Here is a 57,671-nt window from a genome sequence, read left to right on the forward strand (position 1 = left end):
AGAAGTGGGATCTTGATACCAGAAGATCTTCTGATCAACCCCTAAAAAGAACAGCAGGGCGTTGATGACTCCTTCATTTCCAAAAATGTTTTGCCACATAATGGCTACCGCTACGCTACCTCCGATAATCGAGGGAAGATAATAGATCGTTCGATAAAACCCTACCGTCTTTGATTCCCGATTGAGCAGCATGGCGATAAAAAGAGCAAATCCGAGACGAAGCGGCACTCCGGCAAGGACGTAATAGAATGTCACTTTTACGGATTTCCAGTACTTCTCATCACCTGTAAACATTTCTGAATAGTTATCAAGCCCAATCCATTTGGGAGAGGAGAACAAATCATATTCGGTGAAAGACAAATATAAGGAAGCCATCATGGGGATCAGCGTAAAGCCGAGAAAGCCGATGATAAAAGGGGCGATAAACGTGTAGCCCGCAACATTGTCTAAGGTGGTTCTCAGTTTCATCCTTCCACTCCTTTCTTTCACATGATAGAGTTGCAAGCGGGATGCCTTCCATCCATTGGAGCAATCGGCTTCGGGCATCCAACTAACAAACTCTATTGATCTTCCTTATTTCTTATTTTTTGCGAGAATCTCATTCGCTTGCTGTCTGAACTTGGCAGCTCCTTCTTCAGGCGTAATTTTCTTGAAGAGGATCTCGTCCGAAATGTCTTTCAGCGCCTTCATGACTTCAGCAGACCCTACAGGATCCATCGGGCTAATTGCGCTGCTGTTCTCCGACACGCTGCTTACGTAGTCAAACACCTTTGCCTGATCAGGAGATAATACGGATTTGATACCTTCCACGACTTTAGAGGAAACAGGAACCCCGCGATCCCCTTTGATCAATTTATTCGCCTCGATATCATTGATAAAGAAGTTGATAAATTTGGCCGCTTCTTCCTTATGCTTGGAGCTCTTGGCAACGGAGAAGAACATGCTTGGCTTCAGGAATAGTCCTTCTTTTTGAGCTGGTCCAGGCGGCAAGTGCAAAGCTAAAGGTCTTTTTCCTGCCTCGGTGAACTGTACAAGCTGATTAGACCAATTCCAAGTCATCGGTGCCGTACCTTTTACGATATGCTCATCCTCTATCCCTTTGATTTGAGCCTGCACATCTGGCGTAGGAAACGCTCCGGCTTCTACTAATCTCAACTGACGCTTGAAGTGGTCCACGAACAATTGATCATCGCTGTACCCGAGAGAAGTTCCATCCGCACTATACATATGCTGGTCATGCTGTCTTAAATAGTAAGGAAGAAAAACATCCGTCGGGAACATAGGATTGCTGCCGTATGTCCCTGCTTTTCCTTTCGCTTCCAAAGCCAATTTCTCGAAGTCATCCCATGTCCAATCATCCTTCGGCGGGGTAAGTCCGGCTTTCTTCAGCGCTTCATCGTCGGTGATAACCGATATCGCATTCACGCCTACGTTAAAACCGTATAATTTGTTGTCAATCATCCCGCTGGATAAGGCATTTTCATTAATCGAGCTGACATCAATGGTCCCGTCCTGCGTAAATGGAGCCAAATCCTCCAATTGTCCCTTTTGGCCGTATTGCGCAAAATAAGCGGTATCCATCGAAATAATATCCGGCAAATTGTTTGCCGCAGCTTGCGGGGCTAGCTTTTTCCAGTAATCGGGAAAGTTCGCATATTCCGCTTCAATATTGACATTCGGATGTTGTTTTTCATACATTTCAATCACTTTCAGCGTGTATTCGTGTCTAGGCTGCCCACCCCACCAAGCAAAGCGAAGAGTAACCTGTTCCTGACTCTTATCCCCGTTTTCTGCCGTTCCTCCTCCGGATGTCTCTGTACTCTGGCCGCTGCCGCATCCGGCAACCGTTAAAGCCATCACTAAGGATAACGCTGAATATAAATACTTTTTCATTTTGTTATCTCCCCTTATGTTTCGGTTTCGTTTAGTGGAAGTGCTTACATCTATTATTCTATCTAAGTATGAGAAAAGTTTGAATTTAAAAACCCGATCAAGCTGTTTAAAAATCAGAGGATGTTAAAAGGGGCTAGCCCCTTTCGAGACCGCCCCATTTCACTTATTTCTTATTTTGAGCCAGAATTTCGTTTGCCCGCTTCCTGAATTTAGCGGCGCCTTCTTCCGGTGTTATCCTTTTGAATAAGATCTCATCCGATGTCTCTAGAAGCGCTTTAACCACCTCTGCGACCCCTATGGGGTCGGGAGGATCCATCGTGCTGCTGTTTTGTGATACTCGAGTCACATAATCATAAATTTTGGCCTGCTCGGGGGTCAGCTCCGGTTTAAGCGCTTCTACGACTTCGGCGGAAACCGGCACTCCTCGATCCCCTTTAATGAGTTTATTGGCTTCTATATTATTCACAAAATAGTTAATAAATTTAGCCGCTTCTTCCTTTTGCTTGGAGCTTTTCGAAATGGAAAAGAACATACTGGGCTTCAGGAACATGCCTTCTTTAAGCCCAGGACCTGGGGGCATATACAGCTCAAGGGGCCGCCCAGCTGCTTTAGCCAGACTGAGATATTGGTTCGACCAAATCCACTGGATCGGCGTTTCCCCTTTTACGATCAGTTCATCCTCAAATCCTTTAATTTGAGCCGTTACACCTGGATTTGGAAACGCTCCCACCTCAAGCAACCTCAATTGGCGGCCAAAATAGTCCACAAACAAGGAATCATCGCTATACCCAAGAGAAGTGCCGTCAGAACTATACAAATGCTGTCCCTTGGTCCTTAAAAAATAGGGAAAGAATACTTCCGGCGGCTTCATTCCATTGGTACCGTAAATACCCATTTTTTGTTTGACCTGCACAGCCAACTGCTCAAAATCCGCCCAAGTCCAATCCGGATTTGGCGGTTGGATGCCCGCTTTTTTCAGCATTTCGGCATCGATCACAACGGCGGGTGCATTGACCCCCAGATTGAATCCAAACAGCTTGTCGCCAATCATCCCGCCTGAACGCGCATTTTCACTGATGGAACCCACATTGATCAGGCCGTCCTCTACATAAGGCGTCAAATCTTCCAGTAAGCCTTTTTCACCGTAGGGAGTCAAATACAGCAGGTCTGTCTGGAACACATCCGGCAGGCGGCTTCCCGCTGCTAAAGGAGCCATCTGCTTCCAGTAGTCATCCCAGTTGGCATATTCCGCTTCAATTTTCACATGAGGATTTTCTTTCTCATACATGTCAATGACTTTCATGGTATAGTCATGCCTGGATTGTCCGCCCCACCAGGCGACCCGAAGGTTGACCGGTTCCTGATTTTGTTTGCCCGCTTCGGTCGTCCATGGCTGCTCAGGGTTCCCGCATGCGCTGACCGTTAGGGCAAAGGCAAGGGATAACACAGAAAATATGAATTTTTTCACTTCATGATCCCCCTTGTAGTGAATCCGTTGCTAGCTTTTTCGCATCATGGCACTTTCCGGTATTCCGAAGGTGTACACCCCATATATTTCTTAAAGACTTGGCTGAAGTATTGAGGATTGTCCCCAAAGCCCAGCATTTCCGCGAGCTCAAAAATTTTCAGATCCTCTTCGCGCTCAATTCGCTCGATTGCTTTCTCAATTCGCATTTTCGTAACATAATTGGAAAATTTGTCTCCGGTCTCCTTTTTAAACAATTTTCCTAAGTAATCCGCATTCATATAGAGCATTTGACTCGCCACCCAGTTTAATGAAAGATTCGGGTCACCTAAATGCTCATGAATGATTTCAATCACTTTATTGATCACGGTAGAATGCCTATGTTTGTTTTGATCATAATTTTCCATCGTAATCTCTTTAACAACGTTACCCAAAAAACCTTGCATGCTTTGAATGGTATCTAATTCAATAAGAATCGACATCTTTTCCAGGTAGCTATTCATCTTTTCCGGGTCACATAACCGAATGACAGCAACAAACAACTGGATCACATAGGACCGGGTAATATGGGTTGCGAGGCGCATTTGGGCCAATTGAGAAAAAAACGCTTCCATTTCGCCCTGCGCATCCTCCCAGCGACCGGATTTGACCAGCAGGCACAATTTTTGCTCGTCATACGCAAACTCTGCGCTTTCCATAGCATGTGTATGCACGATGTCCTTCTTGGTAATCAGGCTGCCTTCTCCCAGGTAAAATCTATGGTTAAGACATTCCAGGGTCTCCTTATACAATCTCTTAGCATGCCTAATCTCATCGGCTTCACTTAACGCCGTGGTAGCATCCATTTGATAGTATTGGAAAAAGATATCTCGTATCGACTGGATGTGCTCGTGCCATTCTTCTGGTTCCCTATTATCTTCCACGACGATCAGGATATATTCGCCGATCGTCGTGCTCAATATAGAGTTTTCCAAGACTTCCTGTGCAATGTTTTTCATGGCAAACATATGCTCAAAATCGAATTCTCCTTCTAATTGAAACAGGATCAATCTCACCTTGGGATGATTTAAATGAAGATGAAACAATTTTTCATAGTATTCTAAATCCCTATTCCCATAGGTTTTATTCGTCACAAACTCTTTAAGCAATTGCTCCTTCGCATAGGGAAGAACTTTTTCCAGCTGCCCTTTCATGTTGTCCAGAAAGCGTTCTTTTTGTTCACTCTGCCCGATTTCTTCCGTTAATTCCTGAAGTGCTTCGATGATGCGAAGCTCATTGCATGGCTTCAATAAATAATGTTTAACGCCAAACTGCATCGCGGTTCTGGCATAGTCGAATTCACTGAATCCCGATAGCAGGATAAACCGGACACTCGGAAACGTTTCATGCACCTTTGCCACCAACTGCAAGCCGTCCAATCCTGGCATTTTAATATCGCTAATCACAATATCCGGCTGCTCGCGTTCAATCAATTGATAAGCTTCGATCCCGTTGCGAGCTGTCCCCGTCAGCACCGTTCCTATAGATGCCCAATCAATGATCTTTGAGATACCTTCCAGAATAATTCGCTCATCATCAACCAGCAATACCTTGTACATGATTCCCCTCCTTTTTGTACGGCAAGATCACCCTTACTCTGGTCCCCTTTCCCGGTTCGCTCTCGATCCGGATGCCATAAGATTCACCAAAGGTAAGCTTGATGCGGTCTTCAATGTTTTTCAAGCCAATGCCTTGCCCTCTTGTCCGAACCTCTCCCTTTTGCAACTTTTCCAAATAGGAAGCTTCCATTCCAGGTCCGTTATCCTCTACCATGATGACAAAGCCGTCCGGAGTTTGTTCGGCACGAATCGTAATTTTGCAAGGATCAATCATCGGTTCCAAGGCATAGTGAATGGCATTTTCCAGTAAAGGCTGCAAAGTCAGCTTAGGGATGCAGCAGTTTCTTATTTCTTGAGGCAGATCATAATGAAAATCTAGTCTTTCCTCAAAACGATAGGTTTGTATGGTTATATAGTGAAGGACGATTTGGAGTTCTTCCTCTACCGTAATAATCGGCTCTTTCAGACTTATGGAGTTTCTAAGCAAAAATCCTAGAGATTCGACCATTTTGGATATCTGCGGCTGTTGATTAACCTTAGCCAGCCAGTTGATAGACTCCAGCGTATTGTACAAAAAGTGCGGATTAATTTGGGCTTGCAGCGCCTTAAATTCTGTCTCTTTGATTGTGAGTTGTTTGGCATAGTTTTCGGTGATGAGTTCATTGATCCGATGAATCATCAGGTTAAAATTACGCTGAAGCAATCCCACCTCATCCATTTTAAACGCATCCGAGTCATGAATTTGGGCCTCCGCCTTATCGAAATCGCCCTTTTGAACATGCCGTATCGAATCAACCAAGTTTTCTATCGGACTGGTTATCCCTCTTGCAAACCTGACACCCAAAATGACGACTAACGTAAACATCAGGATAAACCCAAACAATACAAAAAATTTGATCGCTACGATTCTCTCGAAGATCTGATTAAACGGAATAGCATTTAAATAAGTCCAGTTGGTATAGGGGGATTGTATATACGCCATAAAATATTTTTGACCGCCTACGGTTTCAATGTGGTACCCTTTCCGTGCAGCGGACGAAAGCTGGACCTGCTCCAGAGGAAAATTAGGGCTATTGGGATAGATGAGATCCGCTCCGCTCATAATGATCATTTCTCCATCCTGAACATTAAATCCATCTGAAAAATTCCTCACCATTTTTCCTAGATCCATTCGGATCACTAGTGTCCCAAGATTGTCAAAACTTAAATTTCTGTACATTCTTACTTCACGTGCCGCAATTAAGGAGTCATCCAGCTCATCCGGGCGTATCCACAGATTGGCTCCCTTGGCCTGTTTGGTTTCCCGTGTGATCGTTTGCTTGATTTGCGGCGCGATCGCAATCCTTCTGTTTCCTGCTGTGTATTCTTCCCCATTGACATCGAAGAGATGGATCGAACGAATGTACTTTTGAGATCCGGCATAATCCAATAACCTATCAATAATTGCCGTTCGAATTCGAAATCTCTCATACTCCAAAGGTTTTTTCCTCATCAAATCGAGACTATTCTGAATTTCAACGTCAGCGGTTATATCAAATGAAACTTCCTCTATTTTTTTCATTTCATCTTCAATGTTATTGGAAGACATGAATAACACTTGGGAGGACTTTTGATAAATCTGTTCATCATAGACATTGAAAGCATACTGCAGCCCGGTCACGGTAAAGGAAAAGGAGATGACCATGATCAAAGAAACCAAAAGAAACAATTTATGTTTAATCCTGAGGTTATCGTAAATATTTCTAATGAATGATGACAGCTGCTTCATAGGAGCCCCACTCTTTCGATTCCTCTCGTTTCCGCCTCTTTTTCATGCTGCCGATTTAAACTTCTGAAAGCTCTGATGGCAAACCACATCACCAGTAAACTGAAAACGCTCCCACTAAAAAATAAAGACAACAGCGGGAAAAGCCAAAGCAGGGTGCCTAAGATCATCGAAGCGACGATCATTCCCAATGAATGGAGAGGCCGTGAAAACGCGATGACAACCCCGAATTTAAAGGTTTGGGATAACCGAATATCGTAATGGACATAAACCGGAAAAATAAAGAATAGCAGCAGCAGATAAATAAAAAATAAACTCAGAAACACAACTTGCAATACCGATTGATACGCAGGCATATATTGCAAAATTCTGAAATCGAAATAAAACATCACAGCCATAAACCCTAACGCAAGACCCAATACATTAGATTTGACAAAATCTGATTTATACGTATTCCAAAATGTCTTAAACACTGGAATATCCTGCTGTCCCATGACCCATTTTCTTGTCACGGAAAACATGGCGACTGTAGCAGGCATGATCCCCACCACCACGAACCCGATCATGGAAAACAAAAGCCATAATAGATTGAGGTAAGCTAACCGCGTAATCCATTCGCATATGCGGTACAGCGCGCCCGTCAGAAGCCCCATTCTGCTTCCCTCCTTTAATCCTGAATACGTATGACGAATTTTTATATTGCTCATCAAGCATTTATTACAAGAGTAACACATTCTAAACAACATTTTAATATTGCTTTATTTCCAACTATTTATAGAGTCACTTAAAACTCTAATTGAAAGAGCCGACCTCCAGAAGAGATTCGGCTATGATCTTGTCGGACGTTTTTCCTACTATTTTAATATACTTCATCAAAAATCGGAATGTAAAAAAACAGATGGGAATGTTTAAAAATCAGTGGAAAAATATATGGCTATTTCCGTCTTCACCGTAACCTCATCCCCCGGGCCTAAGACTTGTACCCCTGTCAGCGATTCTGGAAGACGTAAGTTGGGCGCATTCGTCACCCAGGTGTAAGGTTCCGGGCAAACAAAGCCCTGTCTTCCATCCGCATTATAGACCACCCAATGCTTGAAATGTTCATCTGCCCGATAGACAATCTTTAAACCCGCAGTTTCAACAGAAGCTTCATTCCTTCCACCAGAGAGGGCTGATGAAAGGAATGCGTCGTCCAAGGCCCAATCTTTTAGACGGATCCCCTCATGGAGTTCCTTCTTGTACTCCATTTCCTCCAGCTCTCCGGTCGGAAGCAGCCTTTCATCCAATAGCCAACGCTTGTCTGCTGTTAAAGAGAAACTAGACTGATCTTCCGGGAAGAAAAATGTCGTATGATAGCCCAGTCCCCAAGGAAACGGTTCCGTTCCTTTATTCCTAATGGTGGCATTCTTATGGAGGGTCGCTCCCTCCAGCATATAGGTCATTCGGATGACGAAATGGTGGGGGAATTGTTCGAAGATATCCGGATAATGGGAAGAGTCCATTTCTGTTTCCACGACGACCCGATCTTCTTGTGCCTCGGCTTTGACCAGTTCCCATCTCTTATCGTGGACAAAACCGTGAAGGTGGTTATTCTTCCCCTTTTCATTGATCTCAAGATGATAGGTTCTCCCGTTGAACTCGAAGGTTCCGTCGCCGATCCGGTTAGGCGGGAATAAGACAGGGGTACCGAACAGATACGGGTTCGATCCATATTCCTCTAGTGAATCAGGTACTCTCAAAACCTGATAATTGGATTCTTTATGGATGCAAGAAATCAGATTGCTCCCCCACCCCGGTACAATGATGATTTCCATCTGCTCATTGGAAGCCTGAACCGCCGGTTCTCCCAAATAGGTTATTTGCTCTACAAATGTGGACATGTGAATCCCACCTCATCCTCTTCTCCTATTTTTCTTATCCCAAAATCTCTTCAATCGTCTTCAAAATTTCACTCGGCAGTTCAATCCCTACGCCCTTTACATTTTCTTCAACCTGCTCCGGTTTGCTTGCTCCTATCAATGCGCTTGCGATATTTGGATTTCTTAGGATCCAGGCAAGAGCCAATTGGGAGATCGTGATCTCTAGCTCTCCCGCTACCCGTTCCAGTTGTTCGATCTTTGCCAATACTTCTTCCTGAAGCATGGAACCCATATACATATTGGAATTAGGATCGGTCGCCCTTGACCCTTCCGGCAAGCTAGCCCCGCTTTTGTATTTACCCGTTAAAACTCCTTGTGCCAGCGGGGAGAAGACGACTTGGCTGATGCCATTTCTTTCGCTTAAAGGAATGATCTCCTTTTCAACATACCGGTTAAACATATTGTAAATCGACTGATTTACGATAATCCGATCCAGGAGATAACGATCTGCAACCTGCAAGGCTTCTTGAATTTGAGCTGCTGTCCATTCGCTTACCCCGACATAAAGAACCTTGCCCTGTCGGACCAAATCTCCAATCGTCCTCAGCGTTTCCTCCAAAGGAGTTTCCGGATCATAGCGATGGCAATAATAAATATCAATATAGTCCATGTCCAACCGCTTTAAGCTTGCATGAATCTGCTCAAATACATGCTTTCGGGATAGCCCGCGGTCATTCGGCCCCTCACCCATGGGAAAGAAAACCTTCGTCGCCAATACATAAGATTCTCGTGGATACTTCTTTAATGCTTCCCCTACGATTTTTTCGGCTTCTCCTGTCGCATAAACATTGGCCGTATCAAAAAAGTTAATCCCTAGCTCATATGCTTTATCGATCGTTAAAGCTGCTTTTTCCTTTTCGATAGCATTTCCGTAGGTCAGCCAGCTGCCTAAGCTGATTTCGCTGACTTTAAGCCCTGTTCGCCCTAGCTTCCTATATTTCATCCTCTATCCCTGCTTTCTATTAGATCTATCAGATACCCTTGATAACGACATCAAGGCTCTCATCCAGACTGAATCATGTCATTCAGCTATAATCCGGCATGAATAGCTTTTTGAGAACCAAGGTGGCCGCACCAATCGCCGTTCCATAATCACCCAATTTCACAGTACAGATGGAAGCGGAATTCAATGCCCTTTTTTCGACCGTTTCCTTCATGGGACCAAGGATAAACTCTCCTGCTTTCGAAACCCCTCCACCAAGAATGACCCGGGATGGATTCAAAATATTGATCAAATTGGCTACTCCTATTCCTAAATAGCGACCTGTATTTTCCAAAGCTTCAATGGCCAGCGGATCACCTTGGAGAGCAGCCTGATGAACGGTTTCCCCGGTGATCCCCCCTAAATCTCCACAAACCACTTCTGTAATCAGGCTTTCCCTGCCAAGGCGGATTTCCTTCTGTACCCTTGCCGCGATCGCCGGGCCTGCAGCAATAGCCTGCAGGCATCCGTAATTTCCGCAGCTGCATTTCGGCCCTTCTGGATCAATCGTGGTGTGGCCGACTTCGCCCGCCGTAAAGCTTGAACCCGTAAACAGCTTATTATCTAAAATAATACCGGCACCTATACCCATTCCGACATTGATGCATATAAAATTATCAATCCCTTGGCCATTTCCAAACCAGCTTTCGCCCAAGGCCATGGCTCTAACATCATTCTCGATTTCTACCGGAAGATCAAACGCTGTCTCCAGCTCCTCCCGGATCGGAATTTGGCGCAAATCAAGGTTAGGGGCATAGCGGGCGACCCCTTTCTGCGGATCGACAAGTCCATGCATGCCTACCCCGATTCCCAGTATGGTGTCTTTTTGTAAGCCGGACTTATCCAGCATGGTCTCAATCGATTGAACCAAAAGCTTCAAAAAGTTTTCGGATGTAATCGGGTTTGGCATTTTTACAAGCAGGGTATCTATGATTTCTGCGTTCAGATTGGCAGATACCACCTTCAGATGGCTGGCTCCCACATCAATTCCAATCACATGGAAAGCTGAAGCATGGATGCGCAGCATGATGGGTTTGCGGCCTCCGGATGAAGTCCCCAAATCACTCTCTATCACTAAATTTGACTCTAACAGTTCGCCAACCAAATTGGTCACCGTTGGTGGAGTCAGATTCGTCTTTTTGGCGATTTCCGCACGGGAAATGGGGCCATCCAGGCGAATGACGTTCAAAATAAGCGATTTATTAAGGGATTTCATAAACTGAAAGCTGCCAACCATTCCTGATGTCATAGTGCCTTCCTCTTTTCTATTTATCTTCATATCCATTCGGTTGAGATTGATGCCATTTCCAAGCGCTCTCAATGATTGTCTGCAGGTCGTTGAAAACCGGCTTCCACTTCAACTCCGCTTGTGCCTTTTCCGATGAAGCGATGAGAACCGCGGGATCGCCTGTCCTTCTCGGACTGACTTGTGCCGGAATCGGATGACCTGTAATCCGGCGAGCGGTATCGATCACTTCTTGAACGGAAAAGCCTTGGCCGTTCCCTAAATTATATACCCCGCTTTGATTATCTTCACGCAAACTTTCCAGTGCAAGCCAATGGGCGTTCGCCAAATCCATCACGTGGATATAATCGCGAATGCAGGTGCCATCGCCTGTAGGATAGTCATCGCCAAAGATATGGATGCTGTCGCGCTGACCCAGAGCGACCTGAAGAATGATCGGGATCAAATGGCTTTCCGGGTCATGATCCTCACCGATCATCCCGTCCGGATGGGCCCCTGCCGCATTGAAGTAGCGGAGGGAGATGGATTTCAAGCCATAGGCCGGGTCGCACCACCGGAACATTTTTTCCATAGCCAGCTTCGTTTCCCCATATGGGCTTGTCGGCTCGGTCGGATCCCCTTCCTGGATCGGAATGTTTTTGGGCTCCCCATAGGTGGCGGCAGTAGAAGAAAAGACGATTTTTTTGACGTCATGGTCAAGCATAGCCGAAACCAGGGTATGTGCGGCCATGAGATTGTTATCATAATAAGCCAGCGGGACTTCCACGCTTTCCCCCACCAAGGAACTGGCGGCAAAATGAATGACCGCCTCGATTTCATGCTTGCTGAACACCTCATTCAAAAAGCTGCGATCACGAATATCTCCTTGATAAAACGTGCCGCCAACCATCGCATTGATGTGGCCTGTCTTCAGATTATCGATAATAATGACTTCTTCCCCCTGTTGAAGAAGCTCCACTACCGTATGGCTCCCAATATACCCTGCTCCGCCCGTAACTAAAATTGACATGCTTCTACCTCCGTGATTTCTTTGGCTCCGTCCCCTACTTCACATACATAAAAATCCGGAACTAATCCCGTCCTGCGTGTATAATTCTCTGCTACCTGTTTCTTGAATTCTTCCACTGCATCTCCATGAACGAGGCTAACATTGCACCCGCCGAATCCAGCCCCTGTCATCCTGGTGCCGACACATCCCGAAATTTTCGATGCCTCCTCAAATAAGGCGTCAAGTTCCAGGCCGGTTACCTCATACAAATCCCGCAGGGATTCATGAGACTGCCGCATGTACTGCCCGAAAGAAATGAGATCATTCTCCTTCAGGCTCTTAGTAGCCAGAAGGACTCTTTCATCTTCACTGACCACGTGTTCCACACGGTTCCGAATCACTTCGGAAGGAATGGCTTCACGCAGCTGCTCCCACTCCGCATAACGGAGATCCCCCAAGCTTGAAATGTGGGGAAGCACCTTTTGTATGTGCATCAGTCCTTGTTCACATTCCCGGCGGCGCTCGTTGTACTTCGAATCCGCCAGTCCCCGTCTCTTATTCGTATTGCTAATCACCAGCTTATAACCGGCTGCCTGAAAGGGAACATATTCATACTGCAGCGAATCGCACTTCAGCATCATCGCATGATCCTTCTTCCCCATCCCAACCGCGAACTGGTCCATGATCCCGCAATTGACGCCGACAAACTGATTCTCCGCCAGCTGCGATAGCTTGACCAGTTCGATCATGGGGATATGGCAATTCACTAATTTCGAAATAGCAAGGGCTGTGGCTAATTCGATGGATGCGGAGGATGAAAGCCCCGCTCCATTCGGTATATTCCCATAATATAAAATATCCGCCCCTTTTAAATATGCTGAGATAGATGGATAGGCTAACAGTTTCTGAATGACCCCTTTGGGGTAGTTAGCCCAGTCATCTTCTTTGTCATAAACGAGATGATCCAATGCACATTCCGCTTTGACATCAAAGTTAGCAGAACCGAACCGAACCTTCCCATCCTGCCTTGGGCTGACCAGAGCCCATGTCCCGTAAGTTAAAGCGGCCGGAAACACGTAGCCTCCATTATAATCCGTATGTTCCCCAATCAGGTTCACTCTACCGGGAGCAAAAAATGCGCGAACTTCTTGATGACTTCCAAATTCCTCAGCAAACCTGGCTTTTAGCTGCAATAAATTCAACATGAACACCGTTTCCCCTCTGCGTCTATTTCGTTTGTTAAAGTCATCGAACGATATGATCCAGAAATCTCACAAATGCTTGCCGTCCTTCCTCATCTCTTTTAAATACGCCCGCATGCTCCAGAACCTTGGAAAATACCTGCCCTACTTCCTGCTGTAAAATGGGTTGGATATTGGCTGGAGTCAACTGAGGATAGCTCTCCTTTATTCCTTGAGCCCAGCTGAGATGCTTAAGCACTTCGGGGAATTTTTCGATTTCCCGGGCCGGATCATCGTTAACTATACATTCCGCTAACTTACTTAATTCTTCTTTAAGCCTTCCGGGCAATACAGCCAAACCCATTACTTCAATTAAACCGATATTTTCTTTCTTGATATGATGGACTTCTTGGTGGGGATGAAAGATTCCCAGCGGGTGTTCCTCACTGGTCCGGTTATTGCGAAGAACAAGATCCAACTCAAACCCCTTTCCCCTTCTTCTGGAAATCGGGGTGATCGTGTTGTGCGGGGTGTCCCCTGTATGAGACAAAATCCCCACCCTTTCATCGCTATACGTTTTCCAGCAGGCTAGAATATAATCGCCTAGCTCAACCAAATCCTTCGGATTTTCGCCGCTTAAGCGGATAACCGACATCGGCCATTTGACGATTCCCGCTTGAACATGAGGGAACGCCTTAAAAGAGAACCCCTTCTCTATTGAAGCTTTTGCCATCGGAAACTCATGGTTCCCTCCCTGGAAATGATCATGGCTCAGAATGGAGCCGCCCACGATCGGCAAATCTGCATTGGAGCCTAAAAAATAATGCGGGAACTTTTCTACAAATCCCAGCAATCTTTCAAATGTCTTCCTGGAAATCTTCATCGGTTTATGTTCAGCGGAGAAAACGATGGAATGCTCATTATAGTAAACATAGGGAGAATACTGAAAATACCAGAGCTCATCGGCTATTTGAATCGGTATAATGCGATGGTTTTGTCTGGCCGGATGATTGACTCTTCCCGCATAGCCAACATTTTCCCTGCAGAGCAAGCACTCCGGATAGGAGCTCTGTTTCATACTCCTTTCCGCTGCAATGGCGATGGGGTCTTTCTCCGGTTTGGATAAATTAATGGTGATTTCCATATCGCCGTAATCAGTGGGAGCATACCAATGCTGGTTCTTTGCAATTCGGTCGGTCCGAATATAATGAACATGCTGAGAGAAATCGTAGAAATACTGAGTGGACGCCTCCGGTCCCCTTTTTTCATAAGCGCCGTTAAACACTCGGATGACCTCGGATGATCTCGGTACTAAACAGCCCATAATCTTCGTGTCCAACAGATCGCGATACGTTACCGTATTCGCTTCCAGTTTCCCATTCCCGGCCGCCCAGTCCAAGATGCTGTTCAGGATATCAACCGGTGTATCCAGTTCCTCGTCCCCGGTATCCGCGACTTCCCAATCACTCAATCCTAAAACGTCCAGAATGGAATTCCTGGTCAGATCCGCGTCCCATTCCGTAATGAGTTTCTTTTTGATTCCGTACTGAATCAGACGTTGTATTTGGGTGTAAACATTCTCCGTCATATGATTCATCCTTTCATTGGCGAATAGGAATTTTCCAACTCAACTTAACTTAATTAATTAATTTAATTAATTAATATCAGAATAATGGACTAATATCAAGAAAAAACATTCCAATTTGTCTTTTCTATCTAGTTTCCTGGCCATCCGAACTGCAATAAATGTTAGTTAATTAAGTAATTTAATTTATATGATATACCCTCTCAAGGATATAAGGCTCTGCAAAAAAAAGAAGGAGACTTTTGGGAAATTTAACCCGCAGTCTCTACTGTTATTAAACGGCCTTGAATCTCCAAACCATGCTCTGAAAATCGCCTTTCAAAGGAACATCCAAAGATGAAGTCTCATGTGCTGTATAATCAGGGATATGGAGTCCCATATTCATCAGCTCATCCCCTCCGAAGGTTTCATCCTTATCGTCTAATTGATAGTTCAAGTCAGGATCGAGTCCCTTCAATCTAATGGAGCGCAGGGGCGGATTCGGCTCTGCCAGCACTCTATAGTAAGCTGCGAAGGCCTCCTTCTTATCCTCCGATACAAACATCCATGCCGTTTCATTGCCTTCAAATGGGCTCAGCAACCGGTAAAATTCGCCAAATTGGACCAAATGCCTGATTTCTTTGTAAGATGCGACTTGTCGTTTGACGATTTCCTTCTCCGATTCAGTTAGCTTGGTCAGATCCAATTCATAGCCGAAATTACCCGACATGGCTACGTCCCCGCGCATTTTTAAATCTGTCATGCGGTGCACTTGATGATTCGGAACGGCGGACACATGGGCACCCGTCGCACTGATCGGATAAACGATGCTCGTTCCGTATTGAATGCCTAAGCGGCTAACCGCATCCGTGTTGTCACTAGTCCAGGTTTGAGGCATATAGTAAAGCATTCCCGGGTCAAAACGCCCTCCCCCGCTGGAGCAGCTTTCGAATAAAACATGCGGGAATGCCGCGGTAAGCTCTTCCATGACCCGATAAAGGCCCAGCATGTAGCGATGGGCGGTTTCCCTTTGCCGTTCCGGCGGCAATGCTGCCGAGCCGATCTCCGTCATATGCCGGTTCATATCCCATTTGACATAAGTAATTGGTGCGCTGGAAAGAATGTCAGACAGCATCCGAATGACGGCATCGCATACTTCCGGGCGCGAATAATCAAGAACCAGCTGGCTTCTTCCCTCGGAACGGCCCCGATTCTGAACGTGCAAGCACCAATCTGGATGCTTCCGATACAGTTCACTATCCGGTGAAACCATTTCCGGCTCAAACCATAAGCCGAACTGCATTCCCATTCTTCTCACCCGATCCACCAAATCCTCCAGTCCTCCGGGCAACTTATCCTTGTCGACAAACCAATCTCCCAACGAACTAAAGTCGTTATCCCGCTTGCCGAACCAGCCGTCATCCAGGACAAACAGCTCGATCCCTAGATCCTTTCCGGCCCTTGCAATGGTTTCGATCTTCTCGGCATTGAAATCGAAATATGTGGCTTCCCAGTTATTGATCAGGATCGGTCTTTCCTTGTCGCGGAACTCCCCGCGGCATAGGCGGGTACGGTACAGCTTGTGATACGTTCTGGACATATCGCCAAGCCCGCTGCCGGAATAGACAAGCACCGCCTCCGGAGCCTGGAAGGATTCGCCCGGCTTCAACAGCCAGCTGAAGTCAAACGGATTAATTCCGATTGAAACCCGTGTCGTACGGTATTGATCGACCTCAGCCTGAGCAAGAAAGTTTCCGCTGTAGACCAGGCTGAATCCATATACCTCTCCGTGATCTTCATCCGCTCCTTTACGCAAGAGGGCCAGGAAAGGATTTTGCTGAGGGCTGCTTGCCCCGCGGCGGCTTTCAATGGACTGGTTTCCCGGAACCAGAGGCCTTCTCACGATCTGCCTTTCTCTCGCCCAAGCCCCGGATAGCTGCAGCAAATCAAATTCCGCATCGCAGAAGTCCGCGCTCATGCTGAGAACGCGTAGGAGTTTCAAGTCCTCCTCGCCCTGATTCACGAACTGAACAGAGCGTGTAATAGCGTTAAACTCTTCGAAAACGGAATAAGACAAGATCACCCGAAGACCGGTGAGAGAATCCTCCAGTTCGATTTCCAGCGTTTCCGCTTCTTCTTCTCTTTCCGCATAGGTTGCCGGCAAGCCTTCCAGCTTAGGTTTTCCCTTAGAAATCCGATGGCTTTTGTACCTTAAATCGGTGATCGTCGAACCGTTTTCCAGCTGCACTTGATATGCCGGCGACCGGAAATCTGTCGTCCCATAGCCCGGATATTCCTGCGGGACCGTGTCCAAAGAAAATTTGCGATCGGATGGATCCGGATTGGGCGATAAGGGGCGATCTGCGAATATCAATGGATTGGAGAAATGGACGGACCTTATTTTCTTCCCCCAATAGATATGAGCCAGATAACCTGATTTGATCACTTGCAAGACATAGCTCGTATCCTTGGCCTGCAAGTGAAAAGTTTGGGTTGATGCAAAATACGAGATTCCCATGGTTGACCCTCCACATTCAAAATTTAGTAAAAATTCCTAACTATCCTTTTACAGCACCGGACGATAGCCCGCTTACAAAATACCTTTGCACGCATAGGTATAATACAATAATCGGCAATGCTGCCATCAGCGACCCTGCTGCTACCCAGCCGATATTATTCGTATACTGGGAGAAAAATGCCGCCAAAGAGACCGTGATGGTCTTTGCTTCCGTACTTTGCAGGAAAAAGACGGAGAACTGATAATCGTTCCAGATATTAACTCCGGCCAAAATCGTGACCGTCGCTGTCACCGGATTCAGCAATGGCATGATAATCCGGAAGAACAGCCCGAACCGGCTCATCCCGTCAATCATGGCCGCTTCATCCAAGAGAATACGCGGTTAGAAGCATATTGCTCATAATATTTAGTCAGTTCTCCCAAATCTGCTTGAATGCCCTTGATTCCCGCCGGCAGACCGCTAGCCTCTGCCATCAGCTTCAGATTGTCCGGCTTGGCGAAAAACGCAATCAATTTTTTAGCTTCCTCGATATGCTTGGAATCCTTCCAAACCCCCATCGTAAATCTTTCCCCGCCGGAAAATACCGGTTCATCGCCCTGCTCTATAGCCGGAACTGGCATATAGCCAATCTTTACGTTCGGATTGATTTCTTTTGCTTGCATCACATTGGAGGGGCCATTCACAACGAAAGCCACTTTGCCTTCGGCAAACAACATCGGCAGATCGCTGTATTTGGCTGTCAGCACATCCTTGTTGATTAAGCCTTTATCGTTCATCTCCTTAAATTTCGCCGGAAGAGTCGTCCATTTCGACCAATCGAACGTCCCTTTCATCAATTCGTCGGCATGATTCTGCTGCGGGCTGATGAGTAAAGGAGTGGCGAAATAATCAAAGTATTGTCCAATCGACCACGAGTCGATGCCGGAGAAATAAAACGGAATGACTTCACCATTGCTGTCCCTTTTGATCTTCTCCCCTGCAGCAATTAATTCATCCAGCGTTTTCGGCGGCTGGACGCCGTACTTTTCCAATATTTCCGCATTATAGGTGATCCCGTCCTTAGCTTCATTAAGAGGCAGCACGTACACTTTGCCCTCTTTGTCGGTCACAACCTGCTTCATGGAGTCCGTTAATTGGGATGCCCATTCCTGATCCCTCAAATCTGCCAAATACTTGCCGTAGCGGATTTGCGACCAGCCATGCGTATCAAAGATATCCGGCAAATCGTTTGCTGCCATTTTTACCTTCATGATATTTTCATATTCTGATCCGGGAAATTGAACTTCTACTTTAATAGTCGGGTTCGCCTGCTCAAAATCTTTGCTTATTTTTTGATACGCATCTTTTACTTTTTGGTCATTTGATGAACTGAAAACGGTTAGCTTGACTTCGCCATCTGCTTTTGCATCGGTAGCCGCATCATCTCCGCTTGAACAGCCAAAGAGTACGGATGCGGATAAAATGGTTGCTAAAGCGGTTGCAAGAAATTTTCTCATGTGAATCCCCCTTTGTTTTTTAAAATCTAGCAAACAAGTAAGTAAAACTCTTTTTCTGGATAAACCTTTTCTTTCCACCTCCACCCCTTTGTCGTAGATTAGAGACGTATTTTTCGCTCCTTATTTCGTTTTTTCTTTGTTATCTGTATTTTATCACTATTGGCTGCGCTTTCACGTGCCATAAAACTACAATGAAAGCGCTCATTTCTCTTCTCAGTTTTTTCAATTTGACTACTTTTCTCTATTCTTGCTATTCTTTAAATTAACAAAAAGGGAGATACGACAATGAAATTTGCCTATTCCTTGCGATATAAGCTATCGGTACTCTATCTATTGATTATTGTTATACCCGTCCTTATTATCTCAGCGGCTATGCCGTATTATTATCAATATTTAATCTCAAAAGAAACGCAGAGGCTGACAGAAGGTACACTGGCTTCACTAAGCAACAATATTAATACTTATTTGGACGATCTGTCGAGGCTCACCATCATTCCATACCTAAATGAAAATATTATGTTCGCCATAAAAACCTTATCCTCTAATCAATACAAAACAGCTGAACCCTATACGCAGCTCGTGGTGAACCGCGCCATCTACGACACCTTGCCGAAATACTTGCAATTCACGAGGGAGGAGATCGTCAGTACGATTCTGCTGACCATGGACGGCTCAGTTTTTGTCAATACAAGAAATGGAGAAAGCTCCGTTCCCGATTATCCCTTCACCAATCAAGAGTGGTACAAAAAAGCAATGACCGGAGGAGGGAATGTGGTATTTATCCCTACACACAGTCAGGACTACATCACAGGGTCTGAACAAGCGAAGGTCTTTTCCGTGGCCCGGCTCATTAAAGACCCGGAAACGCAAAAACCGTTGGCCGTCATCATGGCCGATGCCGATTTGACCACATTCAATAAAATCTTTAAAGGAATCAACTTGAATAACAAGAACTCCATGATAACGATCCTCGATGATCAAGGAGACCTGTTTTATTCAAACAGAAGCATGCCCGACAGCATCCGGCGGCAACTGAAGGAGATTCCCCCTGTGATTAAGGCCGATGACGATTCTTATGTCGTTGTTTCCAAAGTGATCCCGCCTTCGAATTGGAAAATGGTTGTTTTGGTATCGCAATCGGAAATCACAGCGAAGGTCAGATGGATGTTTACCGCAGGCATACTGTTTGCTGCAGGCGGCTTATTGGTCACTTTCTTTCTCTTCACCATTCTTTCACGCTGGATTGTCAACCCTTTTAAAGAATTGGTCAAAGTGATGAAAAAAGTTGAAAAAGGTCATTTTGAGGTAAGGCTGCAAACGAAAGGACAAGATGAAGTGGCAAGGCTGGGAAATGCCTTTAACCACATGATTGCCAAGATTAACGAGCTCATAGACCGGGAATACCGGGCTGTTCTCAATCAGCGCAATGCGGAATACCGTGCCTTGCAATCTCAAATTCAGCCTCATTTTCTCTATAACACCCTTAACGGGTTTATTGGATTAAATCGAATGGGAGAACGCAAGAACTTGGAAAAAGCGATTTTGTCTTTAAGCTCTATGCTGCGTTACAGCTTGCAGCATACGGATTGGTCTACTATCGCGGATGAATTTCTTTTTCTAGAGAGATACTGCAGCCTCCAACGAATGCGTTTTCAAGACCGAATGGAGGTTGATATTCATTGTGATTATAGAATCGCATACTACCAAATTCCGAAATTGCTTTTGCAGCCTCTTGTTGAAAACGCCATTATCCATGGCGTTGAACCTTCCGAATATCCCTGCAGGATCATGATTAAGGCTGAATGGGCAGAAATCCGTGATCAATCGGTCTTGCGGATCTCGATTAGGGATAACGGTGTCGGATTTGATCCGGAAAAACAAAACGGAACACAAAGCATCGGCATTTCGAATGTGAGAGAACGACTGAAAATGGTTTACCCCCAATCAACGTTTACTTTGGAAAGCGAAGCAGGATTAGGTACGCAAGTAATGATCGAAATTCCCGAACAGGAAGTGAGAAAATGAGGATTTTAATTGCCGATGATGAAAGCTTAATCAGATCCAGCCTTAGGAGTATGCTCGAGGAAATGAACCTCCCTTTGCAAATCATTGGTGAAGCGGCTAACGGGGAACAAACTATTCAATTTGTAAAAGAGTGCGAACCGGATCTCGTATTCATCGATATACGGATGCCTAAGATAAATGGCCTGGAAGCGATCAAAACGGGTAAAACATTTTCGCCGCACACCCGGTGGGTCATTCTGACCGGTTTTTCGGATTTCAACTATGCCCGTGAGGCGATCCAGCTTGGCGCTGCCGATTATTTGCTTAAGCCGGTAAGTCCTGAAGAACTGGAACAATCTCTTCAAAAATGGATGAAGGACAAGCAAAAGTACGATAACGGCCTTAACCGGCAATTTGAAAATGAAATTATAGCGTTATACCACGGCCTAGGTTCCATTCATGACGAAAATGACAAAAGCATCCATTCTCATGCTAGTTACATTTGTTCTGTTTTCTTCATCGATAGTCACTTGGAGGAAACGGCAAAATCGGAACAGCTTTTAAAATTTTCCCATGCTCTGCGCAAAACGATTGATGAGTTTGTGGGCAACGAAATAAGAATCGCCCTATTTTCCCTGCCTAGCGGCGAACTTATTACTGTAGGAGCCTGGGGGTTTGTAAAAGATACCGCGGGAAAAAAAATATTGCAGCAGTATTTGGAAAAGTGCACCGGAATCGTTAACCAGTTTTGCGACAAGAATTTTTCCGTTACGGCCATCCAAGGCCATGAATGCCTTTCTTTTGGTCATCTTGAGCAACAAGTTAGCCAAATACTCGATGTTTCTTCCCTTCGCTCCACGTTGGGAATCGGAAGCAATTGGGATTTAAATCATTTCACGTGCTATGAACCAGATTCAGACATAATGGAACTCAGCCGTATCCTTATCAAGCTGTCTGACTGCCATAAAGAGGATAACTATTTAAATTATATGAAAACACTGAGTGATTTGGAGAAAGTCATCGTAAACATGAAACTTGTTAACTCTATCAAGCAGCATATCACCGATTTCCTGCAGCGTTCCATCGATTGCCGGCTTAAAGCCGATGAAGACATGAAGGCTTGGATAAAGCAGCTGCAAGTTCATGGCGAGAAATTGATCACTGAAAATCAGAAGAGTGAAAACCGCCAATCCGCTCTCGTAAGCCAGGTCATTGCTTATATTGACCAGAATTATATGAACGACATCGGAATCGGGCAAATTGCCGAACACCTGCATGTTACTCCGAATTACTTAAGCACCCTTTTTCATAAGAACACCGGTATGACGTTCACAAAGTATATGACGAGAACCCGCATTTTCAAAGCGAAAGAATTATTAATGGATCCTAGCATCCAAGTCCAGCATGTGGCCGAGAAAGTCGGTTATTACAGTACTCGCCATTTCACGAAACTATTTACAGAATGGGTTGGCTGCTACCCTTCCGAGTTTCGCAATCAAATGAAAGAGAGTCTTTAAAAAATATATTTATTGGAGAACGGGAGCCTGCAAAATGCTCCTTTCTATTGGGCGTGCTCACTTCCCACTCATTGAATGCTGTTTGAATTTTCCACATAGCTATATAACAGACCAAATTGGAGGTAATGCCCATGAAATTTTCCGTGAATATCGAAGCCGTGTTTTCAGGCAATGATTTTCTGCAAAGTATGCGAGAGACTAAACGATTAGGCTATAACGCTTTTGAGTTTTGGTCCTGGTGGGATAAGAACCCGCAAGCGATTTTGGCAGCGAAAGAGGCACTTCAGCTTACAGTGACAAGCATTGTCACCAAATTTATTAGTTTGACCGATCCATCCAGACGGCAGGAATATGTAGAAGGGCTCAGGCAAACCATCGCGATTGCCAGGATGCTCGGGTGCAGGACGATTATCTCCCAGGTGGGACAGGAAATTCCAGGAATCCCAAGGAAGGATCAGCACCGCAGTATTGTGGAAGGGCTGAGAGCCAGCGTACCTTATCTTAAGCAGGCAGGAATCATGTTGGTGATCGAACCGCTCAATACGCTGGTTGATCATAAAGGGTACTATTTATACAGCTCCAAAGAAGCATTCCAAATCATCGATGAAGTCGGCAGCCCTTATGTCAAAGTGGCTTACGACATTTACCATATGCAAATTATGGAAGGAAATATCATTTCTACCATTACCCAAAACATCCATAAAATCGGTCATTTCCACGCAGCCGGGGTTCCCGGTAGACATGAACCTTATACGGGAGAGCTCTATTATTTGAATATTTTTAAAGCGATTGAAGCAACTGGCTTTAGAGGATATGTAGCGCTGGAATATTTTCCAATCGAAGATGCTTCATTGGGACTGGCGAAGTTTCTCAACTGGGTAAAGTCTGCCGGACTCGTTTAGTTTGATCTGAAGATGGCCGGTCATAACCGCGAAATGCCCCCTCCCGATTCTTTCTCTCCATTTTCGGACGTATATCTACCGAAAAACAAGCAATAATACGACTAATGCTCTTGTAGAATTCCTTTATGTTCCATGTATATATTTGATCCTCAAACAAGGGGTACTTTCCATGAAGGAGTCAAAACAAAAAAAAGAACCGCCAACAGTGGCCATCTCGAGAAATTTAGCGGAAAACAAGAAGCAAATCGAACGCATTTTCAACAACTGCAAGGATCTGACCCTTCTTGAATGGCGATATGGGCCGGATATGATGCATACGGCTTTCTCCGTCTATTACGATACCTTGGTCCAAAAGAAAACAGTCACTTATATGAAAGAATCGCTTCAGGACCTTGTCCCTTATGAGGTTGGCCCCGCAGCGACCATTTCTCCGGAAGATGTGATGGGCTTCTTTGGCCGGCAAGGCGTTTCCGCCCAATCCCATCACCTGGTTGAGAACTTGGATCAAGTGGTAAGGGATGTTTCCGAAGGATATGTGGTGATCTTTTTCAATCATTGGAACAAGGCACTCGGCTATGCGGCTTCCGGCCTCGAAACGAGGCAAGTGACGGAACCGGTCATCGAACCTTTGGTTCATGGCCCCCGCGAAGGCGCGGTTGAAAATCTGGAAAAGAATATTGGGATGCTCCGCTTGCGATTGAAAAGTCCCGATTTCAAGATCGAATACCACACCGCAGGGGGAAAAACGAACACAAAGCTAGCCTTCGGATACCTGGAAGGTGCCGTAAATCCGGAAACGCTGGAGGAATTCAAACAGCGGATCAATCGGATAAATAAAGAAGAAATTCTGGAAACGGCCTATATTGAGGAGTTAATAGAGGATGAAACCTACTCTCCTTTCCCCCAAGTCCGCTATACGGAACGCACGGATATTGCCGTGGCCAATTTATTGGACGGAAAGATCGTTCTCCTTGTTTCCGGCACGCCCATGATGATGATCTGTCCCGTCCAGTTTACCGACTTATTCGTCACCAGCGAAGATTACTATCAAAGGGCCATTATATCTACTCTCATCCGGCAGCTGAGAATTGCCGCCTTTTTCATTGCCCTGACTTTGCCGAGCATTTATATTGCCCTAAGTACCTTTCATCCCGAATTAATTCCAGATGTTCTCTTATTGGCGATTCTTGATACGCGGGAGGGAATTCCATTTCCTGCTTTTGTGGAGGCGCTGATGATGGAATTTTTCTTTGAGCTGCTGAGGGAAGCGGGAGTCCGCCTGCCTAGGCCTGTCGGATCGGCCGTAAGCATTGTCGGGGCATTGGTTATCGGGGAAGCGGCCATCAATGCCGGGATCGCTTCCCCGATCATGGTCGTCGTTGTTGCCTTAACCGGGATCGCTTCCTTTGCCATCCCGCAATACAATATCGCCATTTCCTTGAGGATTTTGCGCTGGCCGCTCATGGTGCTGGCCGCATCCTTAGGAGGATTCGGAATTATGATCGGATTCATTTGGATACTTCTGCATATGACGAGTCTGCGTTCTTTTGGACAGCCCTATCTCGCACCGATTGCCCCCTTGCGCCTGCGGCAGCTGCGCGATATCTTCATCCGGGCTCCATTGAAAATCCTGCTCCGCTCCCCGCGTAACAGGCATTTTCATAAGCTTCCGAAGGGCTAGCTTCATGAAAAGAGGAGGATAAAACGATGAAGAAAGGTTTGATATCACTCACTTTATCTCTATTCTCCTTTTTCCTGTTAACAGGGTGCTGGGATAAATTCGAACTCACGGAATGGGGATTTGTCCAAGGAATTGCAATCGATCAGACAAAGGATGGGAAGTTTGAGCTGACAACCCAATTCTATAAGCCGAAGGGCGGAGGCCCAACCGGAGCCTCGGGATCCGGCGGAGAGGGTCAGACGGCTGCGATCAACATCACGACAAAGGACGATTCCATTTTTGAGGCGATTCGCGATATTTCCATCCATTTAGGCCGCAAGCCGATGTGGAGCCATTTGCGGGTCATTCTGATCAGCGAACAGGTGGCAAAGAAAAAAAGCCTCGGGGATGTCCTCGACTTTTTCTATCGCAGCCATGAAACGAGACTTTTCGTTCCCATTATCATTACCAAAGACAAAGCCAGCGATTATTTGAAAACCACGCCATTCATCGAAAACACGGTCTCCCAGCAAATTGGGGAAATACAGAAATACGCCTCCCGCTTTACGGCGAAAGTAGCCATGACAGACCTGCTCGATTTGGGCATCCAATTGAAAAGCGAGGTGAATGCAGGAATTGTGCCCTACCTCTACTTTGGGGAGAAACAGCCAAAGGAGACCCTTGTTGTCGGGAACGCCCTGATCAAAAAAGGCAAAATGGCGGGTACGGTTGCCCCCAAAGATGTAGAAGGACTGCTCATGCTGTCTGATCGATTTCAAAGCGGGATTATACAAATCCCATGCAGCCGCACTTCCAATGAAAAGAACAAACGAATGGAAACGATGGAGGTATTTCTTTTCAACGTCAATGTGAAGCCGAATGTAAAGGGGGATTCCGTAAAGGTGGACGTCTCCATTCAGATAGCCGCCTCTACCGGTGAACTCTATTGTTCGGATTTGACCACGACGAAAGGAGAACAGCTTTTCTTAAAATCAGCTGAAGCTGCAGTTGAAGAGAAAATAAAAAGAACGGTGAAGCTCTTGCAGGATAAAAAAGTAGATGTCATCGGGATCGGGAATAAAATTTACAGCCAAAATCCCCAACAATGGAAAACATTGCGAGACGATTGGGATGAGCTTTTTTCCGGGGCCAAATTCAACTACCATATTGAAGTTGAACTTATCGATACGAAAATGGATATCGGCAAACCGATTTTTTCCCAATGAATCTCTTGGGCATTGCTGTATGAACGGGGGAATGGACCTTGCTGCAAAATATCATCATCCTGCTTATTCTATATGCGGCTATGCTCATCAGTGATGGGCCCAAACTAAAGCAAAAAAAGGGACCTGCTCGGGTTGCCTATGGCATGCTGCTATTGGCCAGCTTTTATTTAAGCCTTAATTTCTTAGTGGGGAAAAATTGGCCGAACCTCGATGACCTAGTGAAATTCCTTCTGGCCGATCCGGCAAAAAGCATTGTAGAATCCGTCAAGCTCCCATCCTAAGCTCGAAAAGGAGGTTCGGTACCCATGAACAGGCAAGAGACGATCAGTCCCTGGCAAATGGCAACCTTATTTCTCTCGTTTCTTACCGGTTCGGCTGTCGTAAACATTCCGGCCCCCTTAGTCGGAGCCGCAAAAAATGGGGCTTGGATTTCCCTTTTGCTTGCAGGCAGTGTCGGAATGCTGCTCTTATTTTGCATCCTCTATTTGCATAAGCAGTATCCCGGGCTGACCTTTATCGATTACAGCCGGAAAGCGATAGGAAATGGGTTGACTGTTTTCTTTTCCATTCCTTTCCTGATGGCGCTATTCCTCATGCTTACGAATATCGTGATCGATATCGGGGGATTTATGACCAGTACCATGATGGAGAGAACACCGCATGTCGTGTTCCATGGCCTCATTCTTATGACCGCCGCCATCACGGTAAGAGAGGGCATTGAAGTAATGGCCAGGATGTTTACTTTCCTCCTTTACGTCATGACAGCATTTGTCACTATCGTCTTGTTTCTGGCGTTTAACAATTATCATCCGGAATATCTATTGCCCGTACTTCCCGATGGTTTCCGGCCTGTTCTGCATGGGACTTATCTTTCGCTGGGCTTTCCGTATCTGGAACTGGTCGTGTTTGCGATGATTCTTCCTTTTTGCCGCAAGGAAAAAGGAAATCTTCTGAGCAAATTAATGGTCTCCGCTCTCGTCGTCAATATCATCAGCCTGCTGACAGTCACCATCTGCAGCATTATGGTGCTTGGTCCATTGACCGGAATGAGGAAGTATTCCGTATTTGCGGTCGCGCGCATGGTGGATGTGGCGGAAATCATCAGAAGGATTGAATCGGTCATCGGCATGTCATTGATTGCTGGCTCCTATATGAAAGCAACCATCGTCCTGTTTGTTATTACCATGGCTTTATCGCAATTACTAAAATTGCAGGATGACCGGATCCTGGTCTATCCGATCGCGCTTGTCGGCCTTCTGATGTCGGTCACCATGTATAAAACGCCGGTGGAATTTAACGATATGGTATTGATTGTCTGGCCCCTGTTCATCTTTATTGTCTGGATTGTACCCCTGATTCTGATCACATTGGTTACCGTTTTTAAGGGGAAAAAGGGGAAATCAGGACCGGCAGCTGAGAAGAAAATTAATGCGCAATGACCTGCTTCCCTCTTAAAGGGAGCATTTATCCAAAGGGAATCCACGGAGCGATTTCGGAAGGCTATCCGATAGCCGAAGGGCTCGGTCAGTACATAGAGCTCCCGCAGGAGGAAATGTACGGCGAATTTTACTCAAACTTATGCTTCATATTCAGCTTTTCTTGGAAAATCTGATCCAACGATTCCTTCAGCCTTTGTCTCGAAGCCCTCCGATCCACAGGGATATACTCACAACACGAAGTATGTCAGTTACACTAGCTCTACAAGTTCGGATAATAAGCACAAAAATTAGCGGCCCAAAACTTGGCCGCTAATCTGTTGTAAACTTATGCCAACATGGAAACGAATCGCAAGCCTTAATCACTTAGGATTGTTTCGGGAATGAAACCGTATCATAGGGGGAGAGTCTGAAGTAGGAGTACGTCCCGGTGCACCAGGTGAGAGTGGAGACCCTGGTGGACCGGATGCACCGGGTGCGAGTGGAGACCCTGGTGCACCGGGTGCGAGTGGAGACCCCGGTGCTCCTGGCGCGGATGGAGACCCCGATGCAAGTGGTGTGCCGGGTGCGAGCGGCGCACCTGGCGCAAGTGGTGTACCTGGTGCGCTCGGTGCTCCTGGTGCGCTCGGTGCTCCTGGTGCACCCTCTGGTAGATCAGAAGAATTCTTCGATTGCTCTGCGATTGCAGCCCTTAGCTGATCGATCGTTTCCGTTTGTTTAAGTATTTGCTCCGCCTGCTGGGTGATCTGCATGGTTAATTGAACAATTTGCATATCCCTTAATGCGATGAGCTGGTCTCTTAACACTATGACATTATTTCGTTCGGCAAGTTGCAAATCACGTGCGGCGATAATCGTGTTGAGTTCGGAAATCTGCTGGTCACGCACAGTAATAATCGTGTTGCGTTCAGCAATCTGCTGATCGCGCGCGGCAATAATCGTGTTGCGTTCAACAATCTGAGCATCGCGTACAGCAATGGCGATGTCCCTTTCAACAATCCGCCTTTCAAGGAGGTCAATAGTCACATTTTGTTCAGCAAGTTGAGTTTGGAGATTGGCGATTTCTTGACGTCTGTTTTCAAGCTCTATTTGAACGCTTCTTAAATCCTCATTGCATTGAGCCAGTTGTTGTTCGCAATCCAGGGTAGCGTTGGTGTCAGTCTTATTTCTGCTAGATTTACTAACACCTGACTTTTTTCGATTCGGTTTTACGCCAGGCTTCTGTATGGCACTTAGTTTGTTTCTATTTTTATTAGTCATTTTCTACCAATTCCTTCTTTGAGCAACCAGGAGTAAACAATATTTATATTTTAAGGAAAATAAAGTCTTCTATAATAGAATATTTTATGTGGATTTGATAGAACAAATAACCAAAATATACTTCTCCCCTAAAAACGTGTTATATGCGAAACTACGCTTCCAAGCGAAACAATTTTTCGCTTTAGGCGGGAAAACCCTGCACTGGGATGCCGTCTCCCCCCGCCTCCATCCGGCGGATTTAAGAAATCAACAGTCTCCTTAGGCTAAAGTTAATTCCTCATTATTTTTTCAAAGCCTTGCACATATACTCTCTTAATCAAAGTTGAATAAGGAATGAGGGTTTTCATGATTAAAATCAGGATTGGCAATCAAACCTTTGAAATGAAAGCGATAAAAGTGACGATCTGGAATGAAAATATCCATGAGCGGACCAATCCGCAGGTGGCTAGTATATATCCAAAGGGAATACACGGAGCTATTTCGGAAGGCCTTCAACCGTACGGGTTCCAGATCCGAACGGCTACACTGGAACAACCCGAGCATGGATTGACGGAAGAGGTGCTGAACCAAACCGATGTATTAATCTGGTGGGGACATTTGGCTCACGAAAAAGTAAAGGATGAGATTGTCGAAAAGGTTTATCGAAGAGTACTCAATGGAATGGGATTAATCGTGCTGCATTCAGGGCATTTTTCGAAAATCTTTAAAAAATTAATGGGTACGACCTGTGACTTAAAATGGAGAGAATCCGATGATAAGCAAAGAATATGGGTGGTTGACCCGGCACATCCGATAGCTGCAGGGCTCGGTGAGTATATAGAGCTCCCGCAGGAGGAAATGTACGGCGAATTTTTTGACATCCCTGCCCCCGACCAGCTTGTATTTGTCAGCTGGTTCGAAGGCGGGGAAGTGTTCCGCAGCGGCTGCGCTTATTACCGGCGGCAAGGAAAAATATTTTACTTCCAGCCGGGACATGAAACCCATCCGACCTACCATAACCAAGAGATTTTGCGAGTCTTAGCGAATGCCGTGCGATGGGCAGCATCTCCCCATGGCAGTGCACCGGTTTTCGGGCATGCAAAGTCTCTCGAATAGAAACATAAGGACGTGATAGCATGAAGATTTATATGGCCAAATACGGAGATACCCTTAGGAAAATCTCAGAAATATATCATGCTGAAATAAGTAATCTTCTCTCTCTTAATCCGCATATTCCAAATCCTGAAATGAACATTGCCGGCATCAAAGTAAATATCCCTTCCCCAGCTAGGCCCATTATGCAAAAGATCCATGTCCCGCCTTGTCCTTTCGATCCATCATCAGTGCCGGCCGGCCTTGAACATTGGATTCCCCTTGCGTCATTGGAGCGAATGGCTGAAACGGATTATGATGTGATCATTGTCGGGACCGGTGCAGGGGGAGGAGCTGTCCTTAGAAGGTTAAGCGAACAGTGGAGAAATAACGGAAAACGAATCGGTATCATTGAAAAAGGAAATCTCCTGTTGCCGACGCATGTACGGAATATCCCAACCATGAATAACTTGCGTTTTGCTGAATATTTTCGAACCGTATCCACATGGATCGGAAAATCACTCCCTGAATTTCCAGGCGCAAGACAGCTATTTGCTCTAGGGGGAAGAACTTTATTTTGGGGAATGTCTGCTCCCCGATTCGACGCTTCTGAGATTGCCGATTGGCCCGTAACGGAGAAAGAAATGGATTTTTACTACCGACTTGCGGAACAGATTATGGACGTAACAAATGGGTATACGAAGGGATCAACCTTTCAAGAGATTTTATTAAAACGGCTCCAGGAAAATGGGTTTCCTGAAGCTGTAAATGTTCCTGCGCCGATTGATCTTGAACCGACAAGATATGGACAGATTCATTCAGACCCGTTTTGGAGCTCTATCTCCACGCTCGCCTACGCCTTGAATCGAAAACCCTTTGATTTAGCTGTAAACGCCCGCGCTGTTGAAGTGCTTGTCGAAAAAGAAAAAACGGTCGGCCTTAAAGTCAGGTCTCCAGAAAAGAAAACCTACTTTCTCAGAGCAAAGACTGTTGTTTTATCGGCAAGTACATTGGAAACCCCCCGCATATTACTTAACTCAGGCATACAAGGAAGAGCGATCGGTCATTTTTTAACCAATCATTCCTTTCTATTGTCCACAGTGAAAGCGAACCGCAAGGAATTTCCAGAGGTTCTGGGAACACTTAGTATGATGATCCCGCAAACCCAGGAGCGTCCTTACCAGATTCAAATGGGCGGTCCGGAGGGATACCTTTGGTATCAACGGTATGAAGAAAAGCCTTTGCTCGATGAGCTGCATATCGGCATTAGCGCGTTCGGTAAGGTTGAATCACGTTTTGAAAACCAGGTTACCCTGGATCCCCTTAAACGGGATGAATACGGAGTACCGGAGATACAAGTCCATTTTTCCTATAGTGAAAAAGATAAGGCAATTATTCACCAAATGGCATCCGCTTTAAAACAAGTTGCCTCTGCCATGGGAACTCCCTTCATTTCTAGAGATGGCCAGCCTTCCATCTGCCTCATGCCTCCCGGAAGCGACTACCATGAATCGGGAACCTGCAGGATGGGCGATGATCCCTCAACTTCAGCCACGAACCGTTACGGTCAAATCCATGGCACATTTGGTCTCTATGTCGCCGATAACAGCGTTTTGCCTTCAATCGGGGCCACCAATCCAACATTGACGACTGTTGCCTTAGCGGTTCGAACTGCAGATGATATTATCCAGCAATTAAAATGAACTCGCGATACAATTTAACTGACAACATGCCTCATCTCTTAATTTTTAGTAAGCTGTTGATTTTCTACCATTTCATAGGTCGGCATGCCCCCAAAAAGCCCTTGTATATCCGACCTTCAGGAACAGCCTCCTTACCTATAAGATTCTCTCCATCCCCTGGTAAATATGCCCTTGATGGGAATCCACCGTGATCTCATCGCCATCCTTAAATAGCGTCGTGGCTCCCTCAACCCCTATGATGACGGCCTTGCCTAAATTCAAGCCAACGATCGCCGCATGCGAGGTTAACCCGCCATCTTCCGTAACTAAAGCAGCGGCCTTCTCAATGAACGGCGTATGCTGCTTGTCCGTATGTTGGGCAACGAGGATGGTCGTCTCATCGACTTTATCTTCCCAACCTTTGGATCCGACAATGACTACCTTACCTGTTACTGCACAGTCACCGATGCCGCGTCCTCTAGCTGCCACTTTACCGACCACATGAACCTTCATCATGTTGGTGGCACCGGATTCACGGACAGGTACGCCTGCCGTAATGATGATGCGATCCCCGTATTGGATCATCTGATCTTTAACAGCGGCCTGTATGGCCTTTTCCATCATTTCATCCGTATTATCCGGACTTTCAAAGTGGATCGGATAAATTCCCCAAACTAAAGTCAGATAATTCACCACATCCTCATGCGGAGTGACCGCTACAATAGGGCAAGCCGGACGGTGTTTAGCCACGGATCGAGCTGTATACCCGCTCTCTGTAGGAGTCAGGATCGCAGCCGCTTGCAGGGTCGAGGCCGTAGTCATGACGGCTTGTCCCAGCGCATCGGTGATCGTCATTTTCTTTTCATACTGGTCCTGGTGGAAGCGTTCATGATAAATGACAGACGATTCCGCTTTGCGGGCAATCCGATCCATCGTTTGTACCGCTTCAACCGGGTACTTCCCCGCAGCGGTCTCGCCGGACAGCATGATCGCATCGGTTCCGTCAAAGATCGCATTCGCCACATCGCTCGCTTCCGCTCTTGTCGGCCTTGGATTATTCTGCATGGAATCGAGCATTTGGGTAGCGGTGATCACCGGTTTACCCATGGCATTGCAGGCGGCGATCATCCTCTTTTGAACCAAAGGAACTTCCTCGGCAGGTATTTCGACACCCAGGTCTCCACGGGCCACCATCAAGCCATCCGATACCTCCAGAATGTCCTGCATGTTATGAACGCCTTCTTCATTCTCTATCTTAGAAATAATTCGAATAGCAGAGTCGGACTCCTCGAGAATATGCCTGATTTGGAGAACATCCGAGGCCTTACGGACAAAAGAAGCGGCGATATAGTCCACCTTCTTGCGAATCCCAAAGGCAATATCCGCGATATCCTTCTCCGTAATGCTTGGCAGGTTGACCGCGATTTGAGGAAGGTTAATCCCTTTGCGGTTCTTTAATACGCCGCCATCGATGACTCGGCAATGGATCTCGTTTCCTTGAATGCCTTCCACCTGGAGTTCGATTAATCCGTCATCCACAAGAATCGTAGCACCTGCATGGACATCATTGGGCAACTGGTCATAGGTGACGCTGACCCTTTCCTGCGTTCCTTCGATCGGTTCCGTGGTCAGGACAAAGAAGTCCCCCGCCTTCAGCGTGATTTGCCCCTCCTTTAACAACCCGGTACGAATTTCCGGTCCCTTGGTGTCCAGCATGATGGCCACCTTGTGATTCAATTCTTTTGCACACGACCGAATCGCATCGATGCGCTTTTCATGTTCCTCATGGCTGCCGTGGGAAAAGTTCAACCTCGCCACATTCATGCCGGCTAGCATTAATTTTTTTAATACTTCAGGTTTTTCGCTTGCTGGCCCAATCGTACAAACTATCTTCGTTTTTCTCATGCCTGCACCTCATTTATATTCTGTGGTTTATACCTCTTCATTACGGTTTCATAGGACGGCAAAGCAGAAATGGCTCCGATTTGAGTACATACCAATGCGGCCACAGTATTGGAGAAAGAAGTAATGTCCTTTATTTTTTCAAAGTCATGAAGGATCGTCTGAGGATGTGCCAATCGCGATAACTGAAATAAGTTGGCACCCACAAACGCGTCTCCTGCTCCCGTGGAATCCATGGACTTGACTTGAATGCTTTTCACCATAGCCGCCTGCTCGGCATTGGATACGAAACTCCCTTCTTTGCCCAGGGTGACGGAGATCCACTTGGCCCCAAATTGGTGAAGCATCTTCACCCCATCCTCCAGCTTTTCTGTTCCTGCAATCAACTGCAATTCTTCCTCACTGACTTTGAGAAAATCGGCGAAGGCCAAGGCCTTTTTTGCCAGTTCCCTAAATCCTTCTGTTTTTCCCTTCCAGAGAAATTCCCTGTAATTCGGGTCAAAGGAGATGAAGAGGTTATTTTCTTTGGCACATTCCATCACTTGAAAGTACGTTTCTTGAGAAGGTCCTTCCAGCATCGCGGTTGCCGACCCAAAATGGATGATCTTCGACTGTAGAATTTGGGGGATATTGAGGTCTTTCCATGTTAACAGTCCGTCAGCCCCCCTATGGAAGGTAAAGTCCCTTTCTCCATCCGCTTTCAGCGATACAAAAGCAAGTGTCGTACGGGAGTTCGGGTCCAAAGTAAGCATCGATGTATCTACCTTTACATCCTGCAGTGTTTTCTTTAAAAAGTGGCCAAAAGGGTCATCCCCGACTTTCCCGGCAAAAACGGCCTGTCCGCCCAATTTTGCAATCGCGGCTGAGACATTGGCTGGAGCTCCGCCGGCTTGTTTCAAGAAATGACTTCCTTCTATTAAATCCACTTCGATATCCGTACAAAAAAAATCGATAAGCAATTCGCCCATACATACCACCGCATTGGTGTTCTTCATGTTACACACTCCTACGCAATACTCTTTTTCATTTTCCATTTCTTAAGCTGAACGATCTCTAAAGGTCCATCCGAGAAGAAATGGATATTAACCGCTTCTTTTCTTGGATACACCCTGGCCGTCATCACTTTTTCCCCCTCATTGATGAAAATTTCAATGGACGATTGATCGATAAAGATCTGCAATTTTAACCGGTCATGGATTAAATCTACTGCTGCCTTACGAATGCCTCCCGGACCGGCGCCCGATTGATTGCGGTCCAATATAAGCACCTTTTCTTTTTTACTGTAGGTCAGCACCGTTTCTTGTTGAGCGCGTTCATCTACTCTCAGCTTCAAACCGAATACAGCGGCATCTTTCGCATCGACTTCCAGCTGCAGTTCCAGGCTGTCCCCGGCTATCTCTGCTAAGGACTGTACCCCTTGAATGGTCAAATCACGGTAGGATACTTCCTCTTCACGCAGTTTCTCCAATTCAGGTACAGGAGAGCAAAGTAACTTGTCATCCCTCAATGTTAAAACCCGGGGCAGCGTCATGGCACCTGCCCACTGATATTCCTGGGTTGGCATTTTACTTTCCCACATATCCATCCAGGCAATCAAGATCCGTCGCCCCTGTGCATCAATCGTCGTTTGGGGAGCATAAAAATCAAAGCCGTCATCCAGCATCCGGAATTCCTGATGGGGAAAGGTTCCGGTTTCGTAATTCAACTGTCCAAGCACATACCCGGATTGATGCAAGTTCTGATAAAGGTTCCCTTCCGGTTTCATGCCTTGGGGAGACATCACCAGCACATCCCGCCCATCTAGATGAAAGAAATCGGGACACTCCCACATATACCCAAAGTTTCCTTCCCCTTTCGCCATCACATTAACAAACTCCCAATGAATCAAATCATCGGAGCGGTAAAGAAGAACTTGCCCGCGGTTATCCATCGTTTTGGAACCAAGCACAGCATAATACTGATTTTCATTCTTCCAGACCTTCGGATCGCGGAAATGGTACGGATGGATATCTCCTTCTGGGGCAGCAGCGATGACTGGATTCTCATTTAGCTTTGTAAATGCGATGCCATCTTCACTCACCGCCAAGCACTGGCATTGCTTTAAATCGGTATCATGATTATCTCCTGTCCAGACATTCCCGGTGTACATCAGATAAAGCTTTCCATCCTTTTCGATCGCACTTCCGGAAAAGCAGCCGTCACGGTCATATTCTTCGCTTGGGGCCAGGGCAATGGGGAGATGCTCCCAGAATGCAAGATCCTTGCTTTTCACATGTCCCCAATGCATCGGACCCCATTGCGGCGAATACGGATGATGCTGATAAAACAAATGATATTCTCCATTATTGTAGCAGAAACCGTTGGGATCGTTGATCCAATAAGCCGGTGCAGCGATATGATACTGCAGCCTCCAATGATTATCGGACACCGTCTCTTTTATTTGGTCATTTGATTCCTGGGCCGTATTGATTAAGCTTTGATGTTTTTCCACTTCGATTCTCCTTACCTGATTCGTTATTTCAGCTCCAACACAAGAGACTCATAGGGGCGCATCTTCAAGCAATTGAAATCTTCCGGCAAGTCTTCATAGTTGGATACGATCACTTTTTTTACTGGCAAATCCAACGCAATCCTTGTTTCCATTCCATAAAAGTTTCCGATGACTAAGATTTTTTGATTTTCATATTTTCGGATATAAGCAAAAACATCGGGGTTTTCTTCCCACATAGCTTGATAGTCACCATACGTGATGACGTCAGAATACTCGCTATCTTTACGCAGCCTGATTAGGTTTTTATAAAAACATAAAAGGGATTGAGGATCCTGCAACCCATTTTCCACATTAATGGTTTTGAAGTTTCGATTTACTTTTAACCATGGATTCCCTTTCGTAAAGCCTGCATTTTCCGTATCATCCCAGTGCATAGGCGTACGCGCATTATCCCGGCTTCGTCTCCAAATCGCTTTTAGCGCATCTTCCGGTGAATACCCTTCTTTGATGGCTGCTTGATATTGATCGTGTGAAGCAATATCGTCATAATCTCCAATCGAAGGAAAAGAGACGTTTGTCATTCCTATTTCTTGTCCTTGATAGATAAAAGGAGTTCCTTTAAGGAAGAAGTAAAATGAAGCTAGCATTTTCGCGGGGATAACCCCCATGTCTTCTTCTTTAATAAACTTGTTCAAAGAACGCGGCTGATCATGATTTTCCAGGTAAAGGGCACCCCACCCCATTTGGTTGTATACGTTCTGGCTCTTCGTAATGGCGGATTTCAATTCCAATAAGGTCCATTCTTTAGGCTGGTACCATTTCCCTTCCTTATCCAGATCCAAATCTACATGATCAAATTCAAAAAGCATATTAAAATGCCCATCTTCCCCCACATACTTTGGCAATTCATCAGGATGAACACCAGGCGCTTCCGCAACCGTTAGAATATCATAGTGCGAGAATGTGTTCCTTTTTAGCTCGCTTAAAAATGCATGAATTCCTTCCTGGTTTAAACTTACTTCTGCAATTGGCGCCAAACCGTCTTCTGAATCCGCAAGGATATCCGGAAAATCCCGATTTTTTTTAATAAACGTGATGGCATCCACTCGAAAACCGCTAATTCCTTTGTCTAGCCACCATCTGATCATCTTGTACACCGCTTGCCTAACTTCGGCATTTTCCCAATTCAAATCCGGCTGCTTTCTGGAAAAGACATGGAGATAGTACTGTTCTGTTGCCTCATCATACTCCCAAGCTGAGCCTCCAAAGATGGAACGGCCGTTATTGGGAGGGGTCCCATCCTTTGCATCTTTCCATATATACCAGTTTCTCTTCGGGTTGCTTCTTCCGCTTTTGGACTCCATAAACCATGCGTGTTCATCCGAGGTATGATTAACGACCAGATCCATGATGATTTTTATCTCTCTCTTCTTGGATTCCTCAATCAACTGCTCCATTTCTTCCATCGTGCCGAACTCTTCCGCAATGGCATGATAATCGGAAATGTCATAACCGTTATCATCCATAGGCGATTGATATACCGGGCTAAGCCAGATCACATCGATGCCTAGCTCTTTCAAGTAATCCAGCTTCTGAATGACTCCCTTCAAGTCACCGACTCCATCGCCATTGGAATCATAAAAACTTCTCGGGTAAATTTGATAAACAACAGATTTATGCCACCATTTTCTTTCCATTATTTTACGGCCTCCTCAATGATCCATTTTATGGTATCGGTTCCATCAATGATGTTAAAACCACATCTGCATGCCTGAATCTTACTTTTTAAATTTAGCCCAACTGCTTTCAAGAGCCTTCAGAGCTTCTTCTTTCGATACGTTTCCGCCGACAAAGGCTTGCAGGGTTGAACCAAATTCCTGGCCTGCACCATCCGGATATTTCGCAAATTCCCAACTGAAGGTTTTTCCTTCTTTTGATTTTTGGTTAAGTTCTTGACCTAATGGTCCTATCACTTTTGCGCTTGCTTCGATAGACTTAAAGGCTGGAATATATTTAAAATCTTCAACCAATGCACGTTTGCCTTCTTCTGATGTAACCATCCAGTTTAAGAAATCCTTTGCCGCTTGCTTGTCTGCTTCAGGTGCTCCGTTATGGATGACCCAGTTGCTCGGTACACCGACCGGCAGTTTATCCGCTATCGCCGGATCATCACTAAGAGGAATGGGAAGAATGCCCACCTCCATATTAGGAGCGATTTGATCAAGCATGGGCTGTATCCAGTTTCCTTGCTGGATCATGGCCGTTTCACCTGTGGCGAATAAGGTAACTTGCGTATTGTAGTCGGTGGTTAATGGGTTGCTATTGCCATATTTAACCGTTAGGTCCACTAGCTCTAAATACTTTTCGAAATACTCATTTCCTGCAATGTGAGCCGTACCTCCATTTAGTCCCTTGATAAATGCATCGGGATCTTGCTGGGATGCAAACGCGATATTCAGGCCATGGTTCCCTAATACCCACCATTCCCCGTAGCCGACAGAGAAAGGAGTAATGCCAGCAGCCTTCAGCTTTTTTGCCGCTGCCTCCAACTCGGAATACGTTTTAGGAAGTCCTGTTATTCCGGCCTTCTTAAACAATTCCTTATTGTAAACTAAACCATAGCCCTCAAGATTTACAGGCTGTCCATATATTTTGCCATCCATAGTCATGGGCTCCAATGCATTCTCATACGCATCTTTTACCCATGGCTGATCGGATAAATCCTCCAATTTATCTTTCCAGGTTTGAGTATCCTGATATCCTTGGAGCGTAAAGATATCAGGGGCACTGCCGGAAGCAAACTTGGTTTTGAGCACAGTAGGATCTGCAACGGTTTGAATATTAAAGGTCACGTTCGGATGCTCTTTTGCGTATTGATCCGTTAATGCTTCTAACTGGTTTGCGACTTCAACTTTACCTTGCAGAATGTCAACAACAACCTGATCCCCTGTACCGTCGCCGTTTTTTTGCGCTTCGCTTGCGCTGTCATTGGAACAAGCGGCTGCAAATAGAAGCGAAGCGGATAGTATGCCAGCAGCTAGTGGAAGCTTTTTGATTTTTAAAGACATGATTTACCCCTCCTGATTTAAATAAGTGTTGTTCATCTGGATTTCATTTAATGGATCCGCTTGTTATTCCTTTAATAATGTGCTTTTGCATCATAAAGAAGAATATTAGTAATGGAATAATGCTGATGACTAATGCGGCTAGTGCCATATCCCACTGCTTGGTATACTGTCCAAAGAAGAAAAATGTGGCTAATGGAATCGTTCTTGAATCAGGATCTTGAAGGATGAGGGATGGCAATAAGAAGTCATTCCAAATCCATAAGCTGTTCAGGATAACGACCGTGACCGTAATGGGCTTCAGCAATGGAAATACAATTTTCCAGAACACGCCGAACGTCGAACAACCGTCAATGATCGCAGCCTCTTCCACCTCTACCGGAATCCCTTTGATAAAACCATGATACAGGAAGATGGTCATTCCAGACCCAAAGCCCAAGTACATGATGACGAGACCCCAGATGCCGCTTAATCCCAGGTTGCCCGCTACTTTGACCAGCGGAATCATGATCGATTGGAAGGGAATGACCATGGCCGCTACGAAAATCATAAAAATGATATGGCTGATCTTCTTTTTTGTCCGGACCAGCATGTAAGCAGCCATAGAAGAAAACACAACGAGAACCGCATTGCTGGCTATGGTGATAATCAGGGAGTTGGTGAAGGCTTGGATATAGTTCATTTGTTCAAATGCATTTGCATAATTCTCGAAATGAAGCACAGACGGCAAAGCTGACGTATTGGTTAATATCTCAGCAAACGATTTTAAGGAATTGGATACCACATAATAGAACGGCACCAAAAAGATCAGTCCAAGCAGGATGGCAAGACTTTCAATGATCATCGTTTTTCCTGTATACTTGTTTCCCATTAGGACTCCACCTCCTTCTTCTTCGAAATTATCACCTGCATGACGGTGATTGCGGCTACAACAAGGAAGAAGATGAGTGCTTTTGCTTCACCAATGCCATAGCGGTTATTGACGAATGCTTCTGTATAAATGTTAAAGGCTAGCATTTCTGTTGACTTAAATGGACCGCCGTTTGTTAAGGATAAGTTTACGTCAAAGATCTTGAATGACGATGCGATCGTTAAGAATAAGCAGACCGTTACGGCCGGAGCTACCATCGGCAGGGTAATATGGCGGAGAACTTGCCATTTATTCGCTCCATCCATTTTGGCTGCTTCAACGATCTCTTGAGGGACGTTCTGCAATGCAGCGACATAGATGATCATGATATAGCCAGCCCCTTGCCATACGCTGACAATAACGATTCCCCAGAATCCCGTTTGCGCATCTCCCAGCCAAGGCAACTGAAAAAAAGACAAACCCGTTAATTGCCCTATGGATGCGAAACCTTTCACGAAAATAAACTGCCAAATGAATCCCAGCAAAAGGCCGCCAATCAAGTTAGGCATGAAGAATACCGTACGCAAAACATTTCTTGTTTTCAACATTTGCGTAACAAGCAGGGCTAATCCGAATCCTGCCAAGTTGGTTAATAAAACGGCAATAACTGTATATTTCGTTGTAAGCAAGAACGACTGCTGAAACTGCTTGTCTTCGGCAAATAAATATTTAAAATTATCCAATCCCACCCAATTGATGGTTCCTGTTACCCCGTTCCAGTCCGTAAAAGCATAATAAATTCCTGAAAAGAAGGGAATAAGGACGACAATCGCAAACGCTAAAAACACGGGTCCGACAAATAAAGCGAATAATCCAGCCTTTTTTAATTGCCTTTGTTTTTTAAACTTCAATGAAGTCCGTTCTTTTCGCTTATCTTGGTTACTTGAAGAAACGAACTCCTTTTCTTGCAATATGCCTTGTCTATTCATCCTTCATCAACTCCTATTAACCTTTTAAAGTTAGTAGTGATATACATTCTCCACTTTTACCTCCTGAAAATGTGGTATCGGTTTCAATGCATTTTTTATTTTTTATTTTGAAAAAAGCGGGACTAACAATCACCCTATATCTAAGCTGCTTGTTTGATCGCAACGTCTTTCTTTTGGTTCAGTAACGTAAAAGCGGATATGCCAGTAAAAACAAGGATAAAAAGACCCATCAATATATAAGTGTGTCTAAATCCCATACCGTCATACAAACTCCCGGCAATTGGCGATAGGACCGTTGTGCCGATTTGCATGGCAAACTGATAACCCACCAAGTAAAGAACGGATGATAATCGAGTATCAAAGTTGGAAGCTAAGTATTTGAAGATAGCCACCATCAAAACGGCGTATTCTAAAGAATGAATCAACTTGAAAAATGAAATCCCAAAAGATCCGGCAACGAGCCCTGAGCCGATGATTCGGAATGCCATGACAAATCCAGCGAATACTAAAGCTTTTTTTGCCCCCATCTTATTCACGATAAGAGGTGCCATAAACATCATCCCTGCCTCCAAGAAAACCTGGAGTGAATTCAAATAGCCAAAAACTTGATTCCCTTGCTCTACCGTAGGAAAAAGGGAAGCGAAATAGAGCGGAAACTGTTGATCAAATACAGTATATACACATGCAACTCCCAACACATATATCATAAAAAACCAGAAATCTTTCAATAGGAAAAGCTGTCCAACATGTTTTAAAGTGACAGATTCAGCCCGTTCAACTTCTTTTTCGGTCATCTCCACTTTGGTCATTAACATAATAACCACCAAAATAAGAGCAGTGAGGGAGGCTATCCAAAAGTTAATATTGGGATTCATATTGAAAAAACGCGCCGCAAAAAACGCAGCACTTGCTGATCCAAGAGAGCCCCACATCCTCGCTCGGCCGAACTCAAAATGATATTTCCTTCCTACTTTTTCAATATACGATTCGACAGCACCGCATCCCCCCAAAAAGGTAACACCTAAATAGAGACCTCCAACGATGGCACCCAAGAAAAAGTTCAATTTCAGGAGAGGAGCGTACACGTAAATGAAGAAGGGTCCAACAAAGACAAGCAATATGCTAATAAAATACAAAATATGCTTTTTAAAGCCGATGCGGTCGGAAATATACCCATATAAAGGCTGAATAATAAGTGCAAAAACGGCATTAACAGAAAAGATAATCCCCGTTTGAACACCGCTTAATTGAATTTTTTGACCTAACCAAATGGTAAAAAATGAATAACAGGCAGCATAGGTGAAGAAAAAGAAAAAGAAATACATACTAAGTTTCCAATACATAGTGGACTTGTACAACTTATAACCCTCCTTATCCAAAGCTTTCTGAACGAACAAACCATGTCCCTTTAACTAGAATGTTCCTCTTTCACTCTGGTATAGTTTGCACAAATTTCGTGGGGAATTCTTAACATCTAATCAAAATTAGACTCACATTAAACCACTCTTTCACTTTCTTCAAAATATGGTATCGGTTCCATTGATATTTAAAAAAACACGATATCTAAAATTAAGTATGAAAGTGGATTCAGCTTGTTTGGTATTACATATACCTCCTCTTTCTGTTTTATATCCAACATTGTATTATATTATGGTATCGGTTTCAATCATTTTTTTCTTCAAAAAAAAAATGGAAGCTAAGTCTCCTAGCTCCCACCATCATTTCCTTAAGTTTAATCTATGTTGATTTTCGGATGACAAGTTCAATTGGAAGTTCACAGACCACTGGCTCTAAATCAGGATTATGGAGCATCTCAATAAGTATCTCCATTGCTTTTTCTCCCATTTGCTCGATAGGCTGGCGAATCGTCGTAAGTTTCGGTTCCAGCATTTCTGCGTGCGGCTGATCATCAAAACCAATGATGGCAAGGTCTTCCGGAATTCTTACTTGATGCTCTTTTGCTTCCATGATCATTCCGGCAGCAACCTCATCACTTCCAGTAAATACGGCGGTGGGGCGATCCTCCATTTCAAGAATTTGCCTCATCACTTGTTTTCCGTCTTCAATACTATGCTGATTCACAAAAATCCACTGCGGGTTCACCTTGATCCCTGCCTCTTCCAGAGCTTTTTGGTACCCCTGATTGCGATCTTTATCTTTCCCATGCTCGGTAAACAATCCGCCTGTGCAATAGGCAATTTTTTGATGACCCCTATCGATCAAATGCTTGACTCCTAAAAAGGCTCCTTTGTATTGATCTAAGCGAACCATCGGAACTCTAGCATGGTTGACATATTCGTTGCATAGCAAAATGGGCCCGTACTCCATGAACGGCTCAATGATGCTCCACTCATGTTCGATGGAAGTCATGATAATTCCATCCACTTGTTTGGTTTTTAATAGGTTTAAAAACGCCAATTCTTTCTTTTTATCCTCATTGCTCTGGAAAATCAAGACCTGATAGCCATTGCGGTAGGCGATCTTTTCCATCGCATCGACAAGATAGGAAAAAAAGGGGTTTACGATTCTCGGCACAATTACACCAATCGTTGTCGTTAGTTGTCCCCTTAATCTTCTTGCTGCCGGATTCGGGGTATATCCAAGTTCTCTCATCACTTCCAGCACACGTTCTCTTTTCTCTTTGGAAACATAAGGAGAATTATTTATGACACGCGAAACGGTGGTTTTTGACACCCCCGATAATCTTACAACATCCGATATGGTTGGCACGTATTTATCACTCCACTATTTATGGACTATGGAATCAGTTCCATAACCATTCTACCCTAAATGGAGAAAAAAAGAAAACAAGGCTTATCACTGTAATAGTTCCGGCAAAACGGCAATCCTGCAGTTGCCCACAAGCTTTCCCTTACAATCTTATGGAAGAGCCCTCCCTCTCGAACTCACATAGAGGTTATACCATTGCTCTCTTGTAAGGGTTATCTTCCCTGCATCCGCACATGCTTGGATGCGATCTGGGTTTACGGTACCGATAACCGGTTGAATGCCTGCTGGGTGAGTCATGAGCCACGAAAGGACAATGACCTCAGGAGTGGTTTGTTTTTGTTCAGCCATCTCTTGAACGAGCTTAGCTGTCAGTATAATCGACTCCCTTTGCTTATCTAATGAATTCCCGGAAAACACACCTTGAGCAAGGGGACCCCATGCCTGCAGTTGGATATTCTCTAATCTGCAATATTCTAATGTCCCTTCCGGGAAAATGTTCTCTGCCGCTTCCCCGTGATTGACAAGTACACCCGTTTCCAGCCAGCCCATTTTGGCCAAGCTCATTTCTAATTGGTTGATGAGGAAGGGCTCCTCGCAATAAGATTGCAGCAAACGAATTTGTCCCGCACTCATATTAGACACGCCGAACCAGCGAACTTTACCGGATGACTTTAAATCATGAATGGTTTTGGCCACTTCCTCCGGGTCCATAAGCGGGTCAGGGCGATGGAGAAGAAGAAAATCAATGTATTCGACGCCCAATCTCTCCAAAATGCCATCCACGCTTCGTCGAATATGCTCCTCGGAAAAATCGTATCGCCCCGGAACACCTGAATTTTCTTTAAAGCGGATGCCGCACTTGGATTGAATGAACATGTTTTCTCTTAAATGGGGCTGTTCCCTCAAAACCTCCCCAAATACTCTCTCCGCTTTGCCATAGGTATAAATATCTGCGTGATCAAATAGGTTAATTCCGATGGAAAGGGCGGATTCAATTGCTTCATGGGCTTGTTTGATATGCTCTGCGGTAATCGGATTCCGGTTCCATCCTCCGCCAAGGCCCATACAGCCTAGCACCAGAGGACTTACTGGGATCCCGCGACGATGAAGGGGTATGGTTTTCATAACTGATCACTCCATGTTCTGAGATAATGTATTGTCTTTTATTGCGCAAACGATTGCAGTAATGGATAAAATCCATTACAATTATTTCTGGAAGTCAGAAAATTGCACTCTCTAAAATAATAAAGGTACAATTTGACAAATACAAGCTGGATTTTTGATAACACTTTTTCAACTGAAAGATCACGCTACCATACCTATAAGGTACGACCGCTAAATCTTTCGGTTGGTTATACATTTTTCAGTATCAACTGATTGGAGGATACTGCATGTTTCTGGAAGCGATTTATCACAGACCCAAAGATAATTACGCCTATGCTTATGATTCCCAAACCGTTCACCTTCGGGTTCGGACGAAAAAAAATGATGTACAGAAAGTCAACCTCTATCATGGCGATAAATATAACTGGGATTATATTTCAGAGACCTCGGAGATGATAAAAATCGCATCCGATGAGCTCTTCGATTATTGGCAGGTCGAGGTGCGTCCACCCTACCGCAGGCTCCGCTACAGCTTCCAATTCCTATCCGGATCCAAGCAAGTATGGATGACTGAAAGCGGATTCCTAAGAGAGAAGCCCCCCAATGGCCATCCCTTATTTGAATTTCCTTTCATCAACCCCATTGATGTTTTCCAGCCTCCTACCTGGGTAAAGGATGCGGTATTCTATCAAATTTTCCCCGAGCGCTTTGCCAATGGCGATCCTACCAACGACCCAGATCAGATTGAAGATTGGACAGTCGGAGAACCGAAGGGAAATAATTATTTCGGCGGCGACCTTCAGGGTGTCATAGACCATCTGGATCATCTGATCGAATTGGGGATCAACGCCATTTATTTTACTCCCATTTTTGAAGCGATGACCAATCATAAATACGATACAAAAAACTATTTGAAAGTCGATCCGCATTTCGGGAACAATGAGAAACTAAAGGAACTTGTTCGAAAGTGTCATGGTCATGGGATTCGGGTGCTGCTAGATGCGGTGTTTAATCACTCCGGTTTTCATTTTCAACCTTTTCAAGATGTCCTCAATCATGGGGCGCGGTCAAAGTATAAGGACTGGTTCCATATCCGGGAATTCCCGATTAAAACCCATCCCCTTCCCAACTACGATACCTTTGCTTTTGTATCCCGGATGCCCAAGCTCAATACGGAGAATCCAGAAGTGAAAGAATACCTCTTGGAGGTAGCGCGCTATTGGATGGAAGAGGTTAGGATTGATGGCTGGCGGCTGGATGTGGCCAATGAAGTCGATCATCATTTTTGGAGAGAGTTTCGCCAAACCGTCAAAAACGCCAATCCGGATGCTTATATATTAGGGGAAATCTGGCATGACTCAATGCCCTGGCTGCAAGGGGATCAGTTTGATTCGGTCATGAACTATCCCTTTACCAATGCCGTTCTCGATTTCTTTGCGAGGAAGGCATCCCAAGCTGAACAGTTCAGGAACCAAATCAATAGGGTGAATATGAGCTATCCCCTGCAAGTCAATGAAGCCGCGTTCAATTTGCTGGATAGCCATGATACACCTCGTCTTTTAACCATGTGCGAAGAAGATACGAAGCGAATGAGGTTGGCTGTTCTTTTCCAGCTTACCTATGTAGGCACCCCCTGCATTTATTATGGGGATGAAGTAGGTATGACGGGAGGACATGATCCCGGCTGCCGGAAGCCCATGGTTTGGGACCAAGAAAAGCAGGATCGGGAGCTTTTCCAATTTTACAAGCAGCTGATAGGACTAAGAAAAAAGTACTCGGCATTAAGAACAGGTCTGTTCCGATTCCTTAAGGTTAGCTCCAAACAGGCTATTGCCTATGAACGGAAGGATAACCAGGAGCATTTCGTTATTGTCGTCAATAACCACGATCAGCCGGTTACCCTGAATCTTAAGGAGCTTGCCGGTTCCGGCTGGGAAGAGGCACTTACGGATGAAATCCTAGATGCGAATGGCAAAGGATTGACTTTGTCTTTGCCTGGTTATGGGTATGCGGTCTTGCGGAAAATAAGCTAATGAACTTTCTGGGAGATGAGCTCTCTCACATCCCTCTTCCCTATCTTGAAAAAGAAGTCATTCGCTTTTCTCTGAAAAAAGGCGATGTGATCCACCCGGCCCCAGGGAACAGAGAGTTCCCTGGGGCCGGGTGGACGAAAAGGTTCAATAAGTGGAAAAATGCCACTTACAATCCAAATCAAACAAGATAAAGTTGAAATAATTGGAAAAACTCCATCTAATGCAGCTCAAGCCCTTCATTTTGGCCGTTCCGCTGCCATTAGTGGGAGTTATTCCACCTAACGGCAAGAAAAAGTGGTAATTTTTGGGGGTTAAATGGACAATTTCTACTTACGTCAAACCCACCTTTCCCTCTCTAATCTGCACAGAAAGAATTCTCATCCCGAAGCAGCACCTTAGCCGCATTGTCCCATACGAATCAACTCTATCCCGATGGGATCATCCCCTAAACCCACTTTTATCTCCCCAAAAAAGAAAAGGCTGCCCCCAAAAAGTCGGTTTTTACCGACCTTTAGGAACAGCCTCATTTAACTATAGAATTCTCTCCATACCTTGATAAATATGCCCCTGATGGGAATCCACCGTGATCTCATTGCCATCCTTAAATAGCGTCGTGGCTCCCTCAACCCCTATGATGACGGCCTTGCCTAAATTCAAGCCAACGATCGCCGCATGCGAGGTTAACCCGCCATCTTCCGTAACTAAAGCAGCGGCCTTCTCAATGAACGGCGTATGCTGCTTGTCCGTATGTTGGGCAACGAGGATGGTCGTCTCATTGACTTTATCTTCCCAACCTTTCGATCCGACAATAACTACCTTGCCTGTTACCCCACAGTCACCGATGCCGCGTCCTCTGCCTACAACCTTGCCGACAACATGAACCTTCATCATGTTGGTGGCACCTGATTCGCGAACAGGCACGCCTGCTGTAATGACGATGCGATCCCCATACTTGATCATCTTTTCTTCAACAGCGGCCTGAATGGCCTTTTCTATCATTTCATCCGTATTACCCGGACTTTCATGGTGGATCGGATAGACTCCCCAAACTAAAGTCAGATGATTCACCACATCCTCATGCGGAGTGACCGCTACAATGGGGCAAGCCGGGCGGTGTTTAGCCACGGATCGAGCCGTATACCCGCTCTCTGTAGGAGTAAGGATCGCAGCCGCTTGCAGGGCCGATGCCGTAGTCATGACGGCTTGTCCCAACGCATCGGTTATCGTCATTTTCCCTTCGTACTTGTCCTGGTAAAAGCGTTCATGATAAATCGCGGAGGATTCCGCTTTTCGGGCAATCCGATCCATCGTTTGTACCGCTTCGATCGGGTACCTCCCCGCAGCGGTCTCGCCGGAGAGCATAATCGCATCGGTTCCGTCAAAGATCGCATTCGCCACATCGCTCGCTTCCGCTCTCGTTGGCCTTGGGTTATTCTGCATGGAATCGAGCATTTGGGTAGCGGTGATCACCGGTTTACCCATGGCATTGCAGGCGGCAATCATCCTCTTTTGAACCAAAGGAACTTCCTCGGCAGGAATCTCAACCCCCAGGTCTCCACGGGCCACCATCAAGCCATCTGATACCTCCAGAATGTCCTGCATGTTATGAACGCCTTCCTCATTCTCTATTTTGGAAATAATACGAATATTGGACCCGGATTCCTCGAGAATATGCCTGATTTGAAGAACATCCGAGGCCTTGCGGACAAAGGAAGCGGCGATATAGTCCACCTTCTTGTGAATCCCAAAGGTAATATCCGCTATATCCTTTTCCGTAATACTGGGCAGGTTGACCGAGAGTTGAGGAAGGTTGATCCCTTTGCGGTTCTTTAATTCGCCGCCATCGATGACCCGGCAGCGGATATCATTTCCTTGAATCTCTTCTACCTTGAGTTCGATTAATCCGTCATCCACGAGGATGGTAGCACCCGCATGCACATCGTTGGGCAACTGGTCGTAGGTGACGCTAACCCTCTCCCGCGTTCCTTCGATCTGTTCCGTTGTGAGGACAAGGAAATCCCCCGCCTTTAGCGTAATTTGCCCATCCTTTAACACCCCGGTACGAATTTCCGGTCCCTTGGTGTCGAGCATAATGGCCACCTTGTGATTCAATTCTTTTGCACAAGACCGAATCGCATCGATGCGCTGCTCGTGTTCCTCATGACTGCCGTGAGAAAAGTTCAACCTCGCCACATTCATGCCGGCTAACATTAATTTTTTTAAGACTTCAGGTTTTTCGCTTGCTGGTCCAATCGTGCAAACAATCTTCGTTTTTCTCATACCTACACCTCATCTATTTATGGTAAACTTCACTAACGGATCGCTTTCTTCCTTCTGTCAAAAAATCGATAAGCAGCTCTCCAATACATACCACCGTTCCAGCTGTTCTTCATGTTAAAACACTCCACCAAACCCTACCCCTTCGTCGCCCCCGACGTTAGGCCTGCAATCAGATATCTTTGCAGGAAGATGAATAGTAGAGTAATTGGAATCGCTACCAATACCGAACCGGCCGCGAAGGTCGTAAATTCGACTTTCGATTGGGTCGTCGATACCATCTCATATAGGCCTACGGCCAAAGTTTTCTTTTCGGAAGACCGAAGAACCAGCTTGGCGAAGATGAAATCCATCCAAGGACCAATAAAGGAAGTCAAGGCTACAAAAGTAAGGATGGGCTTGGACAGCGGGAGCATGATACGGGTAAAAATGATCCAGTTGGTTGCCCCATCGATCATGGCCGCCTCCTCCAATCCGCGCGGGAGGGAATCGAAATGCCCCTTTGCCACCCAAGCCCCTCCCACAATGGCGCCGGTACTATAAACAAGGATCAAAGCAAAATGAGTATCCAGAAGACCGATTTGCATCAGCAATATATAGATTGCAATCATTCCCATGAAGCTCGGGAACATCGTAATGACAAGCATCGTCATCAGTCCGAATTTTCGGCCTTTAAAGCGAAATCGGGATAAGGCATAAGCGGTCATCACGACTAAGGTGGTTCCGACGATCATGGTGATGACTGAAATTTTCAGCGTATTCCAATACCAAAGGGCATAATCCGTTTCCTTGAACAAATCAACATAATGCTCCAATGTCAGTGCTGTCGGAATGATCGTTTCACTGAATAGGCTATCCCCTACCTTAAACGAAGACATAATCACCCATATCGCCGGATATAGGCTGATAACAGAAAGGACAATCAACAGGGCATAACTGAAGAATAAGCGTATTTTACTCGGTCTCATTGAATCATGTCCTCCTCCTTAAAGGATCTCGTTCGGCGGTAATTCACAATCGAGAATACAGAAATAAAGATAAAGATGAGGATTCCGATGGCGGAAGCCATATTGAACTGGTTTTGCTGAAGCGTTAGCTTGTAAAGCCAGGTGATCAGCAAATCCGTTCCCCCAGCAGATTGATAGCCTGCGACAGGAGGATTTCCGTCCGTTAACAAGAAAATGACGTTAAAATTATTGATGTTGCCTGCAAACTGCATAATCAGGAGCGGAGCCGTCGCGAAAAGGATCATCGGCATCGTAATTTTCCAGAACTTCTGGATCGAAGTTGCCCCGTCCATATCCGCCGCTTCATACAATTCTTTGGGAATACTGGCTAAGACGCCTGTAACCAAAACCATCGTAACGGGAATCCCCACCCACATATTGACAAAAATAACCGTGAATTTGGCCAGCATCGGGTCCGTCAGCCATGGGATCGCCTCAAAGCCAAGCATCTTCAGATATTGGTTAATCGGACCGAATTGCCCATTATAAATATTGCGCATGATGAGCAAAGAAACAAAAGCAGGAATAGCCCAGGGGATAATCATGACGGTTCGCCAAAATTTCTTGAAGCGAATCCCCTCCTGATTGATCAGGACAGCTAGAAGGATCCCTCCAAAGTAGCAAGTAACCGTTGCCGAAACGGCCCATACTACGGTCCAGGCAGCCACGCCGAAGAAGGTTTGGCTCCATGCTTTCATAGTGAAAAGATCGATAAAAGTCTGAAACCCTACCCAATTGACCAAACCGGCTGGAGGAATATTCCTGGGTGCCGAGAAATTCGTAAACGCTAAGAGAACGCTGAACACGATCGGCAAGACTGTAAAAAACAGGGTAGCAATAATGGGGAGAAACAGTAATACATAGACAAAGTTCCTATCTTTCAGATTGGCCAATGTGGCTGCGAAGCGATTTGGGCTTTTTCCCTCTTCCATTTCTTTAGCCACTCGATAAGCATCTTTCACACTTGCATAATGCAACGAAAGAAATAAGATCAAAACAAATAAGGCAATCACTCCTTCGAGCATCAAAAAGATCGAATGATCTCCCGGAACCATTTGATAGATTCCATCGACCTTCTGAATTTGGCCTGGATGCTCGCCTAGTGTAATCAATCCATGTACCTTCTCCCCTAAGGAAGTGAAAATAAACACCATTTCGAAAATTCCAGCTGCAAAAAATAACAAACCTTTGCCGATCTGGCGATTAAATAACTGCCCAAGCCCCATCCATAAGGCGGATAAAACCGCTGCCATTTTGGCTTGTGACTTGCTTTGCGTCCCTTCCAAAGGAACGGTTATCTTCGTATCCATTCTTGCCCCTCCTGTCCGTGTCATATTAACCGCTTACTTTTTCATTCCCTGCCTGATTTGCTCTACTGCTTCATCTAATGCGGCTTTCGGATCTCTTCCATCATTCCAGATGGTGCCCAGTGCAGCCTTAGCAGGATCCCAAACCGCATTCATTTGCGGAATGGATGGCATGGGAGATGAATGCTTGAATTGCTCCAAAAACGCCATGGATATTTCATCTTTAGCGACTAGCTCTTCCAAATCTTTGCGAGCAGGAATGCTTCCAAGCGTTTGATGAGCCATTTCCAGGTTTTCCTTTGATGTCGCATAGCGGGCAAACAGCCTCGCCGCTTTCGGATATTTGGTGTAAGCATTGACATACCAAGCTCTTACGCCAGAAAAGGATTTTGGATGCTCCCCATTTGGCAAGGTAGGCAGCGGAACCACCCCGAAGTTCACCCCTTCCGACTTGAACGTACCGACAGCCCAAGGCCCGTCAATGTTAAGGCCAAGCTTTCCCTCCGAAAATAGGGAAGTTTTTATATCATTATTGATATCGCCGGCATTCAAAGGAAGAATTTCCTTCAGGCCTTGCATAAACCTGGCCCCTTCAACGGCCCCTTCGTTGTTCAAGCCCATATCATCCGGATCGATCCCATCCTTAAACACATAACCGCCAAACCCGGAAAGAAAAGGATAGCTGAAATAGAAATTCCCTACATCCCACATAAAGCCGAACTTATTATTTTGGGCATCCGTATTCTCCTTGGCAAAGGCTATAACCTCATCAAAGGTTGCTGGAGCCTCGCGAACCAGATCTTTGTTATAAAATAAGGCGTAAGTTTCCACATACTTCGGATAGCCATAAACCATGCCATCCATGGATACGGCTCTTACCGCATTATCCAGGAATTCCGCTTTGGTTTCTTCTTCAAAGAATTCGTTGGGAACGACAAGCCCTGTAGCCACGGCATTGCCCAATTGGTCATGCGGGAAGGTGACCACATCGGCTCCCAAACCGGCCGGTCCATCGGTTGTTAATTTGCCGATCTGTTCCCCTTGATCTACTTCTTCCACCCTCACAGGGATTCCATATTCTTCAGTAAAAGCGTCAGCGATTTTCTTCAAGACGTCAATGTCTTTTCCTTTACTTTCCCAAACAACAAGTTTAGCCTCCTCTTCAGGAACCAGTACATCCGATGCGGCCTGTACGGTTCCCGGCTTGTCCTCTGTTGCTGATGCCCTGTCCGTTCCCTGATTTCCGCTGCTGCACCCTATTAAGGCTGAAAAAGCAAGGGCAGAGCTCAATAGAATAGAGCTCAACTTTTTTAACTTAACCAAGATATAACCCCTCCCTACCAAAATTCCTTGTGCAAACCTTTGCACCAATAAACAAAAAAATCTGTAGCCCTTTTCTTTTTGTTAATCGTATAGGACAACGGTTTGATTTGATACTATCATACACTATTCGTCATGATTGCGAAACCGTTTGCACAAATGGTTTGAGCTGATTTTCGGTTGATTTCACTGATTTAACACATGAAATCTTAATTTTTCTTTATTTTTCAACTATACTTGCTGTTTTTCATTTTAACGATATTTGTTCCTTTTGTTGACTTCCCATCGTGAAGTATTTATGATTAATATGGAAAGCGTTTGCGCACTAAAGCATATGATCTGAGGGATTTCGATGTCAGTAACGATAAAAGATGTGGCTAAATTGGCTGGGGTTGCTCCATCCACCGTTTCGCGTGTGATTTCGAACAGTACCAGGATTAGCCCCAAGACCACGGCAAAAGTTAAAGAAGCCATGAATACGCTCGGTTACCATCCTAACGTCATGGCCAAAAGCCTCGTTTCCCGCAGTACCCAGACCATCGGCGTCATTCTGCCGCGGGCAGCGGAGGAAATCTTTCTCAATCCTTTCTTCCCTGAGGTATTGCGAGGCATTAATGCTTATGCTAACCAGGCAGGATATGACCTATTGATGTCAGCCGGAAGCAACCAGGAACAAGAAAAGGCTGCCTTCAACCGTCTAGTCTACGGCGGAAGGGCGGATGGAGTCATCCTCTTGACTTCCCGCGTCAATGACCCGCTCATCCCGCTGCTGAAAGAACGAGATTTCCCTTTTATTTTAATAGGAAGCTCCCAGCAGCATCCGGATATCCTCTCTGTAGATACCAACAACGTAAAGGCTGGATATGATGCTGCAGCGCATCTGATTAAGCAGGGCCATCAGCGAATCGGCTTTGTCAGCGGTCCAAAGGAGCTGGTCGTTTCGCAGGATCGGCTGAAAGGATGCCGCAAGGCTTTGGAGGACAGCGGACTCTCCATTCATCCCGACTGGATGATGGAAGCCTCCTTCCTGCAGGATAGCGGTTACCACGCGATTTCCATGATGCTGGAGAGGCCCAATCGCCCAACGGCCTTAGTCGTGACAGATGATTTGATTGCCTTCGGCATTCTTCGAGGTCTCTACGATTTGAATTATAAGGTGCCTGATGATCTTGCCATCGTCAGCTTCAATAATGTTTCCATATCTGAATTGACCACCCCCCCATTAACGACGATTGATATTGGGATTTACCAGTTAGGCTATACCGCTACTCAAATGCTGATCAAAAAAATCAATGAAGAAGAGATCCATCAACATTCAGTCATTATTCCTCACCGCTTAGTACTGCGGCAATCTTCGATTAGATAAGGTGCCTGTCACCACCCGGTTTTTGTCGACGCAAAAAAAGCCAAGAAAGCTTCTAGATCCCTAGACCTTCTTGGCTTTTTCCATTAACAAAGGACATCTTCTCCCAAACCCGTGAACGCCATCGCCAGAGCATGAATAACCCGCGCAGCCACTCATCTGCCGCGAAAGCGATCCAAACACCGATCAAACCCAAACCAAAATGAATTCCCAGCAAGTAGGAGAGCGTCACGCCAACTCCCCACATGGACAGGATCCCCATATAGACAGGGAACTTGACATCCCCTGCGGAACGCAAGGAATTAATGATCACTAAGTTAAAGGTCCTGCCTGGCTCGAGAATGATAGTCAATAGAATTAATGTGCTCCCAAGGGCAATGACGGTCGGGTTATCGGTGAAAATCCCCAGCAGCTGTTCACGGAACAAGGAAAAGATAGACGCCATCCCCAAGGAAATCAGCATCGCAATCCTCAGGCTGCGTAAGCAAGTATTATAAGCCTCCTCATTCTTCCTGGCCCCGATTAAATGACCAATCAAAATCTGTGTTCCCTGCCCCATAGCAACAGCAAACAAGAAAATGAACATCGAAATATTCTGGGCATAAATCTTGGTTGTCAATGACTCCGTTCCGATCAAAGAGATGAAGTACGTGATGACAACCTGTGAGGAATTGTAAGCCAGATGCTCTCCCGCTGAAGGAATCCCTATTTTCAAAAGCTGCCCTAGTTCCTTTTTGGGAAAAGGAAAAAGGCACTGGAACGGGATTTGCCCTTCCACCCTTTTCCACAGGATCATAAACATAACGACTAAACCGATAGCCCGGCTTACAGCGGTAGAAAGAGCCACCCCTGTTACCCCCAGCACCGGAAGCCCGAACGGACCGAAGATGAATAAATAGTTTCCGATGACATTCAGGACGTTCATTCCCATCGTCACATACATCGCATCCTTGGTAAATCCGTGACAGCGGACGATAGCTCCAATGGTCAATATTAGTGACTCGATAAAGGAAAGCCCTCCGACAATCTGCAAATATTGCAGCGACTGATCCATCAATTCCTCCGGCAGCTTCATCATCCTCAAGATGGATTCACCAAAAAGGAACAGAACCACGCTGATAAACAAACCGAACAAGAAATTGATGAAAAGCGCCAGAGCCACATATTCAGAGGCTTCTTTCCCCTTCTTTGCCCCCAGCAATTGGGCAATAAGGATCCCTGCTCCTGTTGCGACAAAGCCGAACATGACGATGACGACAGAAAGAATTTGGTTAGCCACACCCACGGCTGCAACCGCATCGTCAGAGTATTGGCTCAACATTAAAGTATCGGCATTTCCCATGAGCATATGGAGGAAAATTTCAATAAAAATAGGCCAAGTTAAGGCAAAAAGAGTTAGTTTTTTACTCATATAGTCCCCAATTTTCTTGTTATATCATGAATAAAGCATCATAAACATGAACATAGTTCATATTCATTATTAAGTAGTGATTCAATAAAGGGATGGGGAATTATGAAAATTTTAACAGCATCCTCCGGAGATACACTCCGTACGATTGCGCAAAAGTATCGCGTCGAAACAGAACAGCTTCACTCCCTCAATCCGCACATTCCTGGCACCGATTTGAATATCAGCGGAAAAAAAGTAAAAATCCCCTCTCCAGCCGTGCCGACCAGAAATCTTGCCGGGCTCCCCCCTTGCTTTCCTCAAGTACCGGAGAGATTGCAGGATCAATTTATTCCGCTCGCCTCTTTGGATGAAATGTCTTATAAGGACTACGATGTGCTCGTCGTCGGAACAGGGGCAGGAGGGGGGGCAGCGATCTGGAGGCTGTGTGAAAAACTAAGGGACACCGATAAAAAAATAGGCGTTGTGGAAGCAGGACCGATTTTGCTGCAAACCCATGCGGCAAACCTGCCTACTTTGGCGGGCCGATGGGATGACTATTTTTTGAATCCCAAAATCTCGAGGCCCATTGGCAATCTTCTTCCTGACTTGCCCGGTGCGAGAGACGCTATTGCTCTTGGGGGACTGACTTTATTTTGGGGACTCGCTTGTCCCCGCATGCACCCTTCCGAATGGATGAATTATCCGATAGATAGAAAAGAATTAGAGTTATATTATAATATCGCTGAACAGGTAATGATGGTCACAAAAGCGATATATCCCCTTTCGCAAGCCTTCCTCAAGCGTCTATGGGAGGGTGGCTTTCCCGAAGCCACAGCCATTCCGCGAGCCGTTAATCTGGATCCGTCCAGATATGGGCCAGTAGTCCATTTCAGTTCCATTTCGTTTTTAGCCTCAGCGCTAATGCAGCGTCCGTTCGATTTGGCGATCCATGCCAGGGCTGTACAAATACTTACTGAACAAGGGAAAGTCACCGGGATCAAAGTAATGACTCCCGAAAAAAAAGCCTATGAATTAAAAGCAAAAAACGTCATCCTGTCCGCAAACGCTTATGAAACCCCGCGCCTCTTGCTTTCCTCCGGAATTGAGGGAAGAGCGATCGGTCATTATTTAACCCTTCATTCTTTTTTGAGATCCAGTTTCCAAGTGCTTCAGCCACTGCGTGACGCCATGTATAGTTTAGATATTAATCGCCTTATGATACCGCAAACGGAAAGCAATCCGTATCAAATCCAGTTTGACATCTTTGGGGCATATGAGACACAGGATCAATTGGCAGAGCATCATGTTGAAACTTATTCTTTTGGCAGGGTGGAATCCCATTATGAGAACATGCTTTTCCTCGATCCTGACAGGAGAGATCCATACGGGGTCCCTGAAATCCAAGTTAACTTTGCCTTCAGCAATAAAGATAAGTCCGTCATTGCCCGATTGGAGAAAAGTATAAATGAAGCTGCTGCTGTTTTAGGATCCGGCAAGCAACCCGAAATCTGCATAAGTCCTCCCGGAAGCGACTATCACACAATGGGAACCTGCCGCATGGGCGATGACCCGTCTACCTCATCAACGAACCGCTATGGTCAAATCCACAGCACATCCGGTCTCTATGTAGCGGATAACAGCATTTTGCCTAACACAGGAGCTGCTAATCCGACACTGACTACAGCTGCCCTTGCGATTCGCACGGCAGATTATATCACCCGACAATTGGATTAATCAATAATATCCCTGCCCTCGACCCGCTTCTATTATCAGCTGGCTCGAAGGCGGGGTTCGATAAATCCACTGCAAGCCGTTATTTGGCTTGAATCGTCATCACAGTTTGTCTGCCTCTTTCCACCGCTTGTCCTGTCATTTTTTTCAGACTTTCCACCATGTCTCCATTGGTGATTACAATCGGCGTAATCGTGCTTTTTGCTTTTTCCTTAATCAAATTCAAGTCAAATGAAATCAATAGATCACCTGCTTTCACTTGATCCCCGACTTGAACGTGACCCTCAAAGCCTTCCCCTTGCATATTAACCGTGTCGAGGCCGACATGAATGAGAACTTCAATACCCGTATCTGAAAGCAAGCCAATGGCATGCTTCGTATGGAAAAATTGGATCACCTCTCCGTTAACCGGTGAAACCACCTTACCCTCCGTCGGTTCAATGGCTACCCCATCCCCCATCATGAGCTGAGAAAAAACGGGATCTGGCACTTCCTCCATGTTCACAACCTTCCCTGTCAAGGGAGCTACTAAAATTTCTTCCTTTTTCTTCTCTTTCTTTCCAAAAAGTTTGGCTAGCATATCTGTTTTCTCCTCATTATAGTTCTATTTCAAGCCCAAAATGGTCTGATATCATCGGTCTATTTGCACCATTAAAAATAATGGAAGATCGTTTAACCGATACAGGTTTGCTGGCAAAGATAAAATCAATTCGCTTGTCTTCTTGGCTTTTGGACCAGC

Annotated in this window: 48 protein-coding genes (2 of these 48 only partly in view); 14 read left to right on the plus strand and 34 right to left on the minus strand. The window is 45.5% G+C overall.

Annotated elements, in window-relative coordinates; translation table 11 throughout:
* The 15 genes from ABLT31_RS11140 to ABLT31_RS11210 form a co-directional block, all read right to left on the minus strand.
* Positions 1–468, minus strand: partial view of a carbohydrate ABC transporter permease gene (locus ABLT31_RS11140; RefSeq protein WP_367751587.1) — the 5' portion only. It extends 432 nt beyond the left edge of the window; 468 of the gene's 900 nt are visible here — the first part of the coding sequence; the start codon lies at positions 466–468; its stop codon lies off the left edge, out of view.
* Positions 469–573: 105 nt separating this feature from the next.
* Positions 574–1,893, minus strand: a complete 1,320-nt coding sequence (locus tag ABLT31_RS11145; protein ID WP_367751588.1) for an ABC transporter substrate-binding protein — start codon at positions 1,891–1,893, stop codon at positions 574–576.
* Between the two features lie 163 nt (positions 1,894–2,056).
* Entirely contained in the window at positions 2,057–3,361 is a 1,305-nt protein-coding gene (locus tag ABLT31_RS11150; RefSeq protein ID WP_367751589.1) for an ABC transporter substrate-binding protein, read from the minus strand.
* Positions 3,362–3,405: 44 nt separating this feature from the next.
* Positions 3,406–4,956: a response regulator transcription factor gene (locus ABLT31_RS11155; protein ID WP_367751590.1), complete on the minus strand. Its 1,551-nt coding sequence runs from the start codon at positions 4,954–4,956 to the stop codon at positions 3,406–3,408.
* Positions 4,934–6,664, minus strand: a complete 1,731-nt coding sequence (locus ABLT31_RS11160; protein WP_367751591.1) for a cache domain-containing sensor histidine kinase — start codon at positions 6,662–6,664, stop codon at positions 4,934–4,936. The genes ABLT31_RS11155 and ABLT31_RS11160 overlap by 23 nt, the downstream gene beginning before the upstream one ends.
* A gap of 56 nt (positions 6,665–6,720) precedes the next feature.
* Positions 6,721–7,374 carry a YesL family protein gene (locus ABLT31_RS11165; protein ID WP_367751592.1) on the minus strand — a complete coding sequence of 218 codons (654 nt, stop codon included), beginning with the start codon at positions 7,372–7,374 and terminating at the stop codon, positions 6,721–6,723.
* 255 nt (positions 7,375–7,629) lie between these two features.
* Positions 7,630–8,601, minus strand: coding sequence for an aldose 1-epimerase (locus ABLT31_RS11170; protein WP_367751593.1), 972 nt, complete (start codon positions 8,599–8,601; stop codon positions 7,630–7,632).
* Between the two features lie 34 nt (positions 8,602–8,635).
* A complete protein-coding gene (locus ABLT31_RS11175) occupies positions 8,636–9,583 on the minus strand; it encodes an aldo/keto reductase family protein (protein ID WP_367751594.1) in 948 nt (315 codons plus the stop codon).
* An 82-nt stretch (positions 9,584–9,665) separates the two neighbouring features.
* Positions 9,666–10,901: an ROK family transcriptional regulator gene (locus ABLT31_RS11180; RefSeq protein ID WP_367751595.1), complete on the minus strand. Its 1,236-nt coding sequence runs from the start codon at positions 10,899–10,901 to the stop codon at positions 9,666–9,668.
* Positions 10,888–11,877, minus strand: a complete 990-nt coding sequence (gene galE / locus ABLT31_RS11185) for a UDP-glucose 4-epimerase GalE (protein WP_367751596.1) — start codon at positions 11,875–11,877, stop codon at positions 10,888–10,890. Before galE ends, ABLT31_RS11180 begins: the two co-directional genes overlap by 14 nt.
* Positions 11,865–13,061 carry a galactokinase gene (locus ABLT31_RS11190; protein ID WP_367751597.1) on the minus strand — a complete coding sequence of 399 codons (1,197 nt, stop codon included), beginning with the start codon at positions 13,059–13,061 and terminating at the stop codon, positions 11,865–11,867. Before ABLT31_RS11190 ends, galE begins: the two co-directional genes overlap by 13 nt.
* Positions 13,062–13,101: 40 nt before the next feature.
* A complete protein-coding gene (gene galT / locus ABLT31_RS11195) occupies positions 13,102–14,625 on the minus strand; it encodes a UDP-glucose--hexose-1-phosphate uridylyltransferase (RefSeq protein WP_367751598.1) in 1,524 nt (507 codons plus the stop codon).
* Between the two features lie 271 nt (positions 14,626–14,896).
* The gene (locus ABLT31_RS11200) at positions 14,897–17,119 is read right to left on the minus strand and encodes an alpha-galactosidase (RefSeq protein ID WP_367751599.1); all 2,223 of its coding nucleotides are present in this window, start codon (positions 17,117–17,119) and stop codon (positions 14,897–14,899) included.
* Positions 17,120–17,159: 40 nt separating this feature from the next.
* Positions 17,160–17,474 (minus strand): carbohydrate ABC transporter permease, encoded by a 315-nt coding sequence (locus ABLT31_RS11205; protein ID WP_367751600.1) that lies wholly within the window; start codon positions 17,472–17,474, stop codon positions 17,160–17,162.
* A complete protein-coding gene (locus tag ABLT31_RS11210) occupies positions 17,471–18,616 on the minus strand; it encodes an ABC transporter substrate-binding protein (RefSeq protein ID WP_367751601.1) in 1,146 nt (381 codons plus the stop codon). The genes ABLT31_RS11205 and ABLT31_RS11210 overlap by 4 nt, the downstream gene beginning before the upstream one ends.
* A 285-nt stretch (positions 18,617–18,901) precedes the next feature.
* On the opposite strand from ABLT31_RS11210, the gene ABLT31_RS11215 reads away from it, so the two are divergent.
* The 7 genes from ABLT31_RS11215 to ABLT31_RS11245 all read left to right on the plus strand — a co-directional run bounded on the left by ABLT31_RS11215 (position 18,902) and on the right by ABLT31_RS11245 (position 27,364).
* The gene (locus ABLT31_RS11215; RefSeq protein ID WP_367751602.1) at positions 18,902–20,641 is read left to right on the plus strand and encodes a cache domain-containing sensor histidine kinase; all 1,740 of its coding nucleotides are present in this window, start codon (positions 18,902–18,904) and stop codon (positions 20,639–20,641) included.
* On the plus strand, positions 20,638–22,137 hold the full coding sequence (locus tag ABLT31_RS11220; RefSeq protein ID WP_367751603.1) for a response regulator transcription factor: 1,500 nt from the start codon (positions 20,638–20,640) through the stop codon (positions 22,135–22,137). The genes ABLT31_RS11215 and ABLT31_RS11220 overlap by 4 nt, the downstream gene beginning before the upstream one ends.
* A gap of 131 nt (positions 22,138–22,268) precedes the next feature.
* The gene (locus ABLT31_RS11225; protein WP_367751604.1) at positions 22,269–23,039 is read left to right on the plus strand and encodes a hydroxypyruvate isomerase family protein; all 771 of its coding nucleotides are present in this window, start codon (positions 22,269–22,271) and stop codon (positions 23,037–23,039) included.
* Positions 23,040–23,208: 169 nt separating this feature from the next.
* Complete coding sequence (locus ABLT31_RS11230) at positions 23,209–24,720, plus strand: spore germination protein (protein ID WP_367751605.1); 1,512 nt, start codon at positions 23,209–23,211, stop codon at positions 24,718–24,720.
* Positions 24,721–24,746: 26 nt separating this feature from the next.
* Positions 24,747–25,925, plus strand: coding sequence for a Ger(x)C family spore germination protein (locus ABLT31_RS11235; RefSeq protein WP_367751606.1), 1,179 nt, complete (start codon positions 24,747–24,749; stop codon positions 25,923–25,925).
* 38 nt (positions 25,926–25,963) lie between these two features.
* Positions 25,964–26,206, plus strand: a complete 243-nt coding sequence (locus tag ABLT31_RS11240; RefSeq protein WP_367751607.1) for a hypothetical protein — start codon at positions 25,964–25,966, stop codon at positions 26,204–26,206.
* Positions 26,207–26,230: 24 nt separating this feature from the next.
* Positions 26,231–27,364 carry a GerAB/ArcD/ProY family transporter gene (locus tag ABLT31_RS11245; RefSeq protein WP_367751608.1) on the plus strand — a complete coding sequence of 378 codons (1,134 nt, stop codon included), beginning with the start codon at positions 26,231–26,233 and terminating at the stop codon, positions 27,362–27,364.
* Between the two features lie 127 nt (positions 27,365–27,491).
* Here the strand turns inward: ABLT31_RS11245 and ABLT31_RS11250 are convergent, their stop codons facing one another.
* Both ABLT31_RS11250 and ABLT31_RS11255 read right to left on the minus strand, forming a co-directional pair.
* Positions 27,492–27,581 carry an L-rhamnose isomerase gene (locus tag ABLT31_RS11250; protein ID WP_367751609.1) on the minus strand — a complete coding sequence of 30 codons (90 nt, stop codon included), beginning with the start codon at positions 27,579–27,581 and terminating at the stop codon, positions 27,492–27,494.
* A gap of 142 nt (positions 27,582–27,723) precedes the next feature.
* A complete protein-coding gene (locus ABLT31_RS11255; protein WP_367751610.1) occupies positions 27,724–28,248 on the minus strand; it encodes a coiled-coil domain-containing protein in 525 nt (174 codons plus the stop codon).
* A gap of 508 nt (positions 28,249–28,756) precedes the next feature.
* Here ABLT31_RS11255 and ABLT31_RS11260 point away from each other — a divergent pair.
* From ABLT31_RS11260 to ABLT31_RS11270, 3 genes are all read left to right on the plus strand, one after another.
* Positions 28,757–28,882: a hypothetical protein gene (locus tag ABLT31_RS11260; protein ID WP_367751611.1), complete on the plus strand. Its 126-nt coding sequence runs from the start codon at positions 28,757–28,759 to the stop codon at positions 28,880–28,882.
* A gap of 83 nt (positions 28,883–28,965) precedes the next feature.
* Positions 28,966–29,715 carry a ThuA domain-containing protein gene (locus ABLT31_RS11265; protein WP_367751612.1) on the plus strand — a complete coding sequence of 250 codons (750 nt, stop codon included), beginning with the start codon at positions 28,966–28,968 and terminating at the stop codon, positions 29,713–29,715.
* 20 nt (positions 29,716–29,735) lie between these two features.
* The gene (locus ABLT31_RS11270; RefSeq protein WP_367751613.1) at positions 29,736–31,394 is read left to right on the plus strand and encodes a GMC oxidoreductase; all 1,659 of its coding nucleotides are present in this window, start codon (positions 29,736–29,738) and stop codon (positions 31,392–31,394) included.
* A gap of 135 nt (positions 31,395–31,529) precedes the next feature.
* Here ABLT31_RS11270 and pyk (ABLT31_RS11275) read toward each other — a convergent pair whose 3' ends face one another.
* The 10 genes from pyk (ABLT31_RS11275) to ABLT31_RS11320 form a co-directional block, all read right to left on the minus strand.
* Positions 31,530–33,278: a pyruvate kinase gene (pyk, locus tag ABLT31_RS11275; protein WP_367751614.1), complete on the minus strand. Its 1,749-nt coding sequence runs from the start codon at positions 33,276–33,278 to the stop codon at positions 31,530–31,532.
* The gene (locus tag ABLT31_RS11280; RefSeq protein ID WP_367751615.1) at positions 33,275–34,270 is read right to left on the minus strand and encodes a carbohydrate kinase family protein; all 996 of its coding nucleotides are present in this window, start codon (positions 34,268–34,270) and stop codon (positions 33,275–33,277) included. Before ABLT31_RS11280 ends, pyk (ABLT31_RS11275) begins: the two co-directional genes overlap by 4 nt.
* An 11-nt stretch (positions 34,271–34,281) precedes the next feature.
* Positions 34,282–35,766 (minus strand): glycoside hydrolase family 32 protein, encoded by a 1,485-nt coding sequence (locus ABLT31_RS11285; protein ID WP_367751616.1) that lies wholly within the window; start codon positions 35,764–35,766, stop codon positions 34,282–34,284.
* A gap of 23 nt (positions 35,767–35,789) precedes the next feature.
* The gene (locus ABLT31_RS11290; protein WP_367751617.1) at positions 35,790–37,463 is read right to left on the minus strand and encodes a glycoside hydrolase family 13 protein; all 1,674 of its coding nucleotides are present in this window, start codon (positions 37,461–37,463) and stop codon (positions 35,790–35,792) included.
* An 81-nt stretch (positions 37,464–37,544) separates the two neighbouring features.
* On the minus strand, positions 37,545–38,834 hold the full coding sequence (locus ABLT31_RS11295) for an ABC transporter substrate-binding protein (RefSeq protein ID WP_367751618.1): 1,290 nt from the start codon (positions 38,832–38,834) through the stop codon (positions 37,545–37,547).
* 43 nt (positions 38,835–38,877) lie between these two features.
* Entirely contained in the window at positions 38,878–39,702 is an 825-nt protein-coding gene (locus ABLT31_RS11300; protein ID WP_367751619.1) for a carbohydrate ABC transporter permease, read from the minus strand.
* On the minus strand, positions 39,702–40,670 hold the full coding sequence (locus ABLT31_RS11305) for a carbohydrate ABC transporter permease (protein ID WP_367751620.1): 969 nt from the start codon (positions 40,668–40,670) through the stop codon (positions 39,702–39,704). The genes ABLT31_RS11300 and ABLT31_RS11305 overlap by 1 nt, the downstream gene beginning before the upstream one ends.
* A gap of 140 nt (positions 40,671–40,810) precedes the next feature.
* Complete coding sequence (locus tag ABLT31_RS11310; protein WP_367751758.1) at positions 40,811–42,013, minus strand: MFS transporter; 1,203 nt, start codon at positions 42,011–42,013, stop codon at positions 40,811–40,813.
* Positions 42,014–42,407: 394 nt separating this feature from the next.
* The gene (locus tag ABLT31_RS11315) at positions 42,408–43,400 is read right to left on the minus strand and encodes a LacI family DNA-binding transcriptional regulator (protein ID WP_367751621.1); all 993 of its coding nucleotides are present in this window, start codon (positions 43,398–43,400) and stop codon (positions 42,408–42,410) included.
* A gap of 150 nt (positions 43,401–43,550) precedes the next feature.
* Entirely contained in the window at positions 43,551–44,525 is a 975-nt protein-coding gene (locus ABLT31_RS11320) for an aldo/keto reductase (RefSeq protein ID WP_367751622.1), read from the minus strand.
* A 266-nt stretch (positions 44,526–44,791) separates the two neighbouring features.
* Here ABLT31_RS11320 and ABLT31_RS11325 point away from each other — a divergent pair, with 266 nt between their 5' ends.
* Positions 44,792–46,537, plus strand: a complete 1,746-nt coding sequence (locus ABLT31_RS11325; RefSeq protein ID WP_367751623.1) for an alpha-glycosidase — start codon at positions 44,792–44,794, stop codon at positions 46,535–46,537.
* Positions 46,537–46,728 carry a hypothetical protein gene (locus ABLT31_RS11330; RefSeq protein WP_367751624.1) on the plus strand — a complete coding sequence of 64 codons (192 nt, stop codon included), beginning with the start codon at positions 46,537–46,539 and terminating at the stop codon, positions 46,726–46,728. The genes ABLT31_RS11325 and ABLT31_RS11330 overlap by 1 nt, the downstream gene beginning before the upstream one ends.
* A gap of 340 nt (positions 46,729–47,068) precedes the next feature.
* Here ABLT31_RS11330 and pyk (ABLT31_RS11335) read toward each other — a convergent pair whose 3' ends face one another.
* The 4 genes from pyk (ABLT31_RS11335) to ABLT31_RS11350 form a co-directional block, all read right to left on the minus strand.
* Entirely contained in the window at positions 47,069–48,817 is a 1,749-nt protein-coding gene (gene pyk, locus ABLT31_RS11335) for a pyruvate kinase (RefSeq protein WP_367751625.1), read from the minus strand.
* Between the two features lie 134 nt (positions 48,818–48,951).
* Positions 48,952–49,782 (minus strand): sugar ABC transporter permease, encoded by an 831-nt coding sequence (locus tag ABLT31_RS11340; protein ID WP_367751626.1) that lies wholly within the window; start codon positions 49,780–49,782, stop codon positions 48,952–48,954.
* A complete protein-coding gene (locus ABLT31_RS11345; protein ID WP_367751627.1) occupies positions 49,779–51,131 on the minus strand; it encodes a carbohydrate ABC transporter permease in 1,353 nt (450 codons plus the stop codon). The genes ABLT31_RS11340 and ABLT31_RS11345 overlap by 4 nt, the downstream gene beginning before the upstream one ends.
* Positions 51,132–51,164: 33 nt before the next feature.
* Entirely contained in the window at positions 51,165–52,451 is a 1,287-nt protein-coding gene (locus ABLT31_RS11350; RefSeq protein ID WP_367751628.1) for a sugar ABC transporter substrate-binding protein, read from the minus strand.
* 349 nt (positions 52,452–52,800) lie between these two features.
* Between ABLT31_RS11350 and ABLT31_RS11355 the strand changes: the two genes are divergently transcribed.
* Complete coding sequence (locus ABLT31_RS11355; protein WP_367751629.1) at positions 52,801–53,814, plus strand: LacI family DNA-binding transcriptional regulator; 1,014 nt, start codon at positions 52,801–52,803, stop codon at positions 53,812–53,814.
* A 52-nt stretch (positions 53,815–53,866) separates the two neighbouring features.
* Here the strand turns inward: ABLT31_RS11355 and ABLT31_RS11360 are convergent, their stop codons facing one another.
* Complete coding sequence (locus tag ABLT31_RS11360) at positions 53,867–55,222, minus strand: MATE family efflux transporter (protein WP_367751630.1); 1,356 nt, start codon at positions 55,220–55,222, stop codon at positions 53,867–53,869.
* A gap of 102 nt (positions 55,223–55,324) precedes the next feature.
* Between ABLT31_RS11360 and ABLT31_RS11365 the strand changes: the two genes are divergently transcribed.
* Complete coding sequence (locus tag ABLT31_RS11365) at positions 55,325–56,935, plus strand: GMC oxidoreductase (protein WP_367751631.1); 1,611 nt, start codon at positions 55,325–55,327, stop codon at positions 56,933–56,935.
* Between the two features lie 79 nt (positions 56,936–57,014).
* Here ABLT31_RS11365 and ABLT31_RS11370 read toward each other — a convergent pair whose 3' ends face one another.
* Positions 57,015–57,512 carry a PTS sugar transporter subunit IIA gene (locus tag ABLT31_RS11370; protein WP_367751632.1) on the minus strand — a complete coding sequence of 166 codons (498 nt, stop codon included), beginning with the start codon at positions 57,510–57,512 and terminating at the stop codon, positions 57,015–57,017.
* Between the two features lie 16 nt (positions 57,513–57,528).
* Positions 57,529–57,671, minus strand: the 3' end of a protein-coding gene (locus ABLT31_RS11375) for an endonuclease/exonuclease/phosphatase family protein (RefSeq protein ID WP_367751633.1). 646 nt of this gene lie beyond the right edge of the window; 143 of the gene's 789 nt are visible here — the last part of the coding sequence; its start codon lies off the right edge, out of view; its stop codon occupies positions 57,529–57,531.

The sequence above is a fragment of the Ammoniphilus soli genome (assembly GCF_040813775.1).

Excerpts from the sequence above, each read along its gene's own strand:
- ABLT31_RS11145 (WP_367751588.1), bottom strand. The coding sequence starts at position 1,893 with ATGAAAAAGTATTTATATTCAGCGTTATCCTTAGTGATGGCTTTAACG.
- ABLT31_RS11155 (WP_367751590.1), bottom strand. The coding sequence starts at position 4,956 with ATGTACAAGGTATTGCTGGTTGATGATGAGCGAATTATTCTGGAAGGT.
- ABLT31_RS11165 (WP_367751592.1), bottom strand. The coding sequence starts at position 7,374 with ATGGGGCTTCTGACGGGCGCGCTGTACCGCATATGCGAATGGATTACG.
- ABLT31_RS11170 (WP_367751593.1), bottom strand. The coding sequence starts at position 8,601 with ATGTCCACATTTGTAGAGCAAATAACCTATTTGGGAGAACCGGCGGTT.
- ABLT31_RS11175 (WP_367751594.1), bottom strand. The coding sequence starts at position 9,583 with ATGAAATATAGGAAGCTAGGGCGAACAGGGCTTAAAGTCAGCGAAATC.
- ABLT31_RS11180 (WP_367751595.1), bottom strand. The coding sequence starts at position 10,901 with ATGAAGATAAATAGAAAAGAGGAAGGCACTATGACATCAGGAATGGTT.
- galE (WP_367751596.1), bottom strand. The coding sequence starts at position 11,877 with ATGTCAATTTTAGTTACGGGCGGAGCAGGGTATATTGGGAGCCATACG.
- ABLT31_RS11190 (WP_367751597.1), bottom strand. The coding sequence starts at position 13,061 with ATGTTGAATTTATTGCAGCTAAAAGCCAGGTTTGCTGAGGAATTTGGA.
- galT (WP_367751598.1), bottom strand. The coding sequence starts at position 14,625 with ATGACGGAGAATGTTTACACCCAAATACAACGTCTGATTCAGTACGGA.
- ABLT31_RS11200 (WP_367751599.1), bottom strand. The coding sequence starts at position 17,119 with ATGGGAATCTCGTATTTTGCATCAACCCAAACTTTTCACTTGCAGGCC.
- ABLT31_RS11205 (WP_367751600.1), bottom strand. The coding sequence starts at position 17,474 with ATGATTGACGGGATGAGCCGGTTCGGGCTGTTCTTCCGGATTATCATG.
- ABLT31_RS11210 (WP_367751601.1), bottom strand. The coding sequence starts at position 18,616 with ATGAGAAAATTTCTTGCAACCGCTTTAGCAACCATTTTATCCGCATCC.
- ABLT31_RS11215 (WP_367751602.1), top strand. The coding sequence starts at position 18,902 with ATGAAATTTGCCTATTCCTTGCGATATAAGCTATCGGTACTCTATCTA.
- ABLT31_RS11220 (WP_367751603.1), top strand. The coding sequence starts at position 20,638 with ATGAGGATTTTAATTGCCGATGATGAAAGCTTAATCAGATCCAGCCTT.
- ABLT31_RS11225 (WP_367751604.1), top strand. The coding sequence starts at position 22,269 with ATGAAATTTTCCGTGAATATCGAAGCCGTGTTTTCAGGCAATGATTTT.
- ABLT31_RS11230 (WP_367751605.1), top strand. The coding sequence starts at position 23,209 with ATGAAGGAGTCAAAACAAAAAAAAGAACCGCCAACAGTGGCCATCTCG.
- ABLT31_RS11235 (WP_367751606.1), top strand. The coding sequence starts at position 24,747 with ATGAAGAAAGGTTTGATATCACTCACTTTATCTCTATTCTCCTTTTTC.
- ABLT31_RS11245 (WP_367751608.1), top strand. The coding sequence starts at position 26,231 with ATGAACAGGCAAGAGACGATCAGTCCCTGGCAAATGGCAACCTTATTT.
- ABLT31_RS11265 (WP_367751612.1), top strand. The coding sequence starts at position 28,966 with ATGATTAAAATCAGGATTGGCAATCAAACCTTTGAAATGAAAGCGATA.
- ABLT31_RS11270 (WP_367751613.1), top strand. The coding sequence starts at position 29,736 with ATGAAGATTTATATGGCCAAATACGGAGATACCCTTAGGAAAATCTCA.
- pyk (WP_367751614.1), bottom strand. The coding sequence starts at position 33,278 with ATGAGAAAAACGAAGATAGTTTGTACGATTGGGCCAGCAAGCGAAAAA.
- ABLT31_RS11280 (WP_367751615.1), bottom strand. The coding sequence starts at position 34,270 with ATGAAGAACACCAATGCGGTGGTATGTATGGGCGAATTGCTTATCGAT.
- ABLT31_RS11290 (WP_367751617.1), bottom strand. The coding sequence starts at position 37,463 with ATGGAAAGAAAATGGTGGCATAAATCTGTTGTTTATCAAATTTACCCG.
- ABLT31_RS11295 (WP_367751618.1), bottom strand. The coding sequence starts at position 38,834 with ATGTCTTTAAAAATCAAAAAGCTTCCACTAGCTGCTGGCATACTATCC.
- ABLT31_RS11300 (WP_367751619.1), bottom strand. The coding sequence starts at position 39,702 with ATGGGAAACAAGTATACAGGAAAAACGATGATCATTGAAAGTCTTGCC.
- ABLT31_RS11305 (WP_367751620.1), bottom strand. The coding sequence starts at position 40,670 with ATGAATAGACAAGGCATATTGCAAGAAAAGGAGTTCGTTTCTTCAAGT.
- ABLT31_RS11310 (WP_367751758.1), bottom strand. The coding sequence starts at position 42,013 with ATGTATTGGAAACTTAGTATGTATTTCTTTTTCTTTTTCTTCACCTAT.
- ABLT31_RS11320 (WP_367751622.1), bottom strand. The coding sequence starts at position 44,525 with ATGAAAACCATACCCCTTCATCGTCGCGGGATCCCAGTAAGTCCTCTG.
- ABLT31_RS11325 (WP_367751623.1), top strand. The coding sequence starts at position 44,792 with ATGTTTCTGGAAGCGATTTATCACAGACCCAAAGATAATTACGCCTAT.
- ABLT31_RS11330 (WP_367751624.1), top strand. The coding sequence starts at position 46,537 with ATGAACTTTCTGGGAGATGAGCTCTCTCACATCCCTCTTCCCTATCTT.
- pyk (WP_367751625.1), bottom strand. The coding sequence starts at position 48,817 with ATGAGAAAAACGAAGATTGTTTGCACGATTGGACCAGCAAGCGAAAAA.
- ABLT31_RS11340 (WP_367751626.1), bottom strand. The coding sequence starts at position 49,782 with ATGAGACCGAGTAAAATACGCTTATTCTTCAGTTATGCCCTGTTGATT.
- ABLT31_RS11345 (WP_367751627.1), bottom strand. The coding sequence starts at position 51,131 with ATGGATACGAAGATAACCGTTCCTTTGGAAGGGACGCAAAGCAAGTCA.
- ABLT31_RS11355 (WP_367751629.1), top strand. The coding sequence starts at position 52,801 with ATGTCAGTAACGATAAAAGATGTGGCTAAATTGGCTGGGGTTGCTCCA.
- ABLT31_RS11360 (WP_367751630.1), bottom strand. The coding sequence starts at position 55,222 with ATGAGTAAAAAACTAACTCTTTTTGCCTTAACTTGGCCTATTTTTATT.
- ABLT31_RS11365 (WP_367751631.1), top strand. The coding sequence starts at position 55,325 with ATGAAAATTTTAACAGCATCCTCCGGAGATACACTCCGTACGATTGCG.
- ABLT31_RS11370 (WP_367751632.1), bottom strand. The coding sequence starts at position 57,512 with ATGCTAGCCAAACTTTTTGGAAAGAAAGAGAAGAAAAAGGAAGAAATT.